Origin of the sequence: Aeromonas sp. QDB23 (assembly GCF_027707745.1) — a bacterium.
Lineage (GTDB): Bacteria > Pseudomonadota > Gammaproteobacteria > Enterobacterales > Aeromonadaceae > Aeromonas > Aeromonas allosaccharophila.
Genome location: NZ_JAPCJA010000023.1, coordinates 1 through 57,671, shown reverse-complemented (window position 1 = coordinate 57,671; position 57,671 = coordinate 1). Strand labels below are relative to the sequence as shown.

Below are 57,671 nucleotides of genomic sequence, written 5' to 3'. Positions count from 1 at the left end.
CGATGAAAACAGCCCTGCTTCTGATTGCATGCTGGCTGCTGGCCCTGATCCCGCTGGATCAGGGCATGACCCCTCTCGTCACCCTGCTGTTCCATCCGGATCGCGAGCTCTACGGCACTGCCCAGCTCACCGGCTTTGGCGGTATCCTGCTCACCCTCTACCTCGCCAATCTCGGGGTCGAGGTGGTACTGCGCCGCCGCTTCCAGATCGCCGGCATGCTGGCGCTGCTGGCCGCCTGGATTGATTTCATCAACTGCAGCGGCAACCAGTCATACTTTCTGCTGCTCTATCTGCTGGCTCTGCCATTCCACCTGCTCGGCTGGCTGGTACTGGTGCGCGGCATTCAGGCATTTGGTCGTCAAAAAGGCTAAAAAAACCGGCCAAACCATTACAAATCATGACAGCCAAATTCTTCTTACCCCAGTCATGGCAAGGGTAAGGGGTGGAAGTCGGGTAATATTCGCTTACATTCAGCCCCCGTTCAGTTTTGTTGCAACCGTTATAGTGCGGCTCCTTTTCAACCGATCCAGGAGCAACCCCATGCCTCTACAGGACGCACGCATCACGGGTCTCGACCTGTTGCGAGGGCTCGTCATCTTTATGGCCGTCTTCGAGCACTACACCGGCTACCTCAACTACTGGTATATCGACTTTTTCACTCGCGAACACGCCTTGTGGGACAGCTTCTATCTCTCCCACAAAGCCATGGCTGGCCACCTGCTGCCCATGGATCACATCACGGCCCAGGTCTCGGCCTGGCTGATCCCCTGGGTCAGCCAGATCTACCTGGCGCTGGCCGCCTTCAACCTGAGTCGTCGTGACCAGGCCAGCTTCAGACCGCAGCTAAAAAGCAAGCTGGTGCTGTTTGTCAGCATCATCGCCGTGCTTTATGTGGAGGGGCTGGTCATCGCCCCCAACTTCGGCGAGGCCATCTCCTTCTATCCGGTGATGCTCTGGATGTGTCTGCTGGCGCTCTTCTCGCTGGTGTATGGCTGGTTTGGCATTCGCGGCATGCTGGTACTGACCGTGCTCAGCCTGTTGCTGGATCAGTTCGGTGTACAGACCCTGCTTGGCCATATCGACAGCTGGATGAAGCTGCACGTTCACCCCGACTATGAGCTGGATGCCCGCCTCGATCTCTTCATGGCCAGCGGCTGTTTCGGCTTTCTCTATGGCTGGTGCTGGCATCAGCGCCCCCAGTGGCGGGATCGCCTCAATCGCTTGGTGCTCACCCTTTCCGTGGTGGCGCTCGCCATCTATCTGCGCCTTGGCGAGACCAGCTCGGTCGAACTCAACGACATTTACGCCAACGAACATGAGCTGGCGCTGGACATGACGGGCCGTGCCGGGATCTGGGGCATGGAGTTTCTGGTGATCGGCATCATCCTGTGGCTGCATCAGCGCAATATTCGTCTCTGCTGGCGACCGCTCAACTGGATCGGCATGTACTCCCTGACCGTCTTCATCTTCCACAAGAGCATCTTCGTCCACCTGTGGGGCCCCCTGCTGCTATGGTGGACGGCTCGTCAGGGCACCATATTGCCCAACAGCTTCGGCCTGATCATGCTGCTCTGTTGCGCCAGCGTACTGCTTATCCATGCTTTCCAGCGCTCCGGCATCATCTGTCACCTGATGGGGATGCATCAGGATCGGGACTGGCAACGACTGTATGGCAAATAAGCGCGGGTTACTGCTGCTCATCGCTCTGATCTCGCCCTTCCCGGCCAGGGCGCTGGTCATGGGCAGCCAATGGCAACTCGACAGCAGCCGGGCGGGAGAGGGCGCCGACTCCACAGTGCAACTATGGCTCGGCTATGAACGCGAAACACAGATGGGCCTTATCTTTATCGATGGCCAAAGTGCGGGCGTCGCGTTGCCCCTTTATCAACAGAGTTTTATCGCGGTGGGGGTCAGCCCCATGCAGGTGGCGGATCACACCCGTTTCGGCGCGCTATGGCGCCTTGGCTGGCAACTGGATGACGAACATCAACTGAGCATTGGCCAGCTTTATGATGTGACCGGTCGTTATGGCCAGATCTGGTATATGGAGCATTCACTCCCGCTGCCTGCCAACGTCTCCCTTAATCTCTGGCTGACGAGAGGTAACCAGGCACACATGTCTGCATATGATGCCGAAGAGGGGTGGCGTGAATGGGGAATGACGCTGGAGCGAAGCTGGAGCTGGGATCAATGGACGCTGGATACCGAAGTGGGTGCGAAACAATGGTTGATGAAGGAACGTGACTGGCAACCCACCATCAGCCTGACGCTGCGCTACCAATTCAGTTTGCAATAGGTGGGAGGAACTCAAAAAAGTCCCAGCATTACCCTCATATGGATACTGCCACCCAGCGACCGCACACCGCAGATGGTCGATACATGGCACAACTTTTTCTCAACAAACAGCAAGATAACTCTGCTGGGCACCCCCTGAAAGCGTTCGTGCCATACTGGAAACCAACACAAGTGATAAATCAATCAATGCCGAGGTCATCATGGATGGGAAGCCTTTCAACGCCGCCACCGAGGCAATCTTGACCCAGCTGTCAGATCACACCGTCCTGACACAGCTGATGGATAACGCCCCTCTGGGCATCGGTGTATTTGACCGCGAATTTCGCTACCGCAAAGTCAATCAGGTGCTGGCCGACATCAATGGCAAAAGCATCGAGGATCATCAGGGCAAGCACCTCAGAGAGGTGGTGCCCAAACTGGCTCCGACGCTGGAACCCATGTTTCAGCAGATCATGCGCAGCGGCATTCCCTACGTGGATATCGCCATCACGGGTCAAACGGCTGCGTATGACAGCAGCTCCCGCCGCTTTCAGGCCACCTACAGCCCGATGCGCAATGAGCAGGGCGAGCTGAGCGGCATCCTCGCCATCGTGAGGGATATCACCGAGCAGTATGAAACCGAACAGCGGCTGCAACTGGCGATGCGCGCAGCTCAAATCGGTGTGTGGGAGTGGCACGTGGCGGAGGACAGATTGCTGTTCGATGGCCAGATTGAGCCGCTGCTGGGCATCGAGGCCAACCAGTTCCACGGCGGGCTGCAAGCGTTCGTCGACTGCTTTGAACCGGGATCAGGCAGCCAGCTCAAGGCGGCCCTGCAAAGCCATGACCCCATCCATCTCACCCTGAGCTACCTCACCGCCCTCAAAGAGCGGCACTGGGTCGATATTCATGCCGACCATGTGCCCGCCACCGAGTCGGTCGGCCACCGGGTCATGGGCGTCATTCACAATGCCACCGCCCGCCGCCGTCAGGAGGAGCGGCTCCATCAGGCCAACGTGGTCTTCGATACCACGGCCGAGGGGATCATCATCCTCGACAGCGAACACCATATTTTGTCGGTCAACCCGGCCTTCACCATGCTGACCCAATACAATGCCGAGGAGGTGATAGGGCGCACCCCGGATATCATCATGCACCCCAGGCGCTACACCGACCTCGACTATCCCTGGTATCACCTGCGTCCCGGCAACAACGCCTGGCATGGCGAGATGGTCTGCCTGCGCAAGGATGGCAGCTACTTCTCCTCCTGGCAGCAGATCAGCGCTGTCTACGACAACTTCAACAACACCACCCACTATGTGATCGCCCTCTCCGACATCAGCGCCATTCGCAAGGTGGAGGCCGAGCTGAATCACCTTGCCTATCACGATCCCCTGACCGAGCTGGGCAATCGCCATCTGTTGCAGGAGCGGCTGGCCCTTGAGCTGAAAACCGCGCAGCTCAATCACAAACGGTTGGGACTGCTCTTTATCGATCTGGATGGCTTCAAGCTGATCAACGACAGCCTGGGACACGGGGTTGGCGATGAGCTGCTCAAGCGGCTTGCTGAGCGGATCCGCGGCTGCCTGCAGCACAACGATCTGGCAACCCGCCTCGGTGGTGACGAGTTTCTGGTGCTGATCCCCTATCTGGAGGAGCCTGACGAGCTGGCGACCCTCGCCAATACCCTGCTGAGAGTCTTGCGCGAGCCGGTTGAGCTGGCCCATGAGCTGGTGGCTATCTCGGCGAGTATCGGTATCGCCATCTATCCGGATCATGCCGACAGCCCGGAAACTCTGGTCAGCGCCGCCGACAGTGCCATGTACGAGGCGAAGAGTCAGGGGCGCAACGGCTTCCAGTTCTATACCCCCAGCATGGCGGCTCGGGCCCGCGAGCGGATGCAGATTGAGCAGGGTCTGCTCAAGGCCCTTGAGCTCGAACAGCTCTGCATCTTCTATCAACCCATGACCAATCTGGCCAACGGCCACCTGAGCGGGCTGGAAGCGCTGCTGCGCTGGCAACACCCCAATGAGGGGATGATAGCGCCGACCCGCTTTATTCCGGTGGCGGAGGAGTGCGGACTGATCGAGAAGATTGGCGAGTGGGTGATGCGCAACGCCTGCGAGCAGGGGAAAAACTGGCTGGCCGCCGGGCTGCCGGTGCCCCGCTTGTCGGTTAATGTGTCGGTGCGGGAGATGCGCTCCCCCGGCTACGTTGAGCGGGTCGCAGCCATTCTGGCCGAGACCGGATTTCCGCCAGAGCGGCTGGAAATTGAGGTGACGGAGAGCATCATCCAGCGGGTCGAACAGAGTCTGGATCTCTTTACCCGCCTGAAAAATCTCGGCGTGCAGATTGCCATCGATGACTTTGGCACCGGCTTCTCGTCACTGAGTCTGCTCAAGACCCTGCCGATCGATCGCATCAAGATCGACCGGGCCTTTGTGCAGGCATTACCGGAAGACAAGAACAGTCGGGAGCTCTGCCGCACCATCATCAATCTGGCCGACAGTCTGGATATGGAGGTCACCGCCGAGGGAATTGAAACCAAGGCACAACACGCCTTCTTGCAGTCACTCAACTGCGGCGAAGGACAGGGCTATCTGTTCAGCAAACCACTGCATGTCGAGCATATGGGGGATCGCCTGCATCAGCGCTATGCCTCATAGCGGCAGGCAATGCTCATCACCAGCCGGGAGGCATCCGCCTCCTGGCTGCCAACCGGATTACCACTCAATCTGCACGCGGGATTCCCAACCATCATCACGGTCATTGAGCATGCGCGTCAGCGGTGATTCGCCAGCATAGCGGGGGGCAGGCTCCCTGAAGGTGAGTCTGGTGCCGGGCTCTTTGGCCTGCCATGCATGACCAAGCTGATCGGCCACCCGATCACGCAGCGCGGGTGAGGCCTCCTGATGGGTGATCGCAAACTCTTTCAGCGGTTCACCAGCAGGCACTGGCGCATCAAACTGCCAGAGGGATGCACAGAGCAACAGGGAAAACATAATCACCTCCAATTAATCGACACGCCCCTTTTACCCGCTCACCGATTAATTGTCACTCTTTGCCCTGTAACCAACTGTTGCCGCCTATCCAAAAGTCTAATTGCCCCCCGCTACCAAAGGTATAAGTTGTTAAGAAACCATTAAAAGATCTATTCAAAGGAGTGACAGATGAGCGAGAGCAAGGTCTACCCGGTCAAATCCCATATCAGCGACAGCGCCCTGCTGGACAAGGCCGGGTACGAGGCCATGTATCAGGCCTCCATCGACAATCCGGACGCCTTCTGGGGAGAGCAGGGGAAAATCCTCGACTGGATGACACCCTATACCAAGGTCAAGAACACCTCCTACGATCCGGGCCATGTCTCCATCAAATGGTTTGAAGATGGCCAGCTCAACGTCTCGGCCAACTGTCTCGATCGCCATCTCGCCGAACGGGGTGACAAGGTCGCCATCATCTGGGAAGGGGACAACCCCGCCGAAGATCGTAAACTCACTTACCGTGAGCTGCACAGCGAAGTGTGCAAGTTTGCCAACGTATTGAAAGCACAAGGGGTTCACCGCGGCGACGTGGTCTGCCTCTATATGCCCATGGTGCCCGAAGCCGCCATCGCCATGCTGGCCTGTACCCGCATCGGCGCGGTACACAGCATCGTCTTCGGCGGCTTTTCGCCGGAAGCGCTGGCCGGTCGCATCATCGACTCGGGCTCGCGCATCGTGATCACCGCCGACGAGGGACTGCGTGGCGGCCGTCCGGTGCCGCTGAAGAAGAATGTGGATGAAGCGCTCACCAACCCGGATACCCAGGTCAGCAAGGTGATCGTGCTCAAGCGCACTGGGGGTAATGTCGCCTGGCACAACCACCGCGACATCTGGTGGCACGAAGCGACCGCTGCCGTCAGCAGCGACTGCCCGCCCGAGGCGATGAACGCCGAAGATCCGCTCTTTATCCTCTATACCTCCGGCTCCACCGGCAAACCCAAGGGCGTGTTGCACACCACCGGCGGCTATCTGGTTTATGCCACCCTCACCTTCAAATATGTGTTCGACTACCACGAACAGGACATCTACTGGTGTACCGCCGACGTGGGCTGGGTCACCGGCCACTCCTATCTGGTCTACGGGCCGCTGGCCAATGGCGCCACCACCATCATGTTCGAAGGGGTGCCCAACTACCCGGCCACCAACCGCATGAGCCAGGTAGTGGACAAGCACCAGGTCACCATTCTCTATACCGCCCCCACCGCCATCCGCGCGCTGATGGCCAAGGGCAACGAAGCGGTCACCGGCACCTCGCGCCAGAGCCTGCGCATCATGGGCTCGGTGGGTGAGCCCATTAACCCGGAAGCCTGGGAGTGGTACTACCGCACCATTGGCGATGAGCGCTGCCCCATCGTCGATACCTGGTGGCAGACCGAGACCGGCGGCATCCTGATTACGCCGCTGCCCGGCGTCACCGACCTGAAACCGGGCTCGGCCACCCGCCCCTTCTTCGGGGTGCAACCGGCGCTGGTGGACAACATGGGCGAGCCGCTGGAGGGTGCCACCGAGGGCAATCTGGTGATCACCGACTCCTGGCCGGGTCAGATGCGCACCGTATTTGGCGATCATGAGCGCTTCGAGCAGACCTACTTCTCCACCTTCCCCGGCCGCTACTTCACTGGCGACGGTGCCCGTCGCGATGCCGATGGCTACTACTGGATCACCGGTCGGGTGGATGATGTACTGAACGTCTCCGGCCACCGCATGGGTACCGCCGAAATTGAATCGGCGCTGGTGGCCCATCCCAAGATCGCCGAAGCGGCGGTGGTGGGGGTTCCTCACGAGATCAAGGGTCAGGGCATCTACGCCTATGTCACCCTGATCGCCGGGGAAGAGCCGAGCCGCGAGCTGCACAAAGAGGTGAAAGAGTGGGTGCGCAAGGAGATTGGCGCCATCGCCACGCCAGATGTCATTCACTGGGCGGAGGGGCTGCCGAAGACCCGTTCCGGCAAGATCATGCGCCGGATCTTGCGCAAGATCGCCACCGGCGAGACCGACAGTCTGGGGGATATCTCCACCCTGGCGGATCCGGGCGTAGTAGACAAACTTATCCGCGAGAAGTCGGAAGCCGCCTGATCCCGCTTCGTTTGTTGCTCAGCAAAGCCGGCCCTGCGCCGGCTTTGACGTTTCTCATCCGCCAGCAAACAGCAAGGCGGCAGTCACGGAGCCTTGCCGACCGAAACGCGCAATAAATAGCCAGATGTAGAGATTAGACCAGTAAAATGCTGCTAATTTTCACGAAATCAATATAATTGCGAAATCTGTGTGCCAGGGCACACCGATTTGCGCAGAAAATGGCTAGATTTCTGGTAGTCCACAAGATAGCTGATAGATAGCAGCATTATCATCGAGGATGCACTCAATATGTCGCAAAATCACCGAATTCTCCTGCTCAACGGACCAAACCTGAATCTGCTGGGCAAACGGGAACCGGGTATCTACGGCAGCAAGACGCTCGATGAGATCGTCGCCGATCTGAAGCTTAACGCCAGCGAACTCGGTGTCACTCTGGAACATCTGCAATCCAACGCCGAACATGAGTTGGTCAGCCGCATCCATCAGGCCATGGGCCAGGTGGATTTTATCATCATCAATCCAGCCGCCTTCACCCACACCAGCGTCGCTATTCGCGATGCGCTGCTGGGCGTTGCCATCCCTTTTATCGAGGTTCACCTGTCAAACGTCCATGCCAGGGAGCCGTTCCGTCATCACTCCTATCTGTCTGATGTCGCCAAAGGGGTCATTTGTGGTCTGGGAGCCGATGGCTACCAATTCGCTTTAACCGCGGCCGTGCACCATCTGCGCGCGGCTTGATAATCACTGATCAGATAAAGAAGAAAGAGAATGCTAATGGATATCCGCAAAATCAAGAAGCTGATTGAACTGGTTGAAGAGTCCGGCATCGCCGAACTGGAGATCTCCGAAGGTGAAGAGTCCGTTCGCATCAGCCGCAACTTCTCCGGTCAGGTGACCACCGCCATGCCGCAGATGATGATGCAGCAAGCCGCTCCGGTTGCCGCACCTACCGCTGCCACCCCGGTTGCCGCACCTGCCGCTGATGCCGCGCCGAGCGGTCACCTGATGCGCTCCCCGATGGTTGGCTCCTTCTACCGCTCCTCTAGCCCGGATGCCAAACCGTTCGCGGAAGTGGGTCAGCACGTCAATGTCGGCGACACCCTGTGCATCGTCGAAGCCATGAAAATGATGAACCAAATCGAGTCTGACAAGGCCGGTGTGATCAAAGCGATCCTGGTTGAAAATGGTCAGGCCGTCGAATTTGACGAGCCGCTGTTCATCATCGAATAAGGGAAATCGCCACCCATGTTGGACAAAGTAGTCATCGCCAACCGCGGTGAAATTGCCCTGCGGATCCTGCGCGCTTGTAAAGAGCTCGGGATCAAGACAGTGGCCGTTCACTCCACCGCCGACCGGGAGCTCAAACATGTGCTGCTGGCCGACGAATCCATCTGTATCGGCAAACCGGCCAGTACCGACTCCTACCTCAACGTCCCGGCGATCATCGCCGCCGCCGAGGTAACCGGTGCCGTGGCTATCCACCCGGGTTACGGCTTCCTCTCCGAGAACGCCGACTTCGCCGAAGTGGTCGAAAAATCCGGCTTCATCTTCATCGGCCCTAGGCCTGAGACCATTCGCCTGATGGGTGACAAGGTCTCTGCCATCGAAGCGATGAAGAAGGCTGGCGTACCGTGCGTACCGGGCTCTGACGGCCCCGTCGACAACGACGCCAAGCACAACGCCGCCATTGCCAAACGCATCGGCTATCCGGTGATCATCAAGGCCGCCGGTGGCGGTGGTGGTCGCGGTATGCGCGTGGTGCGCAATGAGGCGGAACTGGCGGGCGCCATCGCCCTGACCAAATCCGAAGCAGGCCAGTTCTTCAAGAACGACATGGTCTACATGGAGAAGTACCTGGAAAACCCGCGCCACATCGAAATTCAGGTGTTGGCTGACGGCCAGGGCAACGCCCTCTATCTGGGCGAGCGTGACTGTTCCATGCAGCGTCGCCACCAGAAAGTGGTGGAAGAGGCACCGGCACCCGGCATCACCGCCGAGATGCGCAAGTTCATCGGCGAGCGCTGCGTGCGCGCCTGTATCGAGATCGGCTACCGCGGTGCGGGTACTTTCGAGTTCCTGTACGAGAACGGCGAGTTCTATTTCATCGAAATGAACACCCGTATTCAGGTTGAGCATCCGGTCACCGAGATGGTCACCGGTATCGATCTCATCAAGGAGCAGCTGCGCATCGCCGCCGGTCAGCCCCTGTCGATCACCCAGCAGGATATCCGCATCCGTGGCCATGCCATCGAGTGCCGGATCAACGCCGAAGATCCGGCCACCTTCATGCCCTCTCCGGGTCTGGTGCAGCGCTTCCACGCGCCGGGTGGTCTGGGTGTGCGTTGGGACTCCCACATCTATGCCGGTTACAAGGTACCACCCCACTACGATTCGATGATCGGCAAGCTGATCTGCTACGGCGAGAATCGTGACATTGCCATCGCCCGCATGCGCCATGCGCTGGACGAGCTGGTGGTGGAAGGGATCAAGACCAACGTACCGTTGCAAAAAGAGATCATGAAAGACGAAAACTTCCAGCACGGTGGCACCAATATCCACTATCTGCACAAGAAGTTGGGTCTGTAAGATCTCGCAGGCAGAACAATCACTTCCGGCCGGATAGCAGCCAGCTGTTTATCTGCAATCCAGCCGGAAGTCAGCTCCGCAAGGAGTCTCTGCTGAAAAAGGGCCATGGCGACATGGCCCTTTTTTGTTATCCTTGCGCCCCTCAAATTTGTCGGAGGCCAAGGTGAACCGTTTTGCTCTCGCCCGCCGGGAAGCAGCTTTCTGCCTGCTGCTGACCCTGTTCTACTTCTTTGCCTGGTATGGCACCGCCTATTTTATCCCGCTCCAGCTGGAGTTGTGGGGGCTGCCACTGTGGTTCCTGCTCAGCTGCATGGTGATGCCACTGCTGTTCATTCTGCTCTGCGCCCTGATGGTGAACCGGCTGTTTGTGGAGATCCCCCTCGATACCCACGCCCCTTCCGGCAAGGAGTCATCCCATGAATCTTGAGCTGATGCTGCCGCTCGTCATCTATCTGGTGCTGGTGCTGGGGGTCGGTTTCTGGGCCAGCCGCCATCGCGCCGAAGGCAACTTCGTGCAGGAGTATTTCATCGGCAACCGCAGCATGGGCGGGCTGGTGCTGGCGATGACGCTAGTGGCCACCTACACCTCGGCCTCCTCCTTTATCGGCGGGCCGGGTGCGGCCTACAAGATTGGTCTGGGCTGGGTGTTGCTGGCGATGATCCAGCTGCCCACCGTCTGGCTCACCCTGGGGGTACTGGGCAAGAAGTTCGCCATCATCGCCCGCCGGGTCAATGCGGTGACCATCAACGACATGCTGTGGGCCCGCTACCAGAGCAAGGCGGTGGTGATACTCGGCTCCGTCACTATCATCCTCGCCTTTATCGCGACCATGGTGGTGCAGTTTATCGGCGGCGCCCGCCTGCTGGAGACCGCCACCGGACTCTCCTACCAGCAGGGGTTGATGCTGTTTGCCAGCTGCGTGCTGCTCTACACCATCATCGGCGGCTTTCGTGCGGTGGTGATGACCGATGCCCTGCAGGGGATCATCATGCTGATCGGCACCGGCGCCCTGCTGGCGGGGATTCTGATTGCCGGTGACGGCCTGCCGAACCTCATCCACCAGCTCAGGGAGATCGATCCCAAGCTGGTGAGCCCGCAAGGGGCCGATGACATGCTGACCCAGCCCTTTATGCTGAGCTTCTGGATCCTGGTCTGTGTCGGGGTGGTCGGTCTGCCCCACTCGGCGCTGCGCTGCTTTGGCTATCGCGACAGCAAGGCGCTCCATCGCGGCATTCTGATCGGCACCGTGGTCAGCGCCCTGCTGATGTTCGGCATGCATCTGGCTGGCGCCCTTGGCCGCGCCATCCTGCCCGGCATGGACAGCCCGGACAAGATCATGCCCTCCCTGATGATGGAAGTGCTGCCCCCCTGGCTGGCCGGTGTCTTTCTGGCGGCGCCGATGGCGGCCATCATGTCCACCATCGACTCCCAGCTGATCCAGGCCTCAGCCACTCTGGTGAAAGATCTCTACCTCAACTACCTGAGTCCGAAGCAGGAGAAGCTGGAAGTGCGCATTCCGCGTCTCTCTCTGCTCTGTACCCTGATCCTCGGCACTCTGGTGCTGCTGGCGGCGTTGCAACCGCCCGAGATGATCATCTGGCTCAACCTGCTCGCCTTTGGCGGTCTGCAGGCGGTGTTCCTCTGGCCGCTGGTGCTTGGCCTCTACTGGTCGCGGGCCAACGGCCCGGGCGCGCTGGCCAGCATGGTCAGCGGCATCGTCAGCTATGGGGTACTGAGTCAGTGGGGGATCAAGCTGGCTGGCCTGCACGCCATCGTGCCGAGCCTCACGCTGGCGCTGGTGATCTTTATCGCGGTGAGCCTGCTGACGGCGCCGCCCTCGCGGGAAGTGCGCGAGCTTTTCGAGCAGAAATAATAAAAAGATAAATTAGGGGTTCCAAAACTATCCCCAAATGGGTGGTTTCCGGTTAAACTGTGCGCCAAGTCACAAAAAGTAGCCGCTGTATGCCCGTAAAAGCCACTCGACAAGTCGTCACTCAAGCCCTGCAGCGGCTCGGTTATGCCCTGCTGCTGCCCGTCTCCATCCTGCCGATGGCGGCGTTGATCTACCGGCTTGGGCAACCCGACGTACTCGATTTGGCGGTGCTCTCCCTCACCGGTCAGGCGATCTTCAGCCAGATGCCGCTCATCTATGCGGTGGCGATCGCCTTTGGCCTGAGTCGGCAGGAGCTGGGCGGACAGACGCTGGCGGGGGCGGTCAACTTCCTGCTGCTCAGCACCGCTTTCAACACGCTGGCCCCCAACCTGCACGCCGACATGATCTGCGGCCTGCTGGCGGGGCTCACCACCGCCATCATCTATCCCTGGGTTCACCAGCAAACACTGCCTCGCTGGCTGCAGATCGCCAAGGGGGAGTTTCCCAGCCTGCTGGTGTCGGCCTTGGCCTGTCTGCTGATCGCCATTCCCCTCTCGCTGCTGTGGCCGCCGCTGGAGCGCGGGCTGACCCTGCTCACCTCCGAGCTGCTCACCACGCCGTTTGGCGCCTTCTGCTACGGCACCCTCAACCGCTTGTTGATCCCGCTCGGGCTGCATCAGGTATTGGGCAGCGTCATCGGCCTTGGCGAGAGCAACCTGCAGGCGCTGGCTGCCGCCCAACCCCTTCATGAAGGGTATGTGGCCGGTCTCTACCCCATCATCATGTTCGGCCTGCCGGGCGCCTGTTTTGCCATCTGGCTGCATCGCCAACGGATGCAGCGGCTGCCGCAGGGCGGGCTGCTGCTCACTCTGGCGCTCACCTCGGCACTGGTGGGCATCACAGAGCCCATCGAGTTTCTGTTCGCCTTTACCGCCCCCTGGCTGTTTCTCGCCCACGCCCTGCTGACCGGGCTGTCGCTGGCTGTTTGTAGCGGGCTGGGGATCAAGGTGGGCAGTTACTTCTCCGCCGGACTGCTGGATCTGGTGCTGAGTTATCAATCCGGTGAGCACAGCTTCTGGCTCATTCCGGTCGGTATCCTGTTCTTCGTCGCCTACACCCTGCTGTTCTATCAGCTGCTGGAGCGCGCCCCCCTCAGCATGCCGAGCAAACCCATCGCTGTGGAGCATCCGCGCCTCGCCAGCGTCGCCCCCTCCGACCCGCAGATGCTGGCGATCCAGTACCTCAAGGTGCTGGGCGGGATGGACAATCTGGTGGCGATGAGCGTCTGCCTCACCCGGCTCAGCCTGCGGGTGCGCGATATTTCGCTGGTGGATCAATCCCGCCTGCTGGGGCTGGGCTGCCTCTCCTGGATCCAGCTCAACGACCACCAGCTGGTGCTGGTGCTGGGCCCCAGTGCCAGCCTGATTGAAGGGCAGATCCGCATGCTGGCGGAGCGCCAGTCGGTGCCCCTTGGCCTCAAACCCAATCAGGAGTCGGCCAGCCAGAGCAGCTGGTAACTCAGGCGAACGACAACCGCTCGGCCACGAAATCCATCAGGGTGCGCAGGGCGGGGGCCAGATGCTCCCGACTCGGATAGATAAGGTAAAACGGGTTGGCCGGAATGGGCTGATCCGGCAACACCTTCTGCAATCGCCCCGCCGCCAAATCCCCCTCACAGACATGGTGGGGCAACAAGGCAATCCCCCCGTCATGGAGCGCCATCTCCCGCAGCGCCAGCAAGCTGTTGCTGACACAGGCCCCCTGCGGCCGCCAGCCCCCCTCCTGCAATGGCCACACCGGCATGGCCGAGTGCACCAGACAGGCATAACGTCCCAGCTCGCTCAGCTGTTGCGGCATGCCGTGAGCCGCCAGATAGGCAGGTGCCGCCACCAGATGGCGTGCCACCTGACCGATGCGCCGACAGATGAGGCTGGAGTCTTTCAGCGGCGCCGCCCGCAGCGCCAGATCGTAACCCTCCCCCACCAGATCGAGCTGTTCGTCACTCAGGGTCAGCTCCAGCACTACCTCTGGATAGAGGGCGCGAAACTCGGCGAGGATCCGGCCAAGCAGCAGGGTGCCGGTCGCCTCGGGGGCGGTGATCCGCACCCGCCCCGCCGGGGCCGAGCGCAGCCTTGCCATCGCCAGATTGGCGCTGCGCGCCAGTGCCAGCAATCCCTGACAGTGTTCGACATAGAGTTCCCCCTGCGGCGTCAGGCTCAACCTGCGGGTGGTGCGCTGCAACAGCCGCACCCCGAGCTGGGATTCGAGCCGCGAGATCTTCTGACTCACCGACGACTTGGGCATACCGAGCAGCTCGGCGGCTCGGGTAAAGCTCCCCTGCTCCACCACGGTGGCGAACAGTCCCATCAACTCCAGATCGACATTGTTCATATACTCAAACAGTCTTTACCGATTACCCATCTTAATCTTGATAATCAACCAGACTAGAGTGAGTGGCAATCCCGAACACACCGATTTAAAAGGAAAAGCCATGAAAGCCATAGCCCTGACTCACTATCTGCCAAGCGACCACCCCGACTGCTTTATCGCCGCCAACCTGCCCGACCCCAACCCTGGCCCGCGGGACCTGCTGGTGCGGGTCACAGCTACCTCCGTCAATCCAGTGGATACCAAGGTGCGCTCCCCCAAGGCCAAAATTGAAAGCTCACCCCGGGTACTGGGTTGGGATGCGGTGGGAGAAGTGATCGCCACCGGCAGCGAAGTGACCCTGTTCAAGGCGGGCGATCGGGTCTGGTATGCCGGCGACATTAGCCGTCCGGGCAGCAACAGCGCCTTGCAACTGGTGGATGAGCGCATCGCCGCGATCGCCCCCACCAGCTTGAGCGATGTGGAGGCCGCCGCCCTGCCGCTCACCGCCATCACCGCCTGGGAGACCCTGTTCGAGCGCTTCGCCCTCACCCGCGAGAGCCGTGGCAAACTGCTGATCATCGGCGGCGCCGGTGGCGTGGGCTCCATTGCCATCCAACTGGCCCGCCAGCTCACCGGCATGGAGGTGATTGCGACCGCATCCCGCCCAGAGAGCCGTGAGTGGTGCCTCGAAATGGGCGCCCATCAGGTCGTGAACCACCACAAGTTGCAGGAGGAGCTGACCGCCCTTGGCATCACTCAGGTCGATGCCATCTTCTGCACCAACGCCACCGCCGAGCACTGGGCCACCATGGCCGGGCTGATCCGCCCGTTTGGCCATATCTGTACCATCGCCGAATCGAGCGAGCCGTGGGATCTCTCCCTGCTCAAGAGCAAGAGTGTCACCTTCAGCCAGGAGTTCATGTTCACCCGCTCCCTGTTCCAGACGCCGGACATGATCGAGCAGCACCGCCTGCTCGGCCGGGTGGCGGCACTGGTCGATGAAGGGGTACTGCAGACCACCCTGACCAGGACCATCCCTTCGCTGACCCCGGTCACGCTGGCTCAGGCCCATGCCGAGGTGGAGGCGGGCCGCATGGTAGGCAAGCTGGTGATCGACATGAGCGGCTTTGCCAACTAAGCCCTCAAACGCACCATGATGGGATAAGTTCACCAAGGAGATGCCCCAAACGGGCACAACCAGCGGCGCTCATGTCAGCCAGTGGCAGGCCAACGTCCGACAATCAGCCAAAAAAGAGGCCATTTCGCGAGAAATGGCCTGAATACCTGAACATTGGGGTAACAATCACACACATATCCTTATGCAGGACATATTAGTCTTTGCATCTGGCGTGCCAACAGCAGCATGAATGCGCCCAAACGGCGTCAGCCCGTCCTTGAGCAAGGTGCCGACCTTGCTCTTTTTTTGTCTGGCAGACTGTTTACCAGGCCAACAAACAAAGATAAAAAAATGCCACCCGAGGGTGGCAGTGAAAGATGACGGAACTTGAGCAAAGCGTTCAGCGAAAACCGATCGTCTTCGCCTGCATAGAGCAATACAGGAACCGTGCCAATCCGGCAAAAGCCCCCATATCCCCCCACATCATGGGCAAACCACGACAGCACTGCCCCATGATGATAGAATCTCGCGGTTTCACATTTATGAAGAGTCGACGCCATGCCCTGGATACAAATTCGAATCAACGCCACTGCCAAGACCGCAGACAAGGTGAGCAACATGCTGCTGGGGCGTGGAGCCCAGGCCGTGACCTTTATGGATGCCAAGGATGTGCCCGTCTATGAACCCATGCCCGGTGAAACCCCGCTCTGGGGCGAGACCGAAGTGATGGGTCTGTTCGATGCCGAAACCGATCCGGCCCCCACCATCGCCTTCTTCCAGCAGATTTTCGGCGAAAACGTCGGCTACAAGGTCGAGCAGCTGGAAGACAAGGACTGGGTGCGCGAGTGGATGGATCACTTCCACCCCATGCAGTTTGGCGAGCGCCTCTGGATCTGCCCGAGCTGGCGCGATGTGCCGAACCCCGATGCGGTCAACGTCATGCTGGATCCGGGTCTGGCCTTCGGTACCGGTACCCACCCCACCACCGCCCTCTGCCTGCAGTGGCTGGACGGACTGGATCTGACCGGTAAAACCGTGGTCGACTTTGGTTGTGGCTCCGGCATTCTCGGCATCGCCGCCCTGAAGCTGGGCGCCGCCCGCGTCATCGGCATCGACATCGACCCGCAAGCCATCCAGGCCAGCCGCGACAACGCCGAGCGTAACGGGGTTGCGGGCCAGATCGAACTCTACCTGCCGGCCGACCAGCCGCAAGATGTCGAAGCGGACGTGGTGGTCGCCAACATCCTGGCCGGCCCGCTGCGCGAACTGGCGCCACTTATAGCCGGCCACGGCAAAGCGGGCAGCCTGATGGCCCTCTCCGGCGTGCTGGAGAGCCAGGCGCCGGAGCTGGAAACCATCTACGGCCAGTGGTTCGAGATGGACCCGACCGCCGTCAAGGAAGAGTGGTGCCGCCTCTCCGGCCGCAAGCACGGCTAAGCGCGGGCAACATAGACGCCAACCTCATGCCATCAGGGCTCCCATTCGGGGGCCCTGATTGTTTTGGCCTGTCGAACTCTTCCAGGTCCGTGGACATGGGCATGATCGCCCTCCCTTCTGATTGTGTTCGTTTGAAAACAACACTCGCCTTTATTCCGGTAAGATAGCGATCCGAGCCAACGCAACCGAGAGGGACTTCTTATGCGGATTGCCATTCTGGATGACTATCAGGATCAGGTGCGCCACCTCCCCTGCTTTGCGCTGCTTGCAGCTCATGACGTTATCATCCTCAACCAGAGCGAACCGGATCCGGCGCGACTTGCAGCCAAGCTGGCAGATGTGGAAGCACTGGTGCTGATCCGCGAGCGTACCCGCATCGACGAACAACTGCTGATGCGGCTTCCCACCCTTAAACTCATCAGCCAGACCGGCAAAATCAGCCAGCATATCGACCCGGCACTGTGCCAGCGGTACGGCGTTGCCGTGGCAGAAGGCGTAGGCAGCCCCATTGCCCCCGCCGAGCTCTGCTGGGCGCTCATCATGGCCGCCTCCCGCCATATTCCGGCTTACAGCCAAGCGCTGGGCCAAGGTCAATGGCAGCAATCCGGCAGCCTCGGTTTGGGACGCACTCTGCATGGCCTGACACTCGGCATCTGGGGCTACGGCAAGATAGGCCAGCGGATCGCCCGCTATGGCAAGGCATTTGGCATGTCGGTACTGATATGGGGCAGTGAGGCTTCGCGAAGGCAGGCCGAGCTGGATGGCTATGCCAGCGCCTCTGGCAAGGAGGCGTTCTTCAGTCAAGCCGATATCCTCACACTGCATCTGCGCCTGAGCGAGACAACCCGCGGCGCTGTTACCCGCGCAGATCTGACCCGCATGAAAGGTGACTCTCTGCTGGTCAATACCAGCCGGGCCGAACTTATCGAGCCGGGCGCCCTCTATGCGGAGCTATGCAACCATCCTGGGAAACGGGCCGCGATCGATGTGTTTGACATCGAACCGGCAACGCCACAAAACGAGCCCCTGCTGCGCCTGCCCAACGTATTGGCGACACCTCATCTCGGCTATGTGGAGCAAAACAGCTACGAACTCTACTTTCGCGTGGCGTTCGAGAATGTTCTGGCCTTTGCCGAAGGCAGACCTGCCAATCTGGTTCTGCCCGTATCGGGTGGATGATCACGTTCCTCCTGCCGTATTGGCGCCAATATCCAATCCCATGACAGATGAAGGAAAGGAACCTCCATGAGCGAATACCAGAAGATGATCAGCAGCCAACCGTACAACTGCATGGCCCCCGAGTTGGCCCAGTTGCGCTTGGAGGCGGCACGGCGCTACCGCCGTTTCAATCAGGCGGAAGAGGACGCAGAGCAGCGGACACAGCTGGCGGAGCTGGTTGGCGAACTGGCAGAGAACGCCTTTATCTGCCCGCCCCTCTACTGTACCTATGGCCGCCACATCCACCTAGGCAAGGACTCCTACATCAATATGGGGGCGACCCTGCTGGATAATGCCCCCATCCGCATCGGCGCCAACGTGATGATTGGGCCAAATGTGCAGATCTATACCGCAGCCCATGCACTGGAGGCCGACGAACGGATTCAGGGAACAGAGACGGCGCTGCCGGTCACCATTGAAGATAAGGTCTGGATTGGGGGCGGCGCCATCTTGCTGCCCGGTGTCACCATAGGGCGAGAGGCGATCGTCGGCGCGGGTGCTGTAGTCACCAAAGATGTACCGGCCGGTGCCCGGGTAGTCGGCAACCCGGCCCGGATCCTGCCCGCCAAAAACAGGGCATAAGGTAGCCACCGGGCGGTGAGCCGATGCCGCCATCAGCTCACCGCCGCCCCGACACCTCATAAAAAATAAAGCCCAATGTCACGAAGACGTTGGGCTGTTAAAAGGTGCTACGGAATTGCGACTCTCATCGCAGAAAAATTAGAAGGAGTGCCCTTCTAAACTGGCAGGGAGATATTATCGAATGCGCAAACGTTTTACATAGTGAAATACAACAGGATTGCGAGGTACATCGCACTATTTAAATAATTACCTGCTATGGCACGCGAAGCCTCTTTGACCCATTTATTTTCCCCAACCACTCTGGTTACTATTCACGGTTAAACAAAAAAGCCCCGATTTCTCGAGGCTTTACTTTTTTCTAGCGCAACGTGACCGAAGTGTCAGAAACGGCGGACAAACTCATCGCGCGGCAGTTCGCGCAGTTTGCGCGCTTCCAGCATGGGGGTGCCGAGGTAGAGGAAGCCCACCAGCTGATCTTCCGCCGCCAATCCCAGTCCCTTGTTGATCTGCGCATCGAAGATAAACCAGCCGGAGCGCCAGATGCCGTTGAAGCCCTGCGCCTGCGCCGCCATCTGCATTGCCATCAGGGCGCAACCGGCGGAGAGCTCCTGCTCCAGTTTCGGCACCTTGGGGTGCTCCTGATAACGGGTTGCCACCGCCACGACCAAGGGCGCCCGCAGCGGCGCTTCGCTGCACTTCTTGACGCTATCGTCATCCTCGCCACGAGCACGGGCAGCCTCGGCCAACAGCTTGCCCAACCGCTCGCGCCCCTCCCCTTCAAACAGAATGAATTGCCAGGGAGTCAGGGTGCCGTGATCCGGCGCGCGCAGGCCCGCCTTGAGGATATTGTCGAGCACCTCACCACTCGGTGCGGGTGTGGTCAGGCGGCCACAGGAGTGGCGGTTGAGCAACAGGGTGAGGGCATCCATGGGCAATTCCTTCTCTGGGGCAATGATGGCGCTACCTTAGCACAGCACCGAATGAAGAAAACCCCTGAGGCTCAGGGGTTTATCGCACTATAAAGGGCAGGATGGCACAGCTGGCTAGATAACCGCAGCCAGCTCGGCCCCCTGGCGGATGGCCCGCTTGGCATCCAGCTCGGCAGCCACGTCGGCACCGCCGATGATGTGCACCGGCTTGCCTACCGCCTGCAACCCGGCCTGCAGCTCCTTGAGGGGCTCCTGCCCGGCGCAGACTATCACCTGATCCACCGGCAGACACTGCTTGGTCCCGCCCACCTGAATGTGCAAGCCCTCGTCATCGATCCCCAGATATTGCACCCCGGAGAGCATCTGCACCTTGCGGTTCTTGAGCACGGTACGGTGGATCCAGCCGGTGGTCTTGCCAAGGCCGTCACCCACCTTGCTCTCCTTGCGCTGGAGCAGCCAGATCTGGCGCTCGGGGGCGTCGATTTCAGGAGTCGTGAGGCCGCCACGCTCGCCGAGTTGCTTGTCAATGCCCCACTCCTTGAGCCAGTGATCACGGTGGCTCCCGGCATCTGTCTCAACCCTTTTCTCCACAAGGAATTCGGCCACATCGAAGCCGATACCGCCAGCGCCGATCACCGCCACCTTATCACCGACCGGCTTGTGATCCCGCAATACATCGAGGTAGTTCAATACCTTGGGATGCTCGATCCCCGGAATATTGGGGGTGCGCGGACGGATACCGGTGGCGAGGATCACCTCGTCAAAACCGCCGCCGAGCAGGCTCTCGGCACTCTGGCGCTGACCAAGGTAAAGCTCGACGCCGCACTTCTCCAACCGCTTGGCGAAATAGCGCAGGGTCTCGTGAAACTCCTCCTTGCCGGGGATCTGCTTGGCGAAATTGAACTGGCCGCCGATTTCGCTCGCCTGATCGAACAGGCTCACCTGATGGCCGCGCTCGGCGGCGTAGCAGGCAAACGCCAGCCCGGCCGGGCCTGCCCCCACAACCGCCAGCTTCTTGGGCTGTGGCACGCGGCCAAAGGTCAGCTCGGTCTCGAAACAGGCGCGGGGATTGACCAGACAGGAGGCCCGCTTCTGCTTGAAGACATGGTCAAGGCAAGCCTGGTTGCAGGCGATGCAGGTGTTGATCTCGTCCGCCCGATTCTCGGCCGCCTTGATGACAAATTCGGGATCCGCCAGGAAGGGGCGCGCCATGGAGACCATATCCGCCTCGCCGCCCACCAGAATGCGCTCGGCCACCTCCGGGGTGTTGATCCGGTTGGTGGTGATAAGCGGCACGGTGAGATGCTTTTTCAGCTCGGCAGTGACCCAGCTGAAGGCGCCGCGCGGCACGCTGGTGGCGATGGTGGGAATACGCGCCTCGTGCCAGCCGATGCCAGTGTTGATCAGGGTCACCCCCACCGCTTCCAGCGCTTTGCCTAGCGCAATCACCTCTTCCAGGGTCGAGCCCTGCTCCACCAGATCGAGCATGGAGAGGCGGAAGATAATGATGAAGTCGGTGCCGACCCGCTCGCGGATGGCGCGAACAATTTCCACCGGGAAGCGCATCCGGTTTTCGCTGCTGCCGCCCCAGCCATCGGTGCGCTTGTTGGTGCGCTCGCAGATGAACTGGTTGATGAGATAGCCTTCCGAGCCCATCACCTCGACGCCGTCATAACCGGCCGCCTTTGCCAACGCGGCAGTGGCCGCGAAGTCGCGAATGGTGCCGCGGATCTGCCGCTCGCTCATAGCGCGCGGCTTGAACGGGGAGATGGGCGCCTTGAGGGCGCTCGGCGCCAGACTGAAGGGATGGTAGGCGTAGCGACCGGCATGGAGGATCTGCAGCGCTATTTTGCCCCCCTCCTGATGCACGGCGCTGGTCACCTTCTTGTGCTTGCTCACCTGCCAGGGAAAGCTCAGCTGGGAGCCGTGAGGCACCAGCCGACCGCGCAGATTGGGGGCGATACCGCCGGTGACGATAAGGCCAACACCACCGCGGGCCCGCTCGGCATAGAAGGCAGCCAGCTTGTCAAAACCGCCCTTCTCCTCTTCGAGGCCAGTGTGCATGGAGCCCATCAACACCCGGTTGCGCAGCTGGGTAAAACCGAGGTCAAGGGGCGTCAGCAGATGGGGATAGCGACTCATGATGCCTTCCTCTTTAAGGCCTGGGTGCATGGAACAACGCCCAACACCCGGTTGCGCAGCTGGGTAAAGCCAAGGTCGAGCGGGGTCAGCAGGGTCGGATAGCGGCTCACGATGCCTCCAGTTAATTTTTTGTTATCAAACTGAGGCTAGAGTAAAGAATCGAAAATCCTTTTTCAAACAAATGTTTGGACAAATTTTCAGCGAACAGCCGTGCCCTGAACGAAGATAGGCGGGATCCGCCAGTGGGAAATGGCAATTTCGCCCGCAACTGGTTAATAATGACCCTTCTTTACCCATTAACAGGGCGATAACGCGACTATGTCTATTTTCAAAGGTCTGGGTTGGTTGTTCCGCAGCCTGTGGCGCCTGCTCAATTTCACCCGGCTGATGCTGGTCAATCTGCTGTTTCTCATCGTAGTGCTGGTCATCGTCTTCAGCGTCAGCCAGAAAGAGGCCCCTCAGGCTCCCATCGAAGGGGCGCTGACCCTCAATCTCAACGGGGTGCTGGTGGAGCAACGCTCCCAGACCGATCCCACCGTACAACTGCTGCGCCAGATGGACAGCAGCGACGAGCAACCGAGCGAGATCGTTCTCTCCGACCTGCTGTGGGCCATCAAGAGTGCCAAGGATGACGAGCGCATCAAGGCGCTGGTGATCAAGCCGCAAGGGCTGCAGGGGGCCAACTTCAGCAAACTGCAGGAGGTGGCGCGCGCCATCGACTCCTTCCGGGAGAGCGGCAAACCGGTGATCGCCATGGCCGACTTCTATAGCCAGGGCCAGTACCTGCTGGCGGCCCACGCCGATCACGTGCTGCTCAACCAGAGTGGCGCCGTGGTGATCGAGGGGCTTGGTGTCTACCAGACCTACTTCAAGTCGGCACTGGAGAAGCTCAACATCACCCCGCACGTGTTCAAGGTCGGCACCTACAAATCCTTCGTCGAGCCCTATACCCGCGACGAGATGTCCCCCGAGAGCAAGGAGGCAAACCAGCGCTGGCTAGATCAGCTGTGGCAATCCTATGTGGCGGATGTCGCCGAACAGCGGGAGATCGAACCCGATGCGGTCGCACCGGGCAAAGAGCGCTTCCTCGAGCTGCTGCGCAAAGCCGGTGGCAATGCCGCCAACTACGCCCTCGACAACGGTCTGGTGGATCAGCTGGCTACCCGCGACGAGATGACCCAGGCGGTCATTAAAGAGGTCGGTGAAGCGGACGATCACGGCTGGAAAGGGGTCGGCCTGAAAGAGTATCTGGCAGCCATCCCGGAACAATATCCCCAGAGCGGCAAGGATGAGGTGGGTTTGGTGGTCGCCAGCGGCGCCATCATGGATGGCGTGCAGCCTGCCGGTACCATAGGCGGTGATACCCTCTCCGATCTGCTGGCCGATGCCCGCCGCGATGACAAGGTTAAAGCCGTGGTCTTGCGGGTCGACAGCCCGGGCGGCAGCGCCTTTGCCGCTGAGCAGATCCGCGCCGAGCTGCTGGCCCTGAAACAAGCAGGCAAGCCGGTGGTGGTTTCCATGGGCAGCTATGCCGCCTCCGGTGGCTACTGGATCTCCGCCGATGCGGACAAGATTTTTGCCTTCCCGACCACTCTCACCGGCTCCATCGGGGTGTTCGGCATGTTCGCCACCATCGACAAGGCACTGGCCCAGTTCGGGGTACACACCGACGGGGTCGGCACCACAGATTACGTCGGCGTAGGCCCGACCCGCGCCCTGCCGGATCACGTCGGTCAGGCGATCCAGTTGAGCGTGGAAGATACCTATCAGCGCTTCATCGGTCTGGTCAGCAAGGGCCGCGGCCTGAGCCCGGAAGAGGCCGAGAAAGCGGCCGAAGGCCGGGTCTGGACCGGCGAAGACGCCAAGACCCTGGGTCTGGTGGACGAGTTCGGCAATCTGGATGACGCCATCAAGGCCGCAGCCGAACTGGCCAACCTCAAGGAGTGGCAGGTGACCCCCATCGAGCAGGAGGAGTCAGCCAAAGACAAGTTCCTGCGCCAGCTGTTCGACAGCAGCGCCCAAGTGCTGGCTCCGCAGTTGCAAAGCTGGTTGCCAGCGGGATTTGGCAAGGCGCTGGTGGAAGTGAACCGCAGCCTCGACCCGCTCACCCGCTTCAATGATCCGCAAGGCACCTACGCCTTCTGCCCGGTTTGCGTGCAGTAAGCAAGCGGCGAATGCCTCATAAAAAACGGCGACCAGATGGTCGCCGTTTTCTTTATCCTACGAGTGCCAGCGGCACCGCCAACTTGCTCAATCAGGGATTGAGGCGGGTCGGCATACCGGTACGCTGTTCCAGTACCTGCTTGACCACGTTGGAGTCAGACTCGGCGTGAGCGATGAAGCGGGTAATGGCCGGGGTCATCGGAAGCGGCACGGAAGCGGTGGAGTTGAACTCCTCTTCGTTGCGCGACAGCGGCTCGTGTACTTCCATGTAGCGACCGCCATCCGGCTCGACCGTGGTCTTGACCGGCTGGTTGACGAACTGGACACGGGTGCCGACCGGCACGTTGTCGAACAGATACTTGATGTCGTCGGCGCGCAGACGCACACAACCGCTGCTCACCCGCAGACCGATACCGAAGGTGGCGTTGGTGCCGTGGATGGCATAGAGGTTGCCGATGTAGAGGGCGTGCAGACCCATGGGGTTATCCGGGCCGGCTGGCCATACTGCAGGCAGGGTCTTGCCCTGGGCGGCATAGCGGCGACGGATGTTCTCGGTCGGGGTCCAGGTCGGGTTGGCGCGCTTGCGCTCTACCTTGGTGATCCAGTTCTCCGGGGTGTTGACCCCCAGTTGGCCGATGCCGATGGGCAGCACTTCCACCACGTTCTTCCCTTTCGGGTAGTAGTAGAGACGCATCTCGGCGACGTTGATGACGATCCCTTCGCGCGGCGCGTTGGGCAGGATCAGCTGGTGGGGGATGATCAGGGTGCTACCCGCCTTAGGCAGATAGGGATCAACACCCGGGTTGGCTTCCATGATGTTGGTCAGACCCAGCTGGAAGTCGGAGGCGATCTGCTCCAGCGGACGGTTGTCCGCAGGCACCACGTATTGCTGGTTTTCACCGATCAGGCGGCTGTTGGCCGCAGGCAGACGGTACTCGACGGCGGCAGCCTGCTGGCTGACCAGCGCAAATGTGCATAAAAGGGCCGAAGCGGCAGTGCGAAGGGGATTCATAAAATTCCTGTGTGGTTTCCTGTACCAAATGGGCCGGAGGCCGTCTTATCCTCGGTCTGCCGGTGGCGGGTCAACCTGCACCACGGCGCCAATAACCGAGCGCGCATTCTTTCCTGAGTCGGCCAAAATTTCAACTTCGATATGTTGCTTTTCTTGTTAAAAGTGGCCGTTTTCGGTGTGACGCTTCTCAACAGAGCAAAAGCCACCCTAGCAAGTCGCAGCTGAGAGAAAGATGAACGGTACTGGTGCCCAGCGAGCAGGCCCCCCCGCTTACCCGTCAACCACTCGCTGCGCCACCTGGTGTCACGGTTGCCGCGGTGGCTAAAACGTTTGTCACATTCGGGGAGATAAGCCAATGCAGGCAGTGGCACTTTATTGCCGTGAAAGGGATGAAACAGCGCATTGGCCACCAGCAGGTGCTGGCTGCCGCCATAAAAAAACCGCTCCGAAGAGCGGTTAATGGAGCCACCAGGCAACCATAAAAGGGACTACAGGTAGTTGTCATTGGCATTACTGGACGGTTGCCTCCCCCGCGCCACTCTGCTCCTTGAGGAAGCTGATCCAAGGGGATGCCCGACCGCTGACGTTGCCATTCTGAGCCGCCTGGGTGAAGGCGTTGAGGGCCTCCTTCGGCTTTTGTTGCTCAAAATAGGCGACCCCGGTCAGGAACTTGAGATCCGCACGCTGCTCACCATTGGCATTGGCCGCCGGTTTGGCGGCCAGCGCCACCAGATCCTGATAGCGTTTGCTCTGGATCATCATGCGCGCCATTTTCAACTGCAATTCGGCGCTCGGGGCCAGCTGATAGGACTTGGCCAGGGTGTCGATGGCCGGATCCAGCTCCTTGGCCTGATGCCAGTAGTTCGCCAGGGTCTTGTAGTTGCTGGCGCTCTGCTCAATCACCCCCTCCTTCATCCCCTTCTCCATCACCCGTGCGGCGCGATGGGGAATGCCGCTGAAGGCGAGGTAGTTGGCGAGACGCTGCAGCTCGGCTGCCTCGGTCAGCATGCCAAGGTTGTAGGCCGACTCCAGCGCCGCCAGTGCCTTGCCATCATTCCCCGCCTGCATATGCATGGCCGACAGCTGGGTCCAGTACTTCTTCTTCTCCGGGAACATGTTGACCAGAGAGGTCAGTACCTCGGTCGCCGGTTTGTACTGTTTCAGCTCGTAGTGAGCGCCCATCTTCAGCAGATACCAGGACTCCGGCGCTTTACCTGCCGAGAGCTTGATCGCCTGATCCACCGCCGGGATCGCGTCACGGTACTGCTTGAGCTGCACGTGGGCGTTGGCCAGGGTGATATAGGCATGGGAGTTGGGCTTGTCATCCTTGCCCTGGTTGGCAAACCACTCCTTCATGGTCTTGATCGAGCCTTGATAATTGCCCTCTGCCATGTAGAGCTGGGCCAGGTTGTAGCGCACCTGCTGGGCCACCGGTGGCGGCAGACCGCCTGTCGCGATGGCATCGGCAAAGTACTTGGTCGCCTGACCGTATTTCTCCTGCTGGGCGGCCACGAAACCGAGGGTCTGCAAGATGACCCCCTTGTCGTAGACCCGCTCGCCCGCGCCAGAGAGCGCATCTTGCAACTTGGCATTTGCCTCGCTGTATTTCTTCTCGGTGATCAGCTCCTGCGCCTTGTTGACCGCCCGATAGGCCCGATCCGACAGGGTCGGCTGCTCGGCAGCCCAACTGGCGGTGCTGAGCAGCACCGCCATGGCGACCGGGGCGAGGATCATCTTGTGTAACTTGTTCATCGCCACCTTCCTTAGTTGACCGCAAACTCGATCTCTTGCTGCATACGGCTCGCCTGCGGCTTGCCATCCACCATGGCCGGTTTGAACGTCCACTTGGCGATGGTTTTGCGCGCCTCTTTGCCGAGGTCATAGCTGCGCGGCTCTTCCTTGACGATCCGCACGTTGCTGACGGTGCCGCGCTCGGTGACGGTGAACTCCACCAATACCTTGCCGGAAGCCAGACCTGCCAGTGCCGCCTTGCGGGGCATCATGGGCTCGAAGGTTGCCAGCGGAATGGCACCGTTGTTGCCACCGACGCCGCCACCACCACCGCCGGTGCTGTAGGCACCGAGCGCATTGCCACCACCGATGTTGACCGGGATGTCGAGCTTGGGCATGTCCATCGGCGCGCTATCCATCTTCGGCCGATCCGTGCTGGCCACTTCCATCTCGGGAGGAGGCGGCGGACGCTTGGGCGGCGGCGGTTTGGGCAGCTCCCGCTGTTTCTCTTGCAGGGTCTCCTGGGGCTTGAGGCGGATGAAATCGGTCATGGTGACGTCATCCTTCTCCACCAGCTCCCGGTGATCCGGTGTGATCAGCTTGTTCATTCCCAGAAACAGAAAGAACACCACCACACAGGAGACCGCCAACGATATCAGGTATCTCATAGGTCTCTCTCCGGCATCAGCTGCTCTTGTCTGCCGCGATGGAGATGTTCTGGACACCGGCCATGCGGATCTGATCCATGACCTGCACCACCAGACCGGAACGGGATTCGTTATCGGCCTGGATCACCACGGCGCTCTCCGGGTTTTCGGCCCGCAGCCGCTCGATGTTGGCGCGTACCGCCCCCACCTCGACCACCCGCTTGTCGACCCAGACCTGACCGTTTTCGCGCACCGCGACCATGATATTGCCCTTCTTCACCGTCTCGGCCGTGCTGGCACTGGGACGGTTGATCTCGACACCGGACTCCTTGACGAAGGAGGTGGTGACGATGAAGAAGATCAGCATGATGAACACTATGTCCAGCATGGGGGTCAAATCGATAGCCGCCTCGTCAGCACCGCTGTCGCTGTAACGTTTTCTCATAGCAGAAACTCCTTGCTTGTTCTGTGCCCCCGGCAGGCCATGCCTCGCCGGGGGTATGCATCCTGCATCAACCGTGTTTCAGGTTGTCTTCCAGCTTTTGCACCGCCAGTTTGGCCTTGTGATCGAGCTGGTTGACAAAAAACAGGCCGGAAAGGGCGGCAATCATGCCCGCCATGGTCGGTACCGTTGCTTTGGAGATCCCCGATGCCATCGCCCGCGGCGAACCTGTGCCGGTGATGGCCAGGGTATCAAACACCTGCACCATCCCCACCACGGTACCGAGCAGCCCCATCAACGGGCAGAGAGCGATCAGCACCTTGATGACCGGCATCCCCTTGTCCACCGCCATGGCAACCCGTGAGACCAGCTCGCGCCGGATCTGCTTGGCAGACCAGGAGAGATGATCGGTGCGGGCCAGCCAGGTGGCCTTGGTCTGCTTCACCTGCTTGGGGTAGACCGCCATGAAGTAGAACCAGCGCTCCAGCAACAGGGCCCACATCATCAGGGTCAGGAAGAACAGGGCGACCAGTACATCGCCCCCCAATCCCAAAAACCGGCGGACCGACTCGACTTCTTCAATCAACCAGAACCACATGGGTGACTCCTTACGCTGCGGCTTTGGAGGCGTGCAGACGTTCCTGATAACGGGCGACGAAACCGGCGCTCTGCTCTTCCAGCACCTGGATCAGACGACGGCTCTGGGTTTGCACAATGGTGTAGAGGAACAGCATGGGCACCGCGACGACCAGACCCTGCATGGTGGTCACCAGCGCCTCGGAGATACCGCCTGCCATCAGCTTGGGATCGCCGGTACCGAACAATGTGATGGCCTGGAAGGTGGTAATCATCCCCACTACGGTGCCGAGCAGGCCCAGCAGCGGCGCGACGGAGGCGATCAGCTTGATGAGGCTGATGCCCTTCTCGAACTTGGGCACGTTGCGCAGGATGATCTCGTCGAGCTTGGACTCCAGATCCTCGATGTTGTCACCGCGATGGTTCTGGTAGGCCCCCAGCATGTCACCAATGGGGTTGCCCTTGATGATCTGATCGGATTTCAGCTGCTTGCGCATGGACGATCCGATCAGCGACAGCCGGATACCGCAGAAGATGGCCAGCAGGGTACCGATGACCCCCAATGCCAGGATCACATAACCCACGGAACCACCCTGATCGATACGCTCCTTGAGGGTCGGTGACTGCACCAGCAGGGAGAGGATCACGCCACGAGACGGGTCGATAAAGATGGGCTTGACCCCGTCACCGCCCTGTTCAAACTCGGCGATGGGAGCCAGCACGCTCTTCTCCGGTTGACGGGAGAGCTGCTCGAATTTACCGGTCTCCGGCACAAAGGTGAGGTACTTGCCTTCGGAGACAGTGTTGAACTCGCCGATCTGGGTGACGGTCTTCTCGGCCTGGTTGCCCTCACCGTAGACCACGGTCGCCGGGATCTGGCTCACCTTGCCACCGTCCACCATGCGGCTGAGGGTGGTGGTCCAGAACGCTTCCAGATCGTCGCTGGAGGGGAGCTCTTTACTCTCGGCCAGACGGGTCAACAGGGCGGATTGCTCCGGATGCTCGACCCGACGAGCAGAGGCGTTGAAGATCCCCTTGAACTCACCGGCGAACTGACGCAGCACACCAAACATCTCGCCCATGTTGCCAGAACGCTGGCGCAGGGTTTCGGTCAGTTCGGTCAACTGCTTGTCGTTGGCATCAAAGGTCGCCTTGAGCTGCTCGCCCTTGGCGGTTTCGGCTGCCAGCTCGGCCTTGGCCTTGGCCAGCAGCGCCCCCTGCTCGTTCTTGTCAGCCAGGAAGCGGGCTTCCCGCTCCTTGTTGAGTTGGGATTCGCTTAGGCTGGAGGCCTTGACCTGGTTCAGCAGCGCATTGAGATCCACCGGTTTTTCGGCGGCGGTCACCGGCAGGGTGACCAGGGTTGCTCCCGCAATCAGGGAGGCAATAGCAAGTTTGATTCCTTTCATGATGCTTTCTCCGCAGTTTGAACCGGCAGCTTGATCAGCGCAGGAGGCGCCTGCTTCTTGGCGATGCGAAGGCCCTGTTCAACCGCACTGCGATACTCCTGGGGCAACTCTTCCCACTGACGGGTCTTCTTGTTCCACATGCCGGTCTCATTGCCATCCGGGGACTGGTAAAGCAACGCGATACGGCCAACCCGCAGGAACTCGTAGGTCTTCTCGCTGCCATCCTTGTCCAGGCTCGCCTTGTAGGATTCGATGGTGCGGCTGAAGCCCTCCTCGATCTGGTAAGCCTCCAGGATCTTGCGGTATTTCTCGGAGATGGTGACATCGGCCCGGTTCATCAGGTCGGTCAGGGCCGCTACGCGGTCCTCGCGCTCGACCTTCTGGAACGGCAGATCCAGTGACACAAATTGTTCGAGGGAGTCGATCATCTTGAGCATCAGGGGCACCACTTCGGTGCTGGTCTGATCAATCTGGGCGATCTGCTTTTGCATCGACGCCAGCTCGGCGCTCTGGGACTCGACCATCTTGCTCACCTGCTCGTTGTAGGTGCGCAGACTGTCGACCTGGCGCAGGGCGGCCTTGTACTGGGCCAGTGCGGATTCGGCAGATTCGGCATAGCTGTCGATCTTCTGCTGGGAAACTTTGGATGCATTATTGGTGGCGGCTTGAGCGTCCACAGCCTGACCGGCAGTGGCGGCACTCAGATTGAAGCTGGTCAACAAGGCGGCCGAAACCAGGCTGCCAAGGAGCGCTTTCTTCATTGTAATGGTCCTTGTCTTCATAGGATTACCCTATCTCCGTAACTTCCTTGGACGTTGGGCACAGCCGGCCCGACCGGGCCGGCTGAGGTTGTATATCAACGGGGTTGATTAGAACTTGTAGTTCGCTCTCAGGTAATAAGTTCTACCGAGCACATCATAAGTAACGGTATCTGTATTCGCTGACAGCGCATTCAAGATAAGTGGTGGTGTTTTGTCAAACACGTTATTAATCCCGGTGGTCAAACGCAAGGCTTTAGTCACCTGATAACGCGCATTCAAATCATGGTAAACCATACTAGGGACATTAAAATCTATGTCATCTGCCGTATAAGTAACACCTTTAATATAACGAGCAGACCAACTCCCTCCCACTTTTTCATTAAACAGATCCAGTGACATTGTTGAGCGCCACTTTGAATAATTGCCAATTTGGTCGCTCACAAACGTGCCCGCATAATCCAGTGTTTCACCATTTGGCTGAGTCACCTCATATTTCTTTAAATATGAGTTTTCCCAGTTAGCGGCAAGCATTGCAAAATCGAAGTCGTAGGCATATTTAACATTAAAATCTACGCCATTGGTTTCCAACGAATTCAAATTTGCATAGGTGGCATCGATCCCCATTATTTTTCCATCTGGCGCGCGATCTATCTTGTCGCAGAACTGGCCACTAGAAAAACACTGATCCAACATATACTGAGGATTAACAACATCAATGACGTCATCCAGTTTAACCGACCAGAGATCGACTGTCAGAGATGCATTTTCTATATACGAAGGGGAATATACAGCCCCCAAAGAGGTACTATATCCTTGCTCTGGTTTTAGCTCGCTATTACCACCGTAGTAAACTGGTTTTTGCGGGTCATCATCTTGCCCTGTAGGATCAGTTAATGGATCAAAGCTCTGTGATTTACCGCTATACAGATCAGAGATTGTCGGCGCTCTGAACACATCAGAATAAGTACCACGCAACATCAGGTCACTATATGGACGATAGGTAATGCTATAACCCATTGCGATATTGTCACCAAATGAGCTGTAATTATCATAGCGTGAAGAGACACTCGCTTCCAAGGACTCTACAAAAGGCTTATCTGACAACAGTGGAACGATCAACTCGCCATACAAAGAGTTAACATCATAGCTCCCCTTGGTGGCGGTTTCTGCATTACCAGTTGCATTACCCAGGGATACCAATGCATCTGGATTAGTTTCACCACTTTCCTTGCGTACCTGATAGCCGGTAGCAAATCCGATAGTGCCTGCTTGCCACTCGAGCAAATCACCAGACAAGTTAAACTCCAATGACTGCTGCTCATTTGAACCATTGTCATTACGGGTAAAACTCGCATACTTGATCGCGTCTTGACTTAGGCCTCCACCCCCAAACAAGTTCCAGGGCACACAACCAGCAATCACTTTTCCACCGGAGTCAAGGCACTGCTTGCCATCCGCAGATGTTGCACCAATGGCATTATTAATGCGGTCCTTCATGAATACATTTTGTTCAGACTCGGTGGTTTTGGTCTTGCCATACACAAACGCGGTATCCCAAGTCCAGGAGTTTTCAAGTTGCCCATCAAAACCTAATACCAATCGGCTAGTTGATGAGTCAAACATCCGATTTCGACCACCGGCTTCAATAGTGCGATACCGCCAATCAGCTATATCTTCACCAGTTGTATTGAATGCATTATCTTTCGAGATTGGATTCAAACCATCAGTGCCAGAAGCCAAGGGGGTCGCGGCCAACAAATAATCTGACTGACGATTTAAATATGATGCCTCAGAGAAAAATCTTGTTTCGCCCAGTACACCCAATTGCCCCAGAGAACGATCTCCGAAGAAAGAAGTGTACCAACGCTTGCTTGGCGTTTTTAAATAATTCTCCGGAGCATAATTGTAGGCATCCGCGACAGAATCATATGGCCGAAGGTTAGTGCTACCTTCAGGCCCCTTTGTCAGAACCCCCTGACTTGTTTTGAAGTAGCCCCAAGGAACACGACTACTACCACCAATATACTGGCCTCCTGCACCATCATGCTCATAATCGACATTGGAAAAAGAGCGAGCTCCGGCCATCGCTTCTTTCTCTTCAACGAGACCCGCTGAGAAAACATAGTTGGAAACATCAGTTGAGCCACCTGCGACCATATTCACATCGTGCGCTTCTGCATCTGACTTACTGGTTTGACCAATTTGACCATTCAGCTCAAATCCATCAAATCCAGTCTTGGTGATAATGTTCACCACACCGCCCACAGCATCAGCACCATAAATGGAAGATGCTCCATTTTTAAGGATCTCAACACGCTCAATAATCGCAACAGGAATAGTATTCAGATCAACCGATGAGTTCGCGCCCGACCCGCCATAGACCATTCTTCTGCCATTCACCAACACCAACGTTCTTTGAGTGCCCAAACCTCGAAGGTTTACGGTAACGGTACCATTGCCACCGTTGTTCACAGATGTACTTTGCGCCTGACCAGAAATAGCAGGAATGCGCTGCAGAATATCGCCAACAGACGTTAAACCACTTCGTTCGATATCGGCCTTGCTCATCACCTGTACAGGTTGCGCGGTCTCAACTTCAACACGAGAGATACGGGAGCCAGTGACTTTGATTTTCTGAAGTTTTTCGACGTTCTGCCCTTCTTCGGCAGATACGGATGGGGCCGCCGCAAGGCTCGCCAAGGCGAACGCAATCGCAGCAGAGATTCTGCTCTTCCTAAGCATCGCTTATATCCTTCCTGGTTGTTTATTGTTTGCTTCCTGATACCGCCCTCTTTGGAGCGATGTGTAAGGCTTATCAATCTTTGACTAGCGACGTCAATGGAGCAGGGGTGTGGCAAGGTCAGGCGTAGAATAAGCGGAGTGTATTAATTTTGACCGGAATAATTAGTGAATAATTCTGCCAAAAACAACCCACACAATGTAAAAACATTGTTAAATGGCGTAAATGGCGCTGAATTAAAATTTGATGAACTTATTAGTTAACGTGCTGTCGGTTTATATCTTATTTTGATTTATCGGCCTTAATAAGAATAAAACACTAACTTCATGAGGGTTGAACCTGACCGCTTCCATGGGGATAACAGTTAAAATCGTCGAGATGATATCGTTTTCCTTCAATTTCACTGCCCAAACAAAAACATTATTAATCAACAACTTAAAAACACCAAAAACTCAAACAAACAGCTGTTTATATTTTTTAAAATAATGTTGAGCAGTAGCGTTTTGTTTTGATTTTCACTTTTCAGATAAAAAACGTCATTTTTCGATGCTTTTGGTCTCAGCGGGTCATTTGTCCCAGTTTTCCATTTCCTTGTACTTGATTTTTGTTGCAGAGCTTTTACAGTGGCCAAGCGGATTGTCTGCTGTTTGGCAACCAATCCAGCGCGTAATGCCAGGAAGGACAGGCCCGTCACCGGATTTGACTGGCCGCAAAAAAGAACAACAAGGACGAGGTTCCACCATGCTGTCGTATTTCCTACGCCGGATGCTTTTGATCATCCCGACGTTTCTCGGTATCACCCTGCTCGTCTTCACCATCACCCGTTTCGTGCCGGGCGGGCCGGTCGAACGCATGCTGCTGCAAGCCCAGGTTTCCCAGAATGAATCTGGCCGCTCCAGCGGCAGCAAGGGGGCGCAGGCCCTCTCCGATGAACAGATCGAGGAACTCAAGGCCTTCTATGGCCTCGACAAGCCGATGCTGGTCGCCTACTGGGAGTGGCTGCAGAAGCTGGCGGTGCTGGATCTGGGCGAATCGACCCGCTACTACGAGCCGGTGTGGGACCTCATCAAGGATCGGCTCCCCGTCACCACCTTCTTCGGGCTGGCGACCTTTCTGCTCAGTTATGCCGTTTCCATCCCGCTCGGGGTGGCCAAGGCCCTCAGGCACAACAGCCGCTTCGACTCGTTAAGCTCCATGCTCATCTACATGGCCTATGCCCTGCCCGCCTACGTGGTGGGGATCTTCCTCATCACCGTATTCGCCTTCCATCTGGAGTGGCTGCCGATGGGCGGTTTTCCGGGGGACGACTTTGAGTACATGGAGAGCAGTTGGGATCAGATCCGCACTGTCTTCGCCCATGCCCTGCTGCCGCTTATCGCCTACGCCATCGGTGATTTCGCCATCCTCACCATGACCATGAAGAACAGCCTGATGGAGAACCTGTCGGCCGATTATGTGCGTACCGCTGTGGCCAAGGGGTTGCCGTTTCGCAAGGCGGTCACCGACCACGCTATGCGCAACAGCCTGATCCCCATCGCCAGTCACCTGGGGTCCGTGCTCACCGTCTTCTTCGGCGGCTCCTTCCTCATCGAGACCATCTTCAACATCGACGGTATCGGCCTGCTCGGTTACGAGGCGATCGTCGAGCGGGATTACCCCACCGTCATGGGCATTCTGGCCATCACCTCGATGCTGATGCTGATTGGCAATATCGTCTCCGATATCTGTGTTGCCCTCGTTGACCCTCGCGTGCGGTTTGGAGAGTGACCATGAACCAGACCCCTCTTGCCATGCCGATGCTGACATCACGTCCTATCGTCTCCGATATCTGCGTTGCACCTTCTGTTGACCCCCGCGTGCGGTTTGGAGACTGACCATGAAGCTCAATCCGGTTACCTTGAAAAAACTCAAGCGCTTCAAGTCGATCAAGCGCGGTTACTACTCCTTCATCATCTTCACCACCCTGGTGCTGCTCTCCCTGCTGGCGGAGCTGCTGGTCAACAGCCGGGCGCTGATGGTGAGCTATCAGGGCCAGCTGCACTTCCCCACCTATGGCGATGTGATCCCCGGCCAGCAGTTCGGGCTCGATTACGAGTACGAGACCAACTACCGCCAGCTCAAGGCCAAGTTTGCCGCAGAGGGTCAGGGCGACTGGGTGCTGCTGCCGCCTGTGCCCTGGAACCCCTACGAGCAGGATTTCAAGGAGGATGCCTACCCGCCCTACGCTCCCAGCGCGGCTGAACGCCACTTCCTTGGCACCGACACCAGCGGCCGCGACGTGCTGGCGCGGCTGGTTTACGGCTTTCGCATCGCCATCGGCTTTGCCTTTATCGCGCTGGCGGCCAGTTACGCTATCGGGGTCACCATCGGCTGCCTGATGGGCTTTCTCGGCGGCCGCTTTGACCTCATCCTGCAACGCTTTATCGAGATCTGGTCCCAGGTGCCGTTTCTCTACGTCATCATGATCCTGGTATCGCTGGCCAAGCCCAACTTCGGCCTGTTTGTCGGCATCAACGTGCTGTTCGGCTGGATGGGGATCACCTGGTATATGCGCACCCTCACCTACAAGGAGCGGGCGCGTGACTATGTGATGGCGGCACGGGCGCAAGGGGCCACCACCGGGCGAATCATCTTCAACCACATCCTGCCCAATACCATGATGATGATCGTCACTCTGGCGCCATTCGCCGTGGTGGGCAATATCTCGACCCTGACGGCGCTCGACTATCTGGGCTTCGGGCTGGCTCCGCCGACCCCGAGCTGGGGGGAGCTGCTCTCCCAGGGCATCAACAATCTGGATGCCATCTGGATCGTCAGCTCCGTGGTGGCGGCGGTGAGTCTGGTGCTGATCATGGTCTCCTTTATCGGCGAGGCGATCCGCGAGGCATTCGATCCGCGCAAATTTACCCGTTACCAATAAGCCAGCCGGTGCCAACTCGCATCGGCATTTGCCAAGTAACGAAGAGTCATTAATGAAGGACGGGCCGCCCCATCGGCGGTCCCGGGAGCAAGGGATAATCCCGTTATCAATCAAGACCCCCAGTGCAGGGGCCAGACCTGGAAGTCAAACATGAAAAATAAAATCAAATGGATAGGTGCTCTCTTTGTGCTGGTAAACGGATCCTGGGTCTGGGCAGCCACCCTGCCCGCGGATCTCAAATGGGAGACCAACGACACCGACCCCATGTTCGCCTCCCCCAAGGCGCTGCCCGGTGGCAGCCTCAATATGTTTGTCGACAGCTTTCCGCTGACGTTCCGCACCGTGGGGCCTGACTCCAACGGATCGTTCCGCTCCTTTATTCTCGATAACCAGTTGCGGCTCATCAGCTTTCACCCCAATACCGGCAACCCCATCCCCTCGCTGGCGACCCACTGGGCCATCGCGCCAGACAGCCAGACCGTCTACTTCAAGCTGGATCCCCGCGCCAAATGGTCGGATGGCAAGCCGGTCAATGCCGACGACTACACCTTCGGCTACGAGATGATGCGTTCCAAACACATCAAGGGGCCCTGGTTCAACAACTACTACACCACTGAAGTGGTAGCGGTAGAGAAGATCGATGAACACACCATTCTGGTCAAAGCAGGCAACCGCAAGGCCAAGATGGATCTGCTCAACACCACCGAGCTGTGGCCCCAGCCCAAGCACTACTACAAGCTGACCCCCAACTGGGTGAAGCAGTACAACTGGGCCGTGGTGCCCACCACAGGTCCCTACGTGATCAGCGACGTCAAGAAGGGCAAGTCGGTCACCTTCAGCAAGCAGAAGGATTGGTGGGCAAAGGATGATCGCTACAACCAGCACAGATTCAACATCGACAACATCAAGGTGCAGGTGATCCGCGACCACAACATCGCCTTCCGCCACTTCCTGAAAGGGGAGATCGATACCTTCGAGATGATCCTGCCCAACTGGTGGCATGAGAAAGCGGTCACCCCGGAGTACAAGAAGGGGTACGTGCAGAAGGTGATGGCCATGACCGATACCAAACAGGGCGGTCAGGGGGTTCACCTCAATGTGGCCAACCCCAAGCTGGCGGACGTAAACGTGCGCCTCGGCATCCAGCACGCCTTCAACATAGACAAGATGATCGAGACCGTGCTGCGCGGCGATTACGACAGAGCCACCACCTTTGACTCGGGCTTTGGCGAGTTCACTGACATCACGCTGCCGGAGCGGGCTTATGACATTGGCAAGGCGCGGGAGTACTTTGCCAAGGGCGGCTACAACAAGCCGGGGCCGGACGGCATCCTGCAAAATGAGAAGGGGGAGCGGCTGACGCTGGCACTCACCTACACCAGTCAGGAGCACTCCAAGCGCCTGACCGTGCTGAAAGAGGAGGCCAAGAAGGCGGGGCTGGATCTGGAGCTCAATCTGGTGGATGGCGCCACCGGTTTCAAGGTAATGCTGGAGAAAAAACACGAAGCAGCCTGGCTCGGTTGGGGCGGCGGCGGTCTCTATCCGCAATATTGGGAGTTTTTCCACTCCGCCAACGCCAACAAACCGCAGACCAACAACCTGTTCAACGTGGCTGACAAGGAGCTGGACGCGCTGATCGATGCCTACAACGTCGAATTCGACATGGCCAAACGGGCCAAGCTCTCCCAGCAAATCCAGCAGCGCATCTATGATCTCGCCATCTTCGTGCCCGGGGTGCAGCTCAACTATGTACGGGCCAGCAGCTGGCGTTATGTGATGCTGCCGGAGGTGCCTGCCACCAAGAACACGCCGGATCTGCTCTACTGGCCGATGGACGGTTATCCTCACAGTAGTGGCGGTCTGCTCTGGCTCGATCCCAAGGTGAAGGAAGAGACTCGCAACGCCAAGGAGGCAGGGGAGGCGCTGGCGCCCATCAACCTGCTCGACAAGACCTATGCACGTCATTGATATTCAGGCCATTGCGAAGGGAGCAGCAGTTATGCCCAACACCCAGGCACCCATCCTTGAGGTCAGCGATCTCGAGGTGGAGTTCGCCGTCGATGACGGCAAGATCAAGGTGCTCGACGGGGTCAGCTTCAAGGTGGCCCCCGGTCAGACGCTGGGGATCGTCGGCGAGTCCGGCTGTGGCAAGAGTGTCACCTCGCTCGCCATCATGGGACTCTTGCCCAAGCCCCACGGTCAGGTGGTAGCCGGTTCCATCCGCTTTCAGGGGGAAGAGCTGCTGTCCCTTGCGCCGGACCAGATGTACAAGGTGCGCGGCAACCGCATCTCGATGATCTTTCAGGAGCCGATGACGGCCCTCAACCCGGTGCAGACGGTGGGGGAACAGCTGATGGAGGTGTTTCGCCTCCATCGCCCCGACTATGACAAGGCCCAACGCAAAGCCGCGGCCATCGCCATGCTGCAGAAGGTGGGGATCCCGGAACCGGCCCAGCGCTTTGCGGTCTATCCCCACAACCTCTCCGGCGGCATGCGCCAGCGGGTGATGATCGCCATGGCGCTCTCCTGCGAGCCAGACCTGCTGATCTGCGACGAGCCGACCACGGCGCTGGATGTCACCATTCAGGCCCAGATCCTCGAACTGATGAAAGAGCTGCAGGCACAGACCGGGATGGCCATCATCTTTATCACCCACGATCTGGGGGTGGTGGCGGAGCTGTGCGACGAAGTGGTGGTGATGTACGCCGGGCGGGCGGTAGAGCAGGCCGATGTGTTCGAGCTGTTTGACCACCCCCGTCACCCCTATACCCACGGCTTGATGAGCTCGATCCCGCGCCTTGAGGATGAGCCCAAGAGCCTGCTCAAGACCATCAAGGGACAGGTGCCAGCTCTGCACGAGATGCCGGCTGGCTGCCGCTTCTCCAACCGCTGCCCCCACGCGACCGATCTCTGTATCAGCGCCATTCCGGCGGTGGAACAACTCAATCCGCGCCACCATGTCGCCTGTCACTACTGGAAGGAGTTGACCGTATGAGCACTCTGTTATCGGTCAGGGATCTGAAACAGCACTTCCGGCTGGGAGGTGGGTTCCTGCGCAAGCAATATACGGTTCACGCGGTGGATGGCATCAGCTTCGACCTGAAACAGGGGGAGACGCTGGGGCTGGTGGGTGAGTCCGGCTGCGGCAAGTCCACCCTCGGGCGCAGCCTGCTCAAGCTGTTCGAGCCGACCGCGGGCACCATCACCTTCGAGGGGCGCGATATCACCGCCCTCAGCCCGAAGGAGATGCGCTCCCTGCGTCAGGAGATGCAGATGGTATTTCAGGACCCTGCAGAATCCCTCAACAGCCGCCACACCGTGGGCCAGATTTTGGAGGAGCCCTTTATCATCCACGGAAAAGGCAACACTGAGCAGCGCCGCGGCTGGGTGCAGGAGCTGCTGGAAAAAGTGGGCCTGCCGGGCAGCGCAGTCGATCGCTACCCCCACGAGTTTTCCGGCGGTCAGCGCCAGCGCATCGGCATCGCCCGTGCCATCGCCCTCAAGCCCAAACTGCTGGTGTGCGACGAGGCGGTCTCGGCCCTCGATGTCTCGGTGCAGTCGCAGATCGTCAACCTGCTGCTCAGCCTGCAGCGGGATATGAACCTCTCCATCATCTTCATCGCCCACGATCTGTCGGTGGTCAAACACATCTCGGATCGCATCGCGGTGATGTATCTGGGACGGATCGTCGAGCTGGCGGATGCCCAGTCGCTCTATCTGGCGCCGCGCCACCCCTATACCCAGGCGCTGATCTCCGCCATTCCGGTGCCAGATCCGCGGCGGCGCAGCCAGCGTATTCTGCTGGCCGGCGATGTGCCCTCCCCCATCTCGCCGCCAAGCGGCTGCCACTTCCACCAGCGCTGCCCCCATGCGACCGAGCTGTGCAGAAGCAAGGCACCAAGGCTTGAGGCGTGTGATGAGTCCCATCATCAGGTGGCCTGCCACACCCCGCTCGCCGTCGGTGGTCACGCCATCAGCGGCAGTTCCATGAGTGGCAACGCTATGAGCGGTGACAGCAGGCTGGAACAGGCGAGCTAGGCGCAGCGATAACGCCAAGGTAGAAACAGACGAGGCGGCCATCAGGCCGCCTCGTGCTATCGGGTCACTCTTGTCTTATCGAGCCACATCCGCAGCTCGTCAGGCAATCTGGTAGCGGCCCGGCTTGTGGTTGAGTGTCAACACCAGATTACAGATAACCGCCGCCACGATGGAGAGAGCCAGTATCCAGGGCTGCACCACGAAAAACGAGGCGACAACAATGGCGCAATCGAGCCCCATTTGCAGCTTGCCCGCCCGGATGCCAAAGCGATCCTGAATAAAGAGCGCCAGAATATTGAAGCCCCCCAGACTCGACTTGTGGCGGAACATGATGAGCAGACCCATGCCGATCAGGGTGCCGCCGATCAGCGCCGCATAGAGCGGCTCTATCTTGCCGATCTGCAACACCCCGTTGAGGTGATCGGTCATGTAGGAGACCGCCGCCACCGAGACAAAGGTGTTGAAGGTAAAACGTGGCCCCATCCGCAACCATGCCAGCGCATAGAAGGGCAGGTTGATGCCGAAAAACAGCAGGCCGAAGCTGATGCCGGTCACCTTTTGCAGCAGCAGCGCCAGCCCGGCGGTGCCGCCAGTGAGCAGGCCAACCTGATGAAACAGAAAGATGCCGAGGGAAACAAAGCCAGCCGCCGTCAGCAGGGCCAGCACATCCTCATAAATAGGATGGGCAGTGCGAATCGAGGTGTTGTCCATAACCTGTATCCAAGCGAAGTAAAGAGAGAGTGTCTGTCGCCTGCCGTTGCGGGCGGGCTGCGAGCCCTGTCCACAGGGCTTCGTTATGGGGTCCAGTCTATTTTTTGTGAAAAGGATCACAACAGTCAGGCTGAACGCCCCATTCTGGTGCCTGTCATCTGGCATTGACACCCGCTGCACCAAGATGCAGCATGCCGCGGTTTAACCGCGCCATCCCCCCATTCACAGCACGAGGCACTTTTCATGAAGGTCACCATTTTTGGCACAGGCTATGTCGGGCTGGTGCAGGCCGCCGTTCTGGCCGAGGTGGGCCATCAGATCTGCTGCATCGATGTGGATGAGGCGCGGATCGCCGCGCTTCGGCAGGGCCTGATCCCCTTCTACGAGCCGGGGCTGGCCCCGCTGGTCGAGAGCCATCTGGCCAGTGGTCGTCTGCACTTTTCTGCCGACCCCGCCGTCGGAGTCGAGCACGCCGACCTGCTGCTGATCGCAGTAGGCACACCCGCAGATGAGGATGGCTCTGCCGATCTGCAACATGTGCTGGCGGTGGCCGATACCATAGGCAGGCTGATGAGCCGCCCCAAGCTGGTGGTGACCAAGAGCACTGTGCCGGTCGGCACGGCGCAGCAGGTGCGGCAGCACATTCAGGCGCAGCTACTTGAGCGTGGCGTAGCCCTCGAGTGCGACGTGGCGGCCAACCCCGAGTTTCTCAAGGAGGGGGCAGCAGTCAACGACTGCATGCGGCCGGATCGCATCATCATCGGCTGTGACAGCGAGGCGGTGCTGGAGCAGTTGCGCGTCCTCTACGCCCCCTTCAACCGCAACCACGATCGGATCGTAGTGATGGATCTGCGCAGTGCCGAGCTCACCAAGTACGCCGCCAACGCCATGCTGGCTACCCGCATCTCCTTCATGAACGAGATGGCAGCGCTCGCCGAAGAGCTGGGGGCCGATATCGAGGCGGTGCGTCAGGGGATGGGGGCAGATCCCCGCATCGGTTACCACTTCCTCTACCCGGGCTGCGGCTATGGCGGCTCCTGCTTCCCCAAGGATATCAAGTCGTTGCGTCATACCGCGGCAAGTGTCGGCTGCGATGCTCCGCTGCTGGCGGCGGTCGAGCAGGTCAACCAGCGCCAGCAACAGAAGATGGCGCAAACCCTGCTGACCCGCTTCGGGCCGGATCTGCGCGGCCGTACCTTCGCCTTGTGGGGGCTGGCGTTCAAACCCGGTACCGACGATATGCGCGATGCGCCTAGCCGCCCGCTACTGGCCGCCATCTGGGCTGCCGGTGGCCGGGTACAGGCCTTTGATCCCAAGGCGATGGAGCGTGCCCGCCAGCTTTACGGCCAGCGGCCGGATCTGCAGCTCTGCCCGACTCAGGAGACGGCACTGGAAGGGGCCGAGGCCCTGCTGATCTGTACCGAGTGGCAGGCATTTCGCGCCCCCGATTTCCAGCAGCTGAAAGCGCTGCTCAACCAGCCCGTCATCATCGATGGTCGCAACCTCTATGACCCGCGCCAGCTCAGCGAGCTCGGCTTTGACTATCACGCCATCGGGCGGCCACATCTTCCCGCCAAAAAGCAGCCAGCCAATTCGAACTGCAACCAAGAGCCCCAACCATGATCTATCTGGTGACCGGGGTCGCCGGTTTTATCGGTTTTCACGTAGCTAGCCAGCTGTGCGCCGCAGGCCATCAGGTGGTGGGCATCGACAACCTCAACGACTACTACGAGGTGAGTCTGAAAGAGGCGCGGCTGGCACAGTTGGCCAGCTTCCCCCATTTTCACTTCGAGCGGGTCGATCTGGCGGATCGCGAAGCGATGGCGGCTCTCTTTGCCCGTCATGGCTTCGAGCGGGTGATCCATCTGGGGGCGCAGGCGGGGGTGCGCTACTCCATCGACAATCCGTTCGCCTATGCCGACAGCAACCTCACCGGCATGCTGACGGTGCTGGAGGGGTGCCGCCACCATGGGATCCAGCACCTAATCTACGCCTCCTCCAGCTCGGTCTATGGCATGGGGGATCAGATGCCCTACTCCACCGCGCAGCAGGTGAATCATCCCGTCTCCCTCTACGCCGCCACCAAGAAGAGCGGCGAACTGATGGCTCATGCCTATTCCGCGCTCTATGGCCTGCCCACCACAGGGCTGCGCTTTTTCACCGTCTACGGCCCCTGGGGTCGACCCGACATGGCCATCATCAAGTTCACCCGCGCCATTCTGGCGGGTGAGCCTATCGATGTGTACAACTACGGCGATCTCAGCCGCGACTTCACCTACATAGATGACATCGTCGCGGGGATCCTCGCCGTGGCCAACCGGCCGCCCCGCCCCAATTCCGATTGGCACGCCAGCGAGCAGAGCGCGGCCGAGAGCGCAGCTCCCTACCGCATCCTCAATATCGGCAACGGCCAGCCAGTGCGGCTGCTCGATTTTATCGAGGCTCTGGAAGAAGCCATCGGCAAGCCCGCCATCAAGCGGATGCTACCTATGCAGGCGGGCGATATGCACGCCACCTGGGCCGACAGCGAGCCGCTGCACACTCTCACCGGCCTGCGCCCCGCCACGCCTCTCAAGCAAGGTGTTGCCGAGTTTGTCCGCTGGTATCTCGACTACTACCGGCCTGCACCTTGACGATGCCAAGCAGCCCCTCGGTCATTGATGAGTTAATCCGGTATCACTGGTTTGCCATGGGTTTTAGGATGGCTGAACTCACTGGCGGCATGGGCTTGTGGGGCGAACGAATGCAGTGAGGGGCGTCGAAAGGCGGCACCGAATGTTCAATCGCCAGCGGCAACAGCCTGCCCAGAGGACGGAGATAACGATGAAAAGTGTGATAACACCACGGATTGGCAGCGGCGCAGCGCGATATACTCAGCGCGCTCTGTGCCACCCGGGAACAACTCCCGACCCCAGGCGCTCTGTCCGTGGCCACGCAACACCCCCATGACGACAAGGAGCCACCCATGATCCGAACCCTGCTTTTGAGCGGCGCCGCCATCGCGGCCTATGCCCTGACCCAAAGCCACGCACTGCTTCCCCTGCTCAGCCTGCTTGCCCTGCTTTCGCTCTGGGTTGTCAGCGAAATTGGCAGCTTCTATCGCGCGCTTCCTCCCGCCGTACTGGATGAGCAGGAGTATCACCACGACTTCTAAGCGACCGAAAAGCCTCGATAAACGGCTCGCTCGCCATTGGTTCCATACCGTTTTGATCTCTGAAATCTCCGGGCTATAACAACAGGATCCACTGGATTCGTGGCGATAGCAGCCATGTTCCTCTATATCTTCTGTACTCAAACAGGAGATAACCCATGAGGCACATCAGCGAAAACGGACTGTTTTTGCTGCTTTTTTTGTCGTTGTTACTGGCAGGAATGCCGTGGGCGATGGCACAGGGCAGGGATTTCAGACAAGCCCCCAGGGCGCTGACGGCGATCAAGCAGGGCCAGGCAGCCCAGCAAAACGGTCATCTGCAAAAGGCGATAGCCCTCTACTGTGTCGCGGCCAGCACCGGCAACCCCGAAGGGTACTTCCGGATCGGCCGCCTGCTCGCCATCGGCCCCGCCTCGGTGCGCAGCGCCAAGCTGGCCAACAGCTATCTCGCCATGGCGATGCGCCTTGGCAACCAGCAGGCCGCCCGTTACTACAACGCCCGTATCGGCAATGCCCCTATGGGGGATCAGTGCGGCATCGGGATCCGTGGCGGTCAGGGGGGCTATCTGGCGCAGCTCCCCTCCACCCCCTTCAATGTCGACTCCTGGGTTGCGCGCCAGCCCCCCGCCAAGCAAAAACTGGTCACCATGCTGCGCCACGCCGCCAAACACCATAAGGTGGATGCCCGGCTGGTGCTGGCGATTGCCATCGCCGAATCCAACCTCAACAGCCGCGCCGTTTCACCCAAGAATGCCCAGGGGCTGATGCAGTTGATCCCCGAGACCCAACTGCGGTTCGGGGTGACCCGTCCATTCGATCCGGCCCAGAACATCAAGGGCGGCGTCACCTATCTCAAGTGGCTGGATCGCCGCTTCGATGGCGACTGGGTGCTGATCTCGGCGGCCTACAACGCCGGGGAAAAAGCGGTGGAACGCTATGGCGGGATCCCCCCCTATGACGAGACGCAGGAGTATGTAAAACGGGTGCTCTACTTCGCAGGACACAAACAACCCTGATCCCTATCACCAGAGCGGGATCCAGATAAACCGTTCTATTTACAAAACAATTAATAAATTGCGCAATCGTTTGCTTGCAAGTAGAATCCGGCGCTTTCCCGCAGTCCTGACAGGTAAAACATGAATTTCTTTAAACGGTTGATGTGTCTGATCGCACTGTTTTGCGCCCCCTTCACCCACGCTTCCAACCCCGCATCCGCCCCCATCCTGATCCAGGGGGCGATGGACGTTGAGGTCGATACCCTGGTCGCCGCCCTGCAAGAGAAACAGGTGCTGACTATCGGCGCATGGACATTCTGGCAGGGCACGCTGGCTGGCTATCCGGTGGTTATCTCCCGTACCGAGGTGGGTCTGGCCAATGCAGCAGCCGCCACCACCCTGGCCATCGAGCGCTTCAAGCCGCGTCTCATCATCAACCAGGGCACCTCGGGCGGCCATGATCCGGCGCTTCATCGCGGTGATATCGTGATCGCCACCAAGAGCTTCAACATGGGCGCTTATCGCAGTGACTTTACTCCGGCAGATCAGGGCATTGATCCGCGCAAATGGCACAACTTCGAGGTGACCATGCGTCTGCGGGAAAACGGCAAGCTGGTGGAACACTCTTCGTTTGCCGGTGACCCCGAGCTGGTTGGCCGCGCCCTTGGCATGGCCGACCGCTATCAGCACGGTCGCGTGGTGGCAGGCATCATCGGCACTGCCGATGAGTGGAACCGTCAGGTCGCCCGCATTAACTGGCTGCACCAGACTTACAACACGGCGGCCGAAGAGATGGAAACCGCCTCCGCCGCCCTGGTCGCCGAAGCCTACAAGGTGCCCTTTGTCGGGGTGCGAGTGCTCTCCAACACCGACATCCATGGCGAGGATTTCGATCCGCAAACCGCGATCCACTGCCAGCAATTCGTCATCGACTACACCAAAGCCCTGATCAACAGCTTTAACAAGGCTTGATAATGTCAGAGAGGCCGCCGCAATGGTGGCCTCTCTGTCTTGTCACCCTCCAGCCCCAACCAGACCGCCCCCCTCCATCTGCCTCTCAAGTCAGTCAGCAACAATCATCAGTAGACAGCCACCTTGCGCCCGTAGTGACGGTAATACCCCACCAGATTGCTGACCAGAAACAGTCCCTCCATCAACGCCGCCACCGGTGAGCCCACCAGCAGGTTGTTGCCCAGCCAGCAGAGGGTGCCGAGCAGCATCCAGCGCCGCAGTTGGCGATCGTCGGGGCAAAACGCAGCCCGGGTTTGCAACAGGCTCGCCAGCAGCCCAATCCATGAGAGCAGGCCCTGATAGGTCGCCAGCGCCGCCGCACAGGCCAACCCCATGAAAAACCACATCAAGATGCGGTTAACCAGCCAGATACTGACCAGAAAGCGCACGCTGGCCAGCAGCAACAGGCTGGCGGCCGACCACTGCCCGAGCAGGGCAAAGTGACCGGCATTGAGCGCGCAGGATAGGGCCAGACAGGCCAGGATCCTGCGGCGATCCCGCAACTGAAACGACAACAGATCGAGCAACAAGGCCAGGCTCACCACCAGTTGCGACCACAGAAACAGCGACATCATCCACACCTCGTCCGTCATTTGGATGGCGCAGCATGAAGTGGCAACCAGCAGGTGGCATTAACCTGTGTTAATGCGGCGGCGGATCCGCGACAGGGTGACCGGGCTGATACCGATGTAGTTGGCGAGCTGTACCTGAGTGAGCCGCGCTGGCCAGTGGGGGAAGGTGTGGCAAAGCTCCCGATAACGCTCTTCGGGAGAGTGCAGCAGCAAGAACGCCTCCTTGCGATCCTTGTAACCCAGCTGCTGGCGCAACAGGGCCATGCAGACCGGCTGCCAGGCGGGCTCATCCAGCAAGGCGAGCGGCACCCTCACCACCTGCAGTTCCGTCAGCGCCTCCAGCTGGTAGCGGGCGGGCGACCCCGTGAGCCAGCTGTCATAGAGCAGGCAGAGCTCCCCCTCGAAGTAGAACTCCTTGCAGCGCTCCTGCCCGTCCCGGGTGTAGTGGCAGGCACGGGCGATGCCCGCTTCGATATAGAAGGCAGCATCCTGTTCGGCCCCTTGCGCCAACAGTGTCTGCCCGGTGCGCAGCGTCTGCCGTGGCAAGCGCAGGCTGATGGCTTCGCTCAAGGCGGTATCCAACCCCATTATGCACAGAAAGGCGGCCAGTGAGGGAACTTGAGGGGATGGGATCATGAGGGCTCCGGGACAAAACGGCAGCCCACATCATGCCCAAATTGCACGGCTGATGCAGCAAGACGTGACCCCGTCGGCAAAGGGGGGCGCCAACCGGGCGCCACCTTTGCCCACCCCTGTCCGTTGGTTTACAATCGACGGGTTTTTTGGAACCCGGTTGACCTGTGTCGACCTGGCCCCACCACGACATCAGTCTGTTAGTGCCAAGACATTAACCTGCTGAAAAGGAAGAGAATTAGCCAATGGCTCAATTTATTTACACCATGAACCGGGTCGGCAAGGTCGTGCCGCCCAAGCGTCATATTCTCAAGAACATCTCCTTGAGCTTCTTCCCGGGCGCCAAGATCGGCGTTTTGGGTTTGAACGGCGCCGGTAAATCGACCCTGCTGCGCATCATGGCGGGCATCGATACCGATATTGAAGGGGAAGCCCGCCCGCAACCCGGCATCAAGATCGGCTACCTGCCCCAGGAGCCGAAGCTGGATCCGGAGCAGACCGTACGCGAAGCGGTCGAAGAGGCCGTTGGCGAGGTGAAGCGCGCCATGGCCCGTCTCGACGAAGTCTATGCGGCCTACGCCGACCCGGATGCCGACTTTGACAAACTGGCCCGCGAACAGGGCGAGCTGGAAGCCATCATTCAGGCTCAGGGTGGCCACAACATGGAAAACCAGCTGGAGCGTGCGGCCGATGCCCTGCGCCTGCCAGCCTGGGATGCCCAGATCAAACACCTCTCAGGTGGTGAGCGTCGCCGTGTGGCACTGTGCCGTCTGCTGCTGGAAAAGCCGGACATGCTGCTGCTGGACGAACCGACCAACCACCTGGATGCGGAATCCGTGGCCTGGCTGGAGCGCTTCCTGCACGACTACGAAGGCACTGTGGTCGCCATCACCCACGACCGCTACTTCCTCGACAACGTGGCTGGCTGGATCCTGGAGCTGGACCGCGGCGAAGGTATCCCGTGGGAAGGCAACTACTCCTCCTGGCTGGAGCAGAAGGATGCCCGTCTGGCGCAGGAAGCAAGTTCCGAAGCGGCCCGTCGCAAGTCCATCGAGAAAGAGCTGGAGTGGGTTCGTCAAAACCCGAAAGGCCGTCAGGCCAAGTCCAAGGCCCGTATGGCTCGCTTCGAAGAGCTCAACACCAACGACTACCAGAAGCGCAACGAGACCAACGAGCTGTTCATTCCGCCCGGACCGCGCCTCGGCGACAAGGTGGTGGAAGTGGCCAACCTGTGCAAATCCTACGGTGATCGGGTGCTGATCGACGATCTGTCGTTTGCCATTCCGAAAGGGGCCATCGTCGGCATCATCGGCCCGAACGGTGCCGGTAAGTCGACCCTGTTCCGTATGATGTCGGGCCAGGAGCAGCCGGATTCCGGCGCCATCACCCTGGGTGACACCGTGGTGCTGGCTTCTGTCGATCAGTTCCGCGACAGCATGGATGACAAGAAGACGGTATTCGAGGAAGTCGCTGACGGTCAGGATATCCTGCGCATCGGCAACTACGAGTTCCCGAGCCGCGCCTATATCGGCCGCTTCAACTTCAAGGGTTCCGACCAGCAGAAGCGGGTTGGCGAACTCTCAGGTGGTGAACGTGGTCGTCTGCACCTGGCCAAGCTGCTGCAGACCGGCGGCAACGTGCTGCTGCTGGATGAACCGACCAACGATCTGGATATCGAAACCCTGCGCGCCCTCGAGAACGCCCTGCTGGAGTTCCCGGGTTGTGCCATGGTCATCTCCCACGACCGCTGGTTCCTCGACCGTATCGCCACTCACATCCTGGATTATCAGGACGAGGGCAAGATCGAGTTCTTCGAAGGTAACTTTACCGAATACGAAGAGTGGAAGAAGAAAACCTACGGCGCCGAGGCGATCCAGCCCCATCGCGCCAAGTACAAGCGCATCACCAAATAAGGCTGACTGCGTGTTGAGGGGAGCTTCGGCTCCCCTTTCTATTTCCTTTTAGCTTACAATCCAAGACGGATGCCTTTGCATGGATGTAGCACGATGACGACCCCCATAGAGAAAAAACTCACCATCCAGATCCGGGTTGAACCGGGTTGCCTTGGGCCGGATGGCAAGGCGCACATAGAGACCTTCTGTGCCGCTGCCGCCAAGATCTTCGCCGCTATCTACCCTGATCTTGTGAGCTGGGTGCTGATCCCCCGCTACGACAAACAGCTGCCGGAGCAAGAGTTCTTTATCGAGGGGCGCAAGCTGACCGAAGAGCAGGCCAGTCTCTTTCTGCGCCGCTTCGGCCGCGAGCTGGGTGAGGTTCAAGACCGGCTCGACTCCGTGCTGGCCCAACTGGTCGAGCGCTACTTCAAGACACTTTAAGCCCCCTTTTCCGATAAAATGTTCTCTGCTGAGAACCTTTTTTTATGCTCAAAAAGCAAACGTTTGAATTTTTACTCTATTCATTGATCTGCTTCGCAGATCCAGGGTTTGTAAACGGCGCCGCCTGTGTAAAAATGTGCGCGCTGTCACGGTATCAGGACGAGTCTGGTTACTTAACCGCCAGAAACAGGGCAATTTACCCCGCATGGATGGGATAGCCCGTTCCCCTGCTGCTTATTTCACGTCACCTATTGGAATCCAACATGAATCAACAACACCAAGCTGCCAATCAGGCCGCCGGGCAAGGATTGCTTGAGCGCCTGTTTGCCCTGCAAGGCCATGGCACTACCGCCCGCACCGAAGTGATCGCCGGCATCACCACCTTCCTGACCATGGTCTACATCGTGTTCGTCAACCCGCAGATCCTCTCTGCGGCTGGCATGGACACCCAGGCCGTGTTCGTCACCACCTGCCTGATCGCCGGTATCGGCAGCATCCTGATGGGCCTGTTGGCCAACCTGCCCATCGCCCTGGCTCCCGCCATGGGCCTCAACGCCTTCTTCGCCTTCGTAGTGGTCGCAGGCATGGGCTACTCCTGGCAAGTGGGTATGGGCACCATCTTCTGGGGCGCCATGGGCCTGCTGATCCTCACCCTGCTGCGGGTGCGCTATTGGCTGATCGGTAACATCCCGCTCACCCTGCGGGTCGGCATCACCGCCGGTATCGGTCTGCTGATCGCCCTGCTCGGTCTGCACAACGCCGGTATCGTGGTCGCGAGCCCCGCGACCATGGTGACCGTGGGCAACCTCACCTCCCTGCCCTGCCTGCTGGGTCTGCTCGGTTTCTTCCTGATCTGCATCTTCTCTGCTCGTGGCGTTCACTCTGCCGTGCTGATCGCCATCGTGGTCACCACCACCCTTGGCTGGCTGTTTGGCGATGTCACCTTCAAGGGCTTTGTCTCCATGCCCCCCAGCATCGAACCGGTATTCGGTCAGCTGGATCTGATGGGTTCGCTCGACATCAGTCTTGCCGGGATCATCTTCTCTTTTATGCTGGTCAACCTGTTCGACTCCTCCGGCACCCTGATTGGCGTCACCAACCGCGCCAAGCTGGCCGATGATCGCGGCCACTTCCCGCGCATGAAGCAAGCGCTGATGGTCGATAGCGTCAGCTCCGTCGGCGGCGCTTTCATGGGCACCTCCTCGGTCACCGCCTTTATCGAGAGCAGCTCCGGCGTCGCCGTCGGCGGCCGCACCGGTCTGACCGCCATCATCGCGGGCATCCTGTTCCTGCTGGCCATCTTCTTCTCCCCGGTTGCCGCCATGGTGCCAGCCTATGCCGCTGCTGGCGCTCTTATCTATGTGGGCGTACTGATGTGCTCCGAGCTGACCCGGGTCAAGTGGGAAGATCTGACCGAAGCGGTACCGGCCTTCATGACCGCGGTGATGATGCCGTTCAGCTTCTCCATCACCGAGGGGATCGCCGTCGGCTTTATCTCCTACTGCGTGATGAAAGCAGGCACCGGCCGCTGGCGCGAGATCAACCCCTGCGTGCTGGTGGTCGCCCTGCTGTTTGTGCTCAAGTTCGTCTGGGTCGACAGCCACTAAGGGGCACTCTGCCCCAATAAAAATGGCTATGTCCCAATTACGTGTTGAAAGGCTAATCTTGACGTAGGCCATCACCTTGAGGTCTACCATCATGGATACCCCAGCCTTTCAACACCTGTTGTCCCTCTTTCCCCAGTTAACCCTGCGCCAGCGCCGTGTTGCTCAGCAGGAACTCACTGCACCCCACACCATTACCTCACTCAATACTCAGTTACCGGCATGCAGTGGCTGCCCACATTGTCAGGCCGATGTTACCCAGCTGGCGCCTTGGGGATGGAGTCGGGGACTGCGCCGCTACCGTTGCAAACAATGTCTGCGCACCAGCTCCATCCTCACCAAGACGCCTCTGGCCCGGTTGCGTAAAGCACAGTGCTGGGAAGACTACGCGCAAGCCCTCATCGAAGGGCTGACCGTCCGCCAGGCAGCGCGGCGCTGTGGGGTCAGCAAAAACACCGCCTTCCTCTGGCGTCACCGCTTCTTGCGTGCCATGGCAGGCCATCAAGCCACACAGGAAGAGGGCATCGTTGAGGTAGACGAGACCTTCTTCCTTGAATCGTTCAAGGGGCAACGGGGGCTGCCGCGTCCGGCACGTCATCGCGGTGGTAAAGGTCGAACTCGTGGAACCAGGTCGGATTACATCCCTGTGATGGTGGTGCAAGACAGGGCAGGCCACCATGCGGATTTTCAGCTGGAGAAGATAAATGCCGAGGCGGTCATCGCGGTCTTGACGCCGCTGGTGTCACCGGATGCGGTGCTGTGTAGCGATGGTGCGGGTGTGTATGCCAGTTTTAGCCAAGCGCAGGGCGTCACCCATCAGGTAGTGCGCAATCGCCAGGGCGAACGGGTGGTCGGTGCGTATCACATCCAGCACGTGAACGGGTATCACCATCGGTTGAAAGAGTGGATGGAGCGGTTCCATGGTGTGGCGACGCACTACCTGATGAATTATTTGGGTTGGCGCAGGATGCTGGAGCGTTACGGGAGGGGCGTAAATATCAAAGCGTGTTTGCATGAGGCGCTGGGGCACCCCATGCAGCACGTAATTGGGACATAGCCATAAAAATACCAGTCAGCTGACTGGCATTTTTTTATCCCAAAATATTCTCGGCCTGTGCGCTGGCCATAAAAAAATCCGAAACCAGTGGTTTCGGATTTTTTCTATTCAGCATGTGGCAGAGTTGGGTTATTCCCTCGCCTGCCACCTTGGCAGAACTTACTCGGCAGCCATGCGGGCTTCGATGTAAGCCAGTGCGCGGTCGATACGAGCCAGTACCCGCTCTTTGCCGACCAGCGCCATCACGGCGTCGATACCCGGGGACTGACCCAGACCGGTCACGGCAACGCGCAGCGGCATGCCGACCTTGCCCATGCCCTGACCCAGCTCGGCGGCAGTGGCTTCAATCAGCTCGTGCAGCGCTTCAGTGGTCCAGCTATCCAGTGCAGCCAGCTTGGCCTTGGCCAGAGTCAGCGGCTCGGCTGCGACGCCACGCAGGTGCTTCTTGGCAGCCGCTTCGTCGATCGCCTCAAAATCTTCGAACAGATAGCGGCTCTGGGCAGCCATCTCGACCAGGGTGTTGCAGCGCTCGGCCAGCAGGGTGACTACCGCAGGCAAGGCCGGGCCATTGCTGGTATCGATCTGCTGGTTTTCCATGTGCCAGGCCAGATGCTTGGCCACATAGACCGGATCTAGGCTGCGCATGTAGTGGTTGTTCAGCCACAGCAGCTTGTCGGTGTTGAAAGCAGAAGCAGACTTGGAGATGGCATCCAGGCTGAACAGCTTGATCATCTCGTCGAGGGTGAAGATCTCCTGATCGCCGTGGGACCAGCCCAGACGTACCAGATAGTTCAGCAGCGCTTCCGGCAGGTAGCCGTCGTCGCGGTACTGCATCACGGAAACCGCACCGTGGCGCTTGGAGAGCTTGGCGCCGTCGTCACCCAGGATCATGGAGACGTGGGCAAACTCCGGTACCGGCGCGTTCAGCGCCTTGTAGATGTTGATCTGGCGCGGGGTGTTGTTGATGTGGTCTTCACCACGCACCACGTGGGTGATCTCCATATCCCAGTCATCGACCACTACGCAGAAGTTGTAGGTCGGCGCGCCGTCGGTACGGCGAATGATCAGATCGTCCAGCTCGGTGTTGGCAAACTCGATGCGGCCACGAACGTGGTCATCGAACACCACGGAACCTTCGGTCGGGTTGCGGAAGCGGATGACGTGCGGCGCATCGGCCGGGTGATCGTGGGCGTGATCGCGGCATTTGCCGTCATAACGGGGCTTCTCGCCGTTGGCCATCTGGCCTTCGCGTAGCGCTTCCAGACGCTCCTTGGAGCAGTAGCACTTGTAGGCGCGGCCATCGGCCAGCATCTCGTCGATGATGCCGTTGTAGCGATCGAAGCGCTTGGTCTGGTAGTAGGGGCCCTCATCCCAGTTCAGCTCCAGCCATTCCATGCCCTCAATGATGGCGTCGATCGCCTCCTGAGTGGAACGTTCCAGGTCGGTATCCTCAATACGCAGCACGAACTCACCGCCCTGGTTCTTTGCAAACAACCAGGAATAGAGTGCGGTACGGGCACCGCCGACATGCAAAAAGCCGGTCGGGCTGGGAGCAAAACGGGTTTTGACTTTCATCTTTAAGCCTTGTGTAGAGGGCCTTGGGCCAATTCGTTAGAAAAAACCGTCGCATTTTAGCACCGACCATCACGGATGGGAAAACCATGACGCCATTGCGGGCTAAAGTAGGGGATTAAATCTGTCACCATTTTCATCTGTAGCCCGATATTTGAAGAGGATCGCAAAACAGAAGCCCCGTTTCCGATTTGCTATGCACAATGCTGGAGAGCTGCCTCCTCCGGTCGATACTCAGATAACGCTCACCACACTTCTCACGCACAAGGAAGAGACGATGCAGTTCCGTTCTATCCAGAATCGCATTCTAGTGATGGCCGGGATCGCCATGACCGCAGCCCTGGTCATCCTGATCCTGCTCAACCAATACTCCGGCCAACAAACCCAACAACTGACCATCAGCTCCAGCCGTGAAGCGCTGCAGCAGGAGGCATGGCAGAAGGTCAGCGCCAACGCCCGCGCCGAAGCGGCCACCATCACCCAACTGTTGCAAAAGGGGCTCTCCTATACCCAGCAGATGGCGAGCGCCCTCGCCCTGCAACAACAGGGCAAACTGCCGCTGGATCGCCAGCAGGCGACCGACCTGCTCAAGGCACAGCTCAACCTGGAACCACAGCTCTATGGCGCCTTCGCCGGCTTCGAGCCCAACGGTTTCGACGGTCAGGATGCCGCCTTCGCTGGCCAGACGGCGCTGGGCAGTGACGACAAGGGGCGCTTCGTGCCCTACTTCTATCGCGACAAGGAGCAAATTGGCACCGATCTGCTGCTCTCCATCGAAAAAACCAACCCGGACGAATTCGGCAATCCCGCCAACGACTACTACGCCTGCCCGAAACGGGAAGGTCGCTCTTGCCTGATCGACCCCTTCAAGGTGGACATCAACGGCCAGCAGGTGCTGGTGAGCACTATCACTACCCCCATTCTGGTGGGCGGTCAGTTCAAGGGGATCGCTGCGCTGGACCTGGCGGTGGACTCCATCAGCCGTCAGGCCAAGAGCCTCAACAGCAACATTTATGACGGCCAGGGGGAAACCCTGATCGTCAGCGCCGCTGGCGTCATTACCGGCACCAGCGGTGATGCCAGCCTGCTTGGCAGCCGCGCCGACAAATTGCTCGGCAATCAGTGGCAGCAGTACCTGAAACCGGAAGTACAGCGTCAGGAGCTGGACGAATCATTCCGTATTTCAGTCCCCATCATGGTGCCGGGGATGAGCCGCAACTGGGCCATCATCGTCACCCTGCCCTACAAGGTGGTGCTGGCAGGGGCCGATCAGCTGGAGAGCCAGCTCAACGAGATGAACCGGGCCGCCGTGACCCAACAGCTGGTCGGCGCCTTTATCGTGCTGGTACTGGCGCTGGCCACCATGCTGGTGATTGCCCGCAGCATCACCGGCCCCATCCGTCAGATGGTCAGCCTGGTGGATGACATCGCCGATGGCGAAGGGGATCTCACCAAGCGCCTCGCGACCCGCTCCGTCGATGAGCTGGGGGATCTCGCCAAGGGGATCAACCGCTTTATCGACAAGTTGCAAGGGCTGCTCGGGGATGTGCTGAAAACGGCCAGCGAGGTGAACCGCCACGCCTGCGACACCGATCGCATCGCCGGTCAGACCGACACCAACCTGCAACATCATCAGGCGGAGATGGAGCAGATGCTGACCGCGGTACAGGAGATGTCCTACGTCAGTCAGGAGGTCGCCACCCACGCCAACAACACCGCTGACTCGGCCAAACAGGCGCAAAGCGCGGCGGATCAGGGCAAGGAGCGCTTCCAGCAGGTGATCCAGTCGATGCACAAGGTGGCGGCAGAAGCCGGGAAAGGGGCCGAAGTGGTCGAAGGGCTGGCTCACGACAGCGCCCAGATCACCAGCATCCTTACCGTCATTCAGGGGATTGCCGATCAGACCAACCTGCTCGCCCTCAACGCCGCCATCGAGGCAGCACGGGCTGGCGAACAGGGACGTGGTTTTGCGGTGGTCGCCGACGAGGTGCGCAAACTGGCGGGTAATACCCAGCAAGCGGTGCAGAACACCCAGGAGTTGATCGAGAAGATCCGCCAGAGTTCCAGCAATGCGGTCAACGCCATCACCCAGAGCCAGCAACTGACCCATCAGGCGGTGAGCGAAGCGGATCTGGCGGAAGAGGCGCTCGGCAGCATCTACAAGGCCATCTCGACCATCAACGACATGACCTATCAGATCGCCTCCGCCGCCGAGGAGCAGAGCTCGGTTTCCGAAACCGTCTCCGGCAACCTGTCAAAAACCAACGCACTGGCCAACGACATTGCTCAGGATGCGACCGAAACGGCCAAAGCCAGTCAGGCATTGCGTCAGGCGGCCGACAAATTACAGCAATTATTGGGTCAATTTCGTCTCAGCTGATAATTTTCCTCTCGCGGACTCTCCCCCTCGGGGGCGAGTCCGTTTACCATAGGCAACGAATTTGCCTGATGGCAGGCAATGTAGTGAGAGGTAAATGCCGTGCCCACCCCGGACCGTCGCCCACGAGGCCATAACAGACGAGCCCAGCAGCGTCGCCAAGACGAATCACAAGGATCCCTGCTCCATCGCATCAATGCCGCGACCCTGTCCCTGCGCCAACGTTTTGGCCAAGGGATGAGCAACCTTGGCCAACGCCGCCAGGATGCCAAAGCAGGCAAATTCAAGCTGTCCAGCCCGCTGCCCCGCAAAAACACCATAGGTCTGCTGATCCTGGTCCCGCTCTGGCTGCTGGTGCTGGCCTGGGAGCCGGCACCGTCAGCACCCAAAGCCGCCCCTTCCGGCTCGCTGGAAGTGCCGCTGGCCGTGCCTGCTCAGGCCCTCACCGTCGGTAACGGCGCGGCAGGCAGTGCGCCTGCGGCAACCAAACCGGTCGAAGAGAAGGTCAACGGCACCTGGCTGCAACACGATGTGCAGGCTGGTGAGACCCTCTACTCCATCTGGCGCAAATTCGAGTTGCCGGGTGCCGAGCTGAGCCGCCTGATCGCCATCGAGGGGCCGGATCGCCCGCTGACCCGCCTGCAATCGGGCCGCTCGGTCTTTATTCTGGTGGATGACACCCGCCGCATCCAGCGGGTGGAGATCCGCTCCTACGGTCAGGCGGTCTACCGCTACGACCGGCAGGGTGAAGGGTTCGCCCTCAAGGAATAACAACACGGGAGGCGCTGGCCTCCCATTTTTTTCGGTCAAATCTCTTCAAATAAGCTACTGACTTCACAATATTTTTAGCTTGTTCAAAAAACGAAAGGGGTCAAATTGACAAGGATCGGCGCTAACGTACAATCGTTTGTGCTTTAGACAGGGATTGTTCTACGTGCTACTGGGACAAATAGACGTGGTCAGTCATGAGCCAACCCCTGCTTGCAAGGCAAATGCAGCCCAGCACGGGCTTAGTTTCATTTTGTTATTGATAGGATTTAGCACATGTCTGACATTCGCACCGGCCAGGTAAAATGGTTCAACGAAACCAAGGGTTTTGGCTTTATTGAGCAATCTCAGGGTCCGGACGTTTTCGTTCACTTCTCCTCCATCCAGAGCACCGGTTTCAAAACCCTGGCTGAAGGTCAAAAAGTCCAGTTCACTGTGACCCAGGGCCAAAAAGGCCCCCAGGCTGAGAACGTTACTCTGGTCTAAGCTCGCGCCAGTGAATCATGCAGGAGGAGCCAAGGCCCCTCCTCTTTTTTTGCCCGAAATTTACCCTCTCCGGTCACCACCGCTTGTCTCGTTCAGCCCACAGAGTAAGCCCCTCGCATGCCCTTCCTGTTGACAGAAGAAGGCAGAGACGCGCGGAGTAAACGCCAGATACGACAAAGCATCGCAGCGCGATGTGATGGGCAATTTCGAATATGAATTGGTGTACTTCGAGGAGAGAGATTTGGAGCGGGAAACGAGACTCGAACTCGCGACCCCGACCTTGGCAAGGTCGTGCTCTACCAACTGAGCTATTCCC

The 57,671-nt window shown here is 59.2% G+C and carries 49 protein-coding genes; 33 read left to right on the top strand and 16 right to left on the bottom strand.

Annotation, left to right across the window (positions count from 1 at the left end; genetic code table 11):
* Window positions 1-2 precede the first annotated feature (2 nt).
* The 4 genes from PG888_RS11825 to PG888_RS11810 all read left to right on the top strand — a co-directional run bounded on the left by PG888_RS11825 (window position 3) and on the right by PG888_RS11810 (window position 4,940).
* Window positions 3-371 carry a hypothetical protein gene (locus PG888_RS11825; protein WP_182938953.1) on the top strand — a complete coding sequence of 123 codons (369 nt, stop codon included), beginning with the start codon at window positions 3-5 and terminating at the stop codon, window positions 369-371.
* Window positions 372-540: 169 nt separating this feature from the next.
* Window positions 541-1,680, top strand: a complete 1,140-nt coding sequence (locus tag PG888_RS11820) for a hypothetical protein (RefSeq protein ID WP_270693415.1) — start codon at window positions 541-543, stop codon at window positions 1,678-1,680.
* Window positions 1,670-2,296, top strand: a complete 627-nt coding sequence (locus tag PG888_RS11815) for a hypothetical protein (RefSeq protein WP_182938951.1) — start codon at window positions 1,670-1,672, stop codon at window positions 2,294-2,296. The genes PG888_RS11820 and PG888_RS11815 overlap by 11 nt, the downstream gene beginning before the upstream one ends.
* Window positions 2,297-2,495: 199 nt before the next feature.
* Window positions 2,496-4,940 (top strand): sensor domain-containing protein, encoded by a 2,445-nt coding sequence (locus PG888_RS11810; protein ID WP_182938950.1) that lies wholly within the window; start codon window positions 2,496-2,498, stop codon window positions 4,938-4,940.
* A 57-nt stretch (window positions 4,941-4,997) separates the two neighbouring features.
* Here the strand turns inward: PG888_RS11810 and PG888_RS11805 are convergent, their stop codons facing one another.
* Window positions 4,998-5,276 carry a hypothetical protein gene (locus tag PG888_RS11805; RefSeq protein WP_182938949.1) on the bottom strand — a complete coding sequence of 93 codons (279 nt, stop codon included), beginning with the start codon at window positions 5,274-5,276 and terminating at the stop codon, window positions 4,998-5,000.
* A gap of 168 nt (window positions 5,277-5,444) precedes the next feature.
* Between PG888_RS11805 and acs the strand changes: the two genes are divergently transcribed.
* From acs to PG888_RS11770, 7 genes are all read left to right on the top strand, one after another.
* Complete coding sequence (gene acs / locus PG888_RS11800; protein WP_182938948.1) at window positions 5,445-7,391, top strand: acetate--CoA ligase; 1,947 nt, start codon at window positions 5,445-5,447, stop codon at window positions 7,389-7,391.
* Between the two features lie 288 nt (window positions 7,392-7,679).
* The gene (aroQ, locus tag PG888_RS11795) at window positions 7,680-8,129 is read left to right on the top strand and encodes a type II 3-dehydroquinate dehydratase (protein ID WP_042060050.1); all 450 of its coding nucleotides are present in this window, start codon (window positions 7,680-7,682) and stop codon (window positions 8,127-8,129) included.
* 36 nt (window positions 8,130-8,165) lie between these two features.
* Complete coding sequence (accB, locus tag PG888_RS11790) at window positions 8,166-8,621, top strand: acetyl-CoA carboxylase biotin carboxyl carrier protein (protein ID WP_182938947.1); 456 nt, start codon at window positions 8,166-8,168, stop codon at window positions 8,619-8,621.
* Window positions 8,622-8,636: 15 nt separating this feature from the next.
* Entirely contained in the window at window positions 8,637-9,977 is a 1,341-nt protein-coding gene (gene accC, locus PG888_RS11785; protein ID WP_042060046.1) for an acetyl-CoA carboxylase biotin carboxylase subunit, read from the top strand.
* Between the two features lie 163 nt (window positions 9,978-10,140).
* Complete coding sequence (locus PG888_RS11780; protein WP_069556466.1) at window positions 10,141-10,404, top strand: YhdT family protein; 264 nt, start codon at window positions 10,141-10,143, stop codon at window positions 10,402-10,404.
* Complete coding sequence (gene panF, locus PG888_RS11775; protein WP_111805143.1) at window positions 10,394-11,851, top strand: sodium/pantothenate symporter; 1,458 nt, start codon at window positions 10,394-10,396, stop codon at window positions 11,849-11,851. Before PG888_RS11780 ends, panF begins: the two co-directional genes overlap by 11 nt.
* Window positions 11,852-11,940: 89 nt before the next feature.
* The gene (locus tag PG888_RS11770; protein WP_058052415.1) at window positions 11,941-13,368 is read left to right on the top strand and encodes a PTS transporter subunit EIIC; all 1,428 of its coding nucleotides are present in this window, start codon (window positions 11,941-11,943) and stop codon (window positions 13,366-13,368) included.
* Between the two features lies 1 nt (window position 13,369).
* Here PG888_RS11770 and PG888_RS11765 read toward each other — a convergent pair whose 3' ends face one another.
* Window positions 13,370-14,242: a LysR family transcriptional regulator gene (locus PG888_RS11765; protein WP_182938946.1), complete on the bottom strand. Its 873-nt coding sequence runs from the start codon at window positions 14,240-14,242 to the stop codon at window positions 13,370-13,372.
* 100 nt (window positions 14,243-14,342) lie between these two features.
* Between PG888_RS11765 and PG888_RS11760 the strand changes: the two genes are divergently transcribed.
* From PG888_RS11760 to PG888_RS11745, 4 genes are all read left to right on the top strand, one after another.
* Entirely contained in the window at window positions 14,343-15,359 is a 1,017-nt protein-coding gene (locus PG888_RS11760) for a zinc-binding alcohol dehydrogenase family protein (RefSeq protein WP_182938945.1), read from the top strand.
* A gap of 537 nt (window positions 15,360-15,896) precedes the next feature.
* Complete coding sequence (prmA, locus tag PG888_RS11755; protein WP_182938944.1) at window positions 15,897-16,775, top strand: 50S ribosomal protein L11 methyltransferase; 879 nt, start codon at window positions 15,897-15,899, stop codon at window positions 16,773-16,775.
* Between the two features lie 201 nt (window positions 16,776-16,976).
* Window positions 16,977-17,954, top strand: a complete 978-nt coding sequence (locus PG888_RS11750) for a D-2-hydroxyacid dehydrogenase family protein (protein WP_234601234.1) — start codon at window positions 16,977-16,979, stop codon at window positions 17,952-17,954.
* 66 nt (window positions 17,955-18,020) lie between these two features.
* Window positions 18,021-18,575, top strand: a complete 555-nt coding sequence (locus PG888_RS11745) for a sugar O-acetyltransferase (RefSeq protein WP_182938942.1) — start codon at window positions 18,021-18,023, stop codon at window positions 18,573-18,575.
* A 380-nt stretch (window positions 18,576-18,955) separates the two neighbouring features.
* On the opposite strand, the gene PG888_RS11740 is transcribed toward PG888_RS11745, so the two are convergent.
* A complete protein-coding gene (locus PG888_RS11740) occupies window positions 18,956-19,504 on the bottom strand; it encodes an NAD(P)H nitroreductase (protein ID WP_042060031.1) in 549 nt (182 codons plus the stop codon).
* Between the two features lie 114 nt (window positions 19,505-19,618).
* Window positions 19,619-21,646: an NADPH-dependent 2,4-dienoyl-CoA reductase gene (locus PG888_RS11735; RefSeq protein WP_182938941.1), complete on the bottom strand. Its 2,028-nt coding sequence runs from the start codon at window positions 21,644-21,646 to the stop codon at window positions 19,619-19,621.
* A gap of 318 nt (window positions 21,647-21,964) precedes the next feature.
* On the opposite strand from PG888_RS11735, the gene sppA reads away from it, so the two are divergent.
* Window positions 21,965-23,809 (top strand): signal peptide peptidase SppA, encoded by a 1,845-nt coding sequence (sppA, locus tag PG888_RS11730; RefSeq protein ID WP_182938940.1) that lies wholly within the window; start codon window positions 21,965-21,967, stop codon window positions 23,807-23,809.
* Between the two features lie 91 nt (window positions 23,810-23,900).
* Here the strand turns inward: sppA and PG888_RS11725 are convergent, their stop codons facing one another.
* From PG888_RS11725 to PG888_RS11690, 8 genes are all read right to left on the bottom strand, one after another.
* On the bottom strand, window positions 23,901-24,821 hold the full coding sequence (locus PG888_RS11725; protein ID WP_042656694.1) for a L,D-transpeptidase family protein: 921 nt from the start codon (window positions 24,819-24,821) through the stop codon (window positions 23,901-23,903).
* 510 nt (window positions 24,822-25,331) lie between these two features.
* Entirely contained in the window at window positions 25,332-26,573 is a 1,242-nt protein-coding gene (locus tag PG888_RS11720; protein ID WP_182938939.1) for a tetratricopeptide repeat protein, read from the bottom strand.
* Between the two features lie 11 nt (window positions 26,574-26,584).
* Complete coding sequence (locus tag PG888_RS11715; RefSeq protein ID WP_042656692.1) at window positions 26,585-27,220, bottom strand: energy transducer TonB; 636 nt, start codon at window positions 27,218-27,220, stop codon at window positions 26,585-26,587.
* 16 nt (window positions 27,221-27,236) lie between these two features.
* Entirely contained in the window at window positions 27,237-27,644 is a 408-nt protein-coding gene (locus PG888_RS11710) for an ExbD/TolR family protein (RefSeq protein ID WP_005338933.1), read from the bottom strand.
* Between the two features lie 67 nt (window positions 27,645-27,711).
* Window positions 27,712-28,239, bottom strand: a complete 528-nt coding sequence (locus PG888_RS11705) for a MotA/TolQ/ExbB proton channel family protein (RefSeq protein ID WP_005338936.1) — start codon at window positions 28,237-28,239, stop codon at window positions 27,712-27,714.
* Window positions 28,240-28,249: 10 nt separating this feature from the next.
* Window positions 28,250-29,623, bottom strand: a complete 1,374-nt coding sequence (locus PG888_RS11700) for a MotA/TolQ/ExbB proton channel family protein (RefSeq protein WP_270693413.1) — start codon at window positions 29,621-29,623, stop codon at window positions 28,250-28,252.
* On the bottom strand, window positions 29,620-30,384 hold the full coding sequence (locus tag PG888_RS11695) for a DUF3450 domain-containing protein (protein ID WP_042656690.1): 765 nt from the start codon (window positions 30,382-30,384) through the stop codon (window positions 29,620-29,622). The genes PG888_RS11700 and PG888_RS11695 overlap by 4 nt, the downstream gene beginning before the upstream one ends.
* A gap of 108 nt (window positions 30,385-30,492) precedes the next feature.
* On the bottom strand, window positions 30,493-33,126 hold the full coding sequence (locus PG888_RS11690; protein ID WP_042656689.1) for a TonB-dependent receptor: 2,634 nt from the start codon (window positions 33,124-33,126) through the stop codon (window positions 30,493-30,495).
* A gap of 739 nt (window positions 33,127-33,865) precedes the next feature.
* On the opposite strand from PG888_RS11690, the gene PG888_RS11685 reads away from it, so the two are divergent.
* From PG888_RS11685 to PG888_RS11665, 5 genes are all read left to right on the top strand, one after another.
* A complete protein-coding gene (locus PG888_RS11685) occupies window positions 33,866-34,891 on the top strand; it encodes an ABC transporter permease subunit (RefSeq protein ID WP_182938938.1) in 1,026 nt (341 codons plus the stop codon).
* A 109-nt stretch (window positions 34,892-35,000) separates the two neighbouring features.
* Entirely contained in the window at window positions 35,001-36,044 is a 1,044-nt protein-coding gene (locus PG888_RS11680) for an ABC transporter permease (RefSeq protein ID WP_182938937.1), read from the top strand.
* 150 nt (window positions 36,045-36,194) lie between these two features.
* Window positions 36,195-38,012, top strand: coding sequence for an extracellular solute-binding protein (locus PG888_RS11675; protein ID WP_182938936.1), 1,818 nt, complete (start codon window positions 36,195-36,197; stop codon window positions 38,010-38,012).
* A gap of 31 nt (window positions 38,013-38,043) precedes the next feature.
* The gene (locus PG888_RS11670; protein ID WP_182938935.1) at window positions 38,044-39,039 is read left to right on the top strand and encodes an ABC transporter ATP-binding protein; all 996 of its coding nucleotides are present in this window, start codon (window positions 38,044-38,046) and stop codon (window positions 39,037-39,039) included.
* Window positions 39,036-40,082: an ABC transporter ATP-binding protein gene (locus PG888_RS11665; RefSeq protein ID WP_182938934.1), complete on the top strand. Its 1,047-nt coding sequence runs from the start codon at window positions 39,036-39,038 to the stop codon at window positions 40,080-40,082. Before PG888_RS11670 ends, PG888_RS11665 begins: the two co-directional genes overlap by 4 nt.
* 99 nt (window positions 40,083-40,181) lie before the next feature.
* On the opposite strand, the gene PG888_RS11660 is transcribed toward PG888_RS11665, so the two are convergent.
* A complete protein-coding gene (locus PG888_RS11660; RefSeq protein WP_005349421.1) occupies window positions 40,182-40,793 on the bottom strand; it encodes a YitT family protein in 612 nt (203 codons plus the stop codon).
* A 243-nt stretch (window positions 40,794-41,036) separates the two neighbouring features.
* On the opposite strand from PG888_RS11660, the gene PG888_RS11655 reads away from it, so the two are divergent.
* From PG888_RS11655 to mtnN, 5 genes are all read left to right on the top strand, one after another.
* Window positions 41,037-42,416 carry a UDP-glucose dehydrogenase family protein gene (locus tag PG888_RS11655; protein ID WP_182938933.1) on the top strand — a complete coding sequence of 460 codons (1,380 nt, stop codon included), beginning with the start codon at window positions 41,037-41,039 and terminating at the stop codon, window positions 42,414-42,416.
* The gene (locus PG888_RS11650) at window positions 42,413-43,426 is read left to right on the top strand and encodes an NAD-dependent epimerase (RefSeq protein WP_182938932.1); all 1,014 of its coding nucleotides are present in this window, start codon (window positions 42,413-42,415) and stop codon (window positions 43,424-43,426) included. The genes PG888_RS11655 and PG888_RS11650 overlap by 4 nt, the downstream gene beginning before the upstream one ends.
* A gap of 332 nt (window positions 43,427-43,758) precedes the next feature.
* Window positions 43,759-43,947: a hypothetical protein gene (locus tag PG888_RS11645; protein WP_182938931.1), complete on the top strand. Its 189-nt coding sequence runs from the start codon at window positions 43,759-43,761 to the stop codon at window positions 43,945-43,947.
* A gap of 155 nt (window positions 43,948-44,102) precedes the next feature.
* Window positions 44,103-44,960 (top strand): lytic transglycosylase domain-containing protein, encoded by an 858-nt coding sequence (locus PG888_RS11640; protein WP_182938930.1) that lies wholly within the window; start codon window positions 44,103-44,105, stop codon window positions 44,958-44,960.
* 120 nt (window positions 44,961-45,080) lie between these two features.
* A complete protein-coding gene (mtnN, locus tag PG888_RS11635; RefSeq protein WP_182938929.1) occupies window positions 45,081-45,911 on the top strand; it encodes a 5'-methylthioadenosine/S-adenosylhomocysteine nucleosidase in 831 nt (276 codons plus the stop codon).
* A 107-nt stretch (window positions 45,912-46,018) separates the two neighbouring features.
* Here the strand turns inward: mtnN and PG888_RS11630 are convergent, their stop codons facing one another.
* A complete protein-coding gene (locus tag PG888_RS11630; protein ID WP_182938928.1) occupies window positions 46,019-46,525 on the bottom strand; it encodes a YgjV family protein in 507 nt (168 codons plus the stop codon).
* A 57-nt stretch (window positions 46,526-46,582) separates the two neighbouring features.
* On the bottom strand, window positions 46,583-47,158 hold the full coding sequence (locus PG888_RS11625; RefSeq protein WP_182938927.1) for a Crp/Fnr family transcriptional regulator: 576 nt from the start codon (window positions 47,156-47,158) through the stop codon (window positions 46,583-46,585).
* Window positions 47,159-47,400: 242 nt separating this feature from the next.
* On the opposite strand from PG888_RS11625, the gene ettA reads away from it, so the two are divergent.
* The 4 genes from ettA (at window position 47,401) to PG888_RS11605 (ending at window position 52,152) form a co-directional block, all read left to right on the top strand.
* On the top strand, window positions 47,401-49,068 hold the full coding sequence (ettA, locus tag PG888_RS11620) for an energy-dependent translational throttle protein EttA (RefSeq protein WP_182938926.1): 1,668 nt from the start codon (window positions 47,401-47,403) through the stop codon (window positions 49,066-49,068).
* A gap of 93 nt (window positions 49,069-49,161) precedes the next feature.
* The gene (locus PG888_RS11615; protein ID WP_042656677.1) at window positions 49,162-49,491 is read left to right on the top strand and encodes a hypothetical protein; all 330 of its coding nucleotides are present in this window, start codon (window positions 49,162-49,164) and stop codon (window positions 49,489-49,491) included.
* 263 nt (window positions 49,492-49,754) lie between these two features.
* Entirely contained in the window at window positions 49,755-51,098 is a 1,344-nt protein-coding gene (locus PG888_RS11610) for an NCS2 family permease (RefSeq protein WP_042059992.1), read from the top strand.
* 91 nt (window positions 51,099-51,189) lie between these two features.
* Complete coding sequence (locus PG888_RS11605; RefSeq protein WP_182938925.1) at window positions 51,190-52,152, top strand: IS1595 family transposase; 963 nt, start codon at window positions 51,190-51,192, stop codon at window positions 52,150-52,152.
* Window positions 52,153-52,311: 159 nt separating this feature from the next.
* Here the strand turns inward: PG888_RS11605 and gltX are convergent, their stop codons facing one another.
* Window positions 52,312-53,727 carry a glutamate--tRNA ligase gene (gene gltX, locus PG888_RS11600; RefSeq protein ID WP_182938924.1) on the bottom strand — a complete coding sequence of 472 codons (1,416 nt, stop codon included), beginning with the start codon at window positions 53,725-53,727 and terminating at the stop codon, window positions 52,312-52,314.
* A gap of 274 nt (window positions 53,728-54,001) precedes the next feature.
* Between gltX and PG888_RS11595 the strand changes: the two genes are divergently transcribed.
* The 3 genes from PG888_RS11595 to PG888_RS11585 all read left to right on the top strand — a co-directional run bounded on the left by PG888_RS11595 (window position 54,002) and on the right by PG888_RS11585 (window position 57,355).
* Entirely contained in the window at window positions 54,002-56,104 is a 2,103-nt protein-coding gene (locus PG888_RS11595) for a methyl-accepting chemotaxis protein (RefSeq protein WP_182938923.1), read from the top strand.
* A 99-nt stretch (window positions 56,105-56,203) separates the two neighbouring features.
* Window positions 56,204-56,872, top strand: coding sequence for a LysM-like peptidoglycan-binding domain-containing protein (locus PG888_RS11590; RefSeq protein ID WP_139409500.1), 669 nt, complete (start codon window positions 56,204-56,206; stop codon window positions 56,870-56,872).
* Window positions 56,873-57,145: 273 nt separating this feature from the next.
* On the top strand, window positions 57,146-57,355 hold the full coding sequence (locus PG888_RS11585; protein ID WP_042010507.1) for a cold-shock protein: 210 nt from the start codon (window positions 57,146-57,148) through the stop codon (window positions 57,353-57,355).
* The last annotated feature ends 316 nt before the right edge of the window (window positions 57,356-57,671 follow it).

What these genes read in the sequence shown, in the direction of transcription:
- PG888_RS11585 (WP_042010507.1), top strand. Translation starts at nt 57,146, where the DNA reads ATGTCTGACATTCGCACCGGCCAGGTAAAATGGTTCAACGAAACCAAG.
- PG888_RS11815 (WP_182938951.1), top strand. Translation starts at nt 1,670, where the DNA reads ATGGCAAATAAGCGCGGGTTACTGCTGCTCATCGCTCTGATCTCGCCC.
- PG888_RS11680 (WP_182938937.1), top strand. Translation starts at nt 35,001, where the DNA reads ATGAAGCTCAATCCGGTTACCTTGAAAAAACTCAAGCGCTTCAAGTCG.
- PG888_RS11715 (WP_042656692.1), bottom strand. Translation starts at nt 27,220, where the DNA reads ATGAGATACCTGATATCGTTGGCGGTCTCCTGTGTGGTGGTGTTCTTT.
- PG888_RS11740 (WP_042060031.1), bottom strand. Translation starts at nt 19,504, where the DNA reads ATGGATGCCCTCACCCTGTTGCTCAACCGCCACTCCTGTGGCCGCCTG.
- PG888_RS11690 (WP_042656689.1), bottom strand. Translation starts at nt 33,126, where the DNA reads ATGCTTAGGAAGAGCAGAATCTCTGCTGCGATTGCGTTCGCCTTGGCG.
- ettA (WP_182938926.1), top strand. Translation starts at nt 47,401, where the DNA reads ATGGCTCAATTTATTTACACCATGAACCGGGTCGGCAAGGTCGTGCCG.
- PG888_RS11605 (WP_182938925.1), top strand. Translation starts at nt 51,190, where the DNA reads ATGGATACCCCAGCCTTTCAACACCTGTTGTCCCTCTTTCCCCAGTTA.
- PG888_RS11705 (WP_005338936.1), bottom strand. Translation starts at nt 28,239, where the DNA reads ATGTGGTTCTGGTTGATTGAAGAAGTCGAGTCGGTCCGCCGGTTTTTG.
- PG888_RS11770 (WP_058052415.1), top strand. Translation starts at nt 11,941, where the DNA reads ATGCCCGTAAAAGCCACTCGACAAGTCGTCACTCAAGCCCTGCAGCGG.
- PG888_RS11660 (WP_005349421.1), bottom strand. Translation starts at nt 40,793, where the DNA reads ATGGACAACACCTCGATTCGCACTGCCCATCCTATTTATGAGGATGTG.
- PG888_RS11630 (WP_182938928.1), bottom strand. Translation starts at nt 46,525, where the DNA reads ATGATGTCGCTGTTTCTGTGGTCGCAACTGGTGGTGAGCCTGGCCTTG.
- acs (WP_182938948.1), top strand. Translation starts at nt 5,445, where the DNA reads ATGAGCGAGAGCAAGGTCTACCCGGTCAAATCCCATATCAGCGACAGC.
- sppA (WP_182938940.1), top strand. Translation starts at nt 21,965, where the DNA reads ATGTCTATTTTCAAAGGTCTGGGTTGGTTGTTCCGCAGCCTGTGGCGC.
- PG888_RS11595 (WP_182938923.1), top strand. Translation starts at nt 54,002, where the DNA reads ATGCAGTTCCGTTCTATCCAGAATCGCATTCTAGTGATGGCCGGGATC.
- PG888_RS11650 (WP_182938932.1), top strand. Translation starts at nt 42,413, where the DNA reads ATGATCTATCTGGTGACCGGGGTCGCCGGTTTTATCGGTTTTCACGTA.
- PG888_RS11710 (WP_005338933.1), bottom strand. Translation starts at nt 27,644, where the DNA reads ATGAGAAAACGTTACAGCGACAGCGGTGCTGACGAGGCGGCTATCGAT.
- PG888_RS11665 (WP_182938934.1), top strand. Translation starts at nt 39,036, where the DNA reads ATGAGCACTCTGTTATCGGTCAGGGATCTGAAACAGCACTTCCGGCTG.
- PG888_RS11655 (WP_182938933.1), top strand. Translation starts at nt 41,037, where the DNA reads ATGAAGGTCACCATTTTTGGCACAGGCTATGTCGGGCTGGTGCAGGCC.
- PG888_RS11695 (WP_042656690.1), bottom strand. Translation starts at nt 30,384, where the DNA reads ATGAAGAAAGCGCTCCTTGGCAGCCTGGTTTCGGCCGCCTTGTTGACC.
- prmA (WP_182938944.1), top strand. Translation starts at nt 15,897, where the DNA reads ATGCCCTGGATACAAATTCGAATCAACGCCACTGCCAAGACCGCAGAC.
- accB (WP_182938947.1), top strand. Translation starts at nt 8,166, where the DNA reads ATGGATATCCGCAAAATCAAGAAGCTGATTGAACTGGTTGAAGAGTCC.
- PG888_RS11610 (WP_042059992.1), top strand. Translation starts at nt 49,755, where the DNA reads ATGAATCAACAACACCAAGCTGCCAATCAGGCCGCCGGGCAAGGATTG.
- PG888_RS11725 (WP_042656694.1), bottom strand. Translation starts at nt 24,821, where the DNA reads ATGAATCCCCTTCGCACTGCCGCTTCGGCCCTTTTATGCACATTTGCG.
- PG888_RS11700 (WP_270693413.1), bottom strand. Translation starts at nt 29,623, where the DNA reads ATGAAAGGAATCAAACTTGCTATTGCCTCCCTGATTGCGGGAGCAACC.
- PG888_RS11745 (WP_182938942.1), top strand. Translation starts at nt 18,021, where the DNA reads ATGAGCGAATACCAGAAGATGATCAGCAGCCAACCGTACAACTGCATG.
- PG888_RS11750 (WP_234601234.1), top strand. Translation starts at nt 16,977, where the DNA reads ATGCGGATTGCCATTCTGGATGACTATCAGGATCAGGTGCGCCACCTC.
- PG888_RS11720 (WP_182938939.1), bottom strand. Translation starts at nt 26,573, where the DNA reads ATGAACAAGTTACACAAGATGATCCTCGCCCCGGTCGCCATGGCGGTG.
- PG888_RS11760 (WP_182938945.1), top strand. Translation starts at nt 14,343, where the DNA reads ATGAAAGCCATAGCCCTGACTCACTATCTGCCAAGCGACCACCCCGAC.
- PG888_RS11805 (WP_182938949.1), bottom strand. Translation starts at nt 5,276, where the DNA reads ATGTTTTCCCTGTTGCTCTGTGCATCCCTCTGGCAGTTTGATGCGCCA.
- PG888_RS11615 (WP_042656677.1), top strand. Translation starts at nt 49,162, where the DNA reads ATGACGACCCCCATAGAGAAAAAACTCACCATCCAGATCCGGGTTGAA.
- PG888_RS11640 (WP_182938930.1), top strand. Translation starts at nt 44,103, where the DNA reads ATGAGGCACATCAGCGAAAACGGACTGTTTTTGCTGCTTTTTTTGTCG.
- accC (WP_042060046.1), top strand. Translation starts at nt 8,637, where the DNA reads ATGTTGGACAAAGTAGTCATCGCCAACCGCGGTGAAATTGCCCTGCGG.
- PG888_RS11735 (WP_182938941.1), bottom strand. Translation starts at nt 21,646, where the DNA reads ATGAGTCGCTATCCCCATCTGCTGACGCCCCTTGACCTCGGTTTTACC.
- aroQ (WP_042060050.1), top strand. Translation starts at nt 7,680, where the DNA reads ATGTCGCAAAATCACCGAATTCTCCTGCTCAACGGACCAAACCTGAAT.
- PG888_RS11625 (WP_182938927.1), bottom strand. Translation starts at nt 47,158, where the DNA reads ATGATCCCATCCCCTCAAGTTCCCTCACTGGCCGCCTTTCTGTGCATA.
- gltX (WP_182938924.1), bottom strand. Translation starts at nt 53,727, where the DNA reads ATGAAAGTCAAAACCCGTTTTGCTCCCAGCCCGACCGGCTTTTTGCAT.
- PG888_RS11685 (WP_182938938.1), top strand. Translation starts at nt 33,866, where the DNA reads ATGCTGTCGTATTTCCTACGCCGGATGCTTTTGATCATCCCGACGTTT.
- PG888_RS11675 (WP_182938936.1), top strand. Translation starts at nt 36,195, where the DNA reads ATGAAAAATAAAATCAAATGGATAGGTGCTCTCTTTGTGCTGGTAAAC.
- PG888_RS11810 (WP_182938950.1), top strand. Translation starts at nt 2,496, where the DNA reads ATGGATGGGAAGCCTTTCAACGCCGCCACCGAGGCAATCTTGACCCAG.
- PG888_RS11670 (WP_182938935.1), top strand. Translation starts at nt 38,044, where the DNA reads ATGCCCAACACCCAGGCACCCATCCTTGAGGTCAGCGATCTCGAGGTG.
- mtnN (WP_182938929.1), top strand. Translation starts at nt 45,081, where the DNA reads ATGAATTTCTTTAAACGGTTGATGTGTCTGATCGCACTGTTTTGCGCC.
- PG888_RS11825 (WP_182938953.1), top strand. Translation starts at nt 3, where the DNA reads ATGAAAACAGCCCTGCTTCTGATTGCATGCTGGCTGCTGGCCCTGATC.
- PG888_RS11645 (WP_182938931.1), top strand. Translation starts at nt 43,759, where the DNA reads ATGATCCGAACCCTGCTTTTGAGCGGCGCCGCCATCGCGGCCTATGCC.
- panF (WP_111805143.1), top strand. Translation starts at nt 10,394, where the DNA reads ATGAATCTTGAGCTGATGCTGCCGCTCGTCATCTATCTGGTGCTGGTG.
- PG888_RS11765 (WP_182938946.1), bottom strand. Translation starts at nt 14,242, where the DNA reads ATGAACAATGTCGATCTGGAGTTGATGGGACTGTTCGCCACCGTGGTG.
- PG888_RS11820 (WP_270693415.1), top strand. Translation starts at nt 541, where the DNA reads ATGCCTCTACAGGACGCACGCATCACGGGTCTCGACCTGTTGCGAGGG.